At 66.4% G+C, this 55779-nt stretch carries 55 protein-coding genes and 6 pseudogenes (2 of these 61 running past the window's edge); 33 read left to right on the forward strand and 28 right to left on the reverse strand.

Features of this window, described 5'->3' with window-relative positions:
* Positions 1-600 carry the 5' portion of a winged helix-turn-helix transcriptional regulator gene (locus tag AADZ55_RS20285; RefSeq protein ID WP_085326687.1) on the reverse strand. The gene continues 168 nt to the left of window position 1, outside the view, so 600 of the gene's 768 nt are visible here — the first part of the coding sequence; it begins with the start codon at positions 598-600; its stop codon lies off the left edge, out of view.
* Positions 601-730: 130 nt separating this feature from the next.
* Here AADZ55_RS20285 and lmeA point away from each other — a divergent pair, with 130 nt between their 5' ends.
* From lmeA to AADZ55_RS20320, 9 genes and pseudogenes are all read left to right on the forward strand, one after another.
* Positions 731-1543, forward strand: a complete 813-nt coding sequence (gene lmeA, locus AADZ55_RS20290) for a mannan chain length control protein LmeA (protein ID WP_085326688.1) — start codon at positions 731-733, stop codon at positions 1541-1543.
* Positions 1540-1962 carry a thioredoxin family protein gene (locus AADZ55_RS20295; RefSeq protein ID WP_085326689.1) on the forward strand — a complete coding sequence of 141 codons (423 nt, stop codon included), beginning with the start codon at positions 1540-1542 and terminating at the stop codon, positions 1960-1962. The genes lmeA and AADZ55_RS20295 overlap by 4 nt, the downstream gene beginning before the upstream one ends.
* Before the next feature lie 5 nt (positions 1963-1967).
* Positions 1968-2081, forward strand: coding sequence for an Ms5788A family Cys-rich leader peptide (locus AADZ55_RS23635; protein WP_423202333.1), 114 nt, complete (start codon positions 1968-1970; stop codon positions 2079-2081).
* Between the two features lie 99 nt (positions 2082-2180).
* The gene (locus tag AADZ55_RS20300; RefSeq protein ID WP_085326690.1) at positions 2181-2651 is read left to right on the forward strand and encodes a DUF4395 domain-containing protein; all 471 of its coding nucleotides are present in this window, start codon (positions 2181-2183) and stop codon (positions 2649-2651) included.
* Positions 2652-2699: 48 nt separating this feature from the next.
* A complete protein-coding gene (locus AADZ55_RS20305) occupies positions 2700-3533 on the forward strand; it encodes a sulfurtransferase (protein ID WP_085326691.1) in 834 nt (277 codons plus the stop codon).
* Between the two features lies 1 nt (position 3534).
* Positions 3535-3837, forward strand: coding sequence for a DUF1416 domain-containing protein (locus AADZ55_RS20310; protein WP_085326692.1), 303 nt, complete (start codon positions 3535-3537; stop codon positions 3835-3837).
* 161 nt (positions 3838-3998) lie between these two features.
* Positions 3999-4679, forward strand: a complete 681-nt coding sequence (locus tag AADZ55_RS20315; RefSeq protein ID WP_085326693.1) for an FABP family protein — start codon at positions 3999-4001, stop codon at positions 4677-4679.
* A gap of 314 nt (positions 4680-4993) precedes the next feature.
* Positions 4994-5296 (forward strand): annotated as a pseudogene (locus tag AADZ55_RS23640) (sensor domain-containing protein); the annotation flags it as partial.
* 106 nt (positions 5297-5402) lie between these two features.
* A pseudogene (locus AADZ55_RS20320) lies at positions 5403-5519 on the forward strand (hypothetical protein); the annotation flags it as partial.
* Between the two features lie 262 nt (positions 5520-5781).
* On the opposite strand, the gene AADZ55_RS20325 reads toward AADZ55_RS20320, so the two are convergent.
* Positions 5782-6660, reverse strand: coding sequence for an aminodeoxychorismate lyase (locus tag AADZ55_RS20325; protein WP_085326708.1), 879 nt, complete (start codon positions 6658-6660; stop codon positions 5782-5784).
* Between the two features lie 116 nt (positions 6661-6776).
* On the opposite strand from AADZ55_RS20325, the gene AADZ55_RS20330 reads away from it, so the two are divergent.
* Both AADZ55_RS20330 and AADZ55_RS20335 read left to right on the forward strand, forming a co-directional pair.
* Positions 6777-7868 carry a YgfZ/GcvT domain-containing protein gene (locus tag AADZ55_RS20330; RefSeq protein WP_085326695.1) on the forward strand — a complete coding sequence of 364 codons (1092 nt, stop codon included), beginning with the start codon at positions 6777-6779 and terminating at the stop codon, positions 7866-7868.
* 158 nt (positions 7869-8026) lie between these two features.
* Positions 8027-8218: a DUF3073 domain-containing protein gene (locus tag AADZ55_RS20335; protein WP_085326696.1), complete on the forward strand. Its 192-nt coding sequence runs from the start codon at positions 8027-8029 to the stop codon at positions 8216-8218.
* A 70-nt stretch (positions 8219-8288) separates the two neighbouring features.
* Here the strand turns inward: AADZ55_RS20335 and purM are convergent, their stop codons facing one another.
* The 3 genes from purM to AADZ55_RS20350 form a co-directional block, all read right to left on the reverse strand.
* Entirely contained in the window at positions 8289-9383 is a 1095-nt protein-coding gene (purM, locus tag AADZ55_RS20340) for a phosphoribosylformylglycinamidine cyclo-ligase (RefSeq protein ID WP_085326709.1), read from the reverse strand.
* Positions 9384-9490: 107 nt separating this feature from the next.
* On the reverse strand, positions 9491-11017 hold the full coding sequence (gene purF, locus AADZ55_RS20345) for an amidophosphoribosyltransferase (protein ID WP_085326697.1): 1527 nt from the start codon (positions 11015-11017) through the stop codon (positions 9491-9493).
* A 140-nt stretch (positions 11018-11157) separates the two neighbouring features.
* On the reverse strand, positions 11158-11547 hold the full coding sequence (locus tag AADZ55_RS20350) for a sterol carrier family protein (protein WP_085326698.1): 390 nt from the start codon (positions 11545-11547) through the stop codon (positions 11158-11160).
* Positions 11548-11816: 269 nt separating this feature from the next.
* Here AADZ55_RS20350 and AADZ55_RS20355 point away from each other — a divergent pair, with 269 nt between their 5' ends.
* Positions 11817-13415: a stealth family protein gene (locus AADZ55_RS20355; protein ID WP_085326699.1), complete on the forward strand. Its 1599-nt coding sequence runs from the start codon at positions 11817-11819 to the stop codon at positions 13413-13415.
* Here the strand turns inward: AADZ55_RS20355 and AADZ55_RS20360 are convergent.
* The 3 genes and pseudogenes from AADZ55_RS20360 to purL form a co-directional block, all read right to left on the reverse strand.
* The gene (locus AADZ55_RS20360) at positions 13360-14316 is read right to left on the reverse strand and encodes a phosphodiesterase (RefSeq protein ID WP_085326700.1); all 957 of its coding nucleotides are present in this window, start codon (positions 14314-14316) and stop codon (positions 13360-13362) included. The genes AADZ55_RS20355 and AADZ55_RS20360 overlap by 56 nt on opposite strands.
* Positions 14317-14382: 66 nt before the next feature.
* Positions 14383-15069, reverse strand: a complete 687-nt coding sequence (locus tag AADZ55_RS20365) for a CPBP family intramembrane glutamic endopeptidase (RefSeq protein WP_341286233.1) — start codon at positions 15067-15069, stop codon at positions 14383-14385.
* Positions 15066-17359 (reverse strand): annotated as a pseudogene (purL, locus tag AADZ55_RS20370) (phosphoribosylformylglycinamidine synthase subunit PurL). The gene AADZ55_RS20365 and the pseudogene purL overlap by 4 nt, the downstream one beginning before the upstream one ends.
* Positions 17360-17499: 140 nt before the next feature.
* Between purL and AADZ55_RS20375 the strand changes: the two are divergent.
* Positions 17500-17724, forward strand: a complete 225-nt coding sequence (locus tag AADZ55_RS20375; RefSeq protein ID WP_085326710.1) for a hypothetical protein — start codon at positions 17500-17502, stop codon at positions 17722-17724.
* Between the two features lie 75 nt (positions 17725-17799).
* Complete coding sequence (locus tag AADZ55_RS20380; RefSeq protein ID WP_085326711.1) at positions 17800-18444, forward strand: GNAT family N-acetyltransferase; 645 nt, start codon at positions 17800-17802, stop codon at positions 18442-18444.
* Here the strand turns inward: AADZ55_RS20380 and AADZ55_RS20385 are convergent.
* The gene (locus AADZ55_RS20385; protein ID WP_085326712.1) at positions 18438-18785 is read right to left on the reverse strand and encodes a VOC family protein; all 348 of its coding nucleotides are present in this window, start codon (positions 18783-18785) and stop codon (positions 18438-18440) included. The two genes, AADZ55_RS20380 and AADZ55_RS20385, sit on opposite strands and share 7 nt — an antisense overlap.
* A gap of 10 nt (positions 18786-18795) precedes the next feature.
* The gene (locus AADZ55_RS20390; RefSeq protein ID WP_085326713.1) at positions 18796-20097 is read right to left on the reverse strand and encodes a M18 family aminopeptidase; all 1302 of its coding nucleotides are present in this window, start codon (positions 20095-20097) and stop codon (positions 18796-18798) included.
* Positions 20098-20141: 44 nt separating this feature from the next.
* On the opposite strand from AADZ55_RS20390, the gene AADZ55_RS20395 reads away from it, so the two are divergent.
* The 6 genes from AADZ55_RS20395 (at position 20142) to AADZ55_RS20420 (ending at position 25971) form a co-directional block, all read left to right on the forward strand.
* Positions 20142-21167, forward strand: coding sequence for a Dyp-type peroxidase (locus tag AADZ55_RS20395; protein ID WP_085326714.1), 1026 nt, complete (start codon positions 20142-20144; stop codon positions 21165-21167).
* Positions 21164-21961, forward strand: a complete 798-nt coding sequence (locus AADZ55_RS20400; protein WP_085326715.1) for a family 1 encapsulin nanocompartment shell protein — start codon at positions 21164-21166, stop codon at positions 21959-21961. The genes AADZ55_RS20395 and AADZ55_RS20400 overlap by 4 nt, the downstream gene beginning before the upstream one ends.
* A 790-nt stretch (positions 21962-22751) precedes the next feature.
* A complete protein-coding gene (locus tag AADZ55_RS20405) occupies positions 22752-23930 on the forward strand; it encodes an acetyl-CoA C-acyltransferase (protein WP_085326716.1) in 1179 nt (392 codons plus the stop codon).
* 36 nt (positions 23931-23966) lie between these two features.
* Positions 23967-24449 (forward strand): MarR family winged helix-turn-helix transcriptional regulator, encoded by a 483-nt coding sequence (locus AADZ55_RS20410; RefSeq protein WP_165759442.1) that lies wholly within the window; start codon positions 23967-23969, stop codon positions 24447-24449.
* Positions 24446-24718, forward strand: coding sequence for a hypothetical protein (locus AADZ55_RS20415; RefSeq protein ID WP_085326718.1), 273 nt, complete (start codon positions 24446-24448; stop codon positions 24716-24718). The genes AADZ55_RS20410 and AADZ55_RS20415 overlap by 4 nt, the downstream gene beginning before the upstream one ends.
* A 38-nt stretch (positions 24719-24756) precedes the next feature.
* On the forward strand, positions 24757-25971 hold the full coding sequence (locus AADZ55_RS20420) for an acyl-CoA dehydrogenase family protein (RefSeq protein ID WP_085326719.1): 1215 nt from the start codon (positions 24757-24759) through the stop codon (positions 25969-25971).
* A 73-nt stretch (positions 25972-26044) separates the two neighbouring features.
* Here the strand turns inward: AADZ55_RS20420 and AADZ55_RS23645 are convergent.
* Positions 26045-26140 (reverse strand): annotated as a pseudogene (locus AADZ55_RS23645) (PPE domain-containing protein); the annotation flags it as partial.
* A gap of 185 nt (positions 26141-26325) precedes the next feature.
* On the opposite strand from AADZ55_RS23645, the gene AADZ55_RS20430 reads away from it, so the two are divergent.
* A complete protein-coding gene (locus AADZ55_RS20430) occupies positions 26326-27810 on the forward strand; it encodes a dihydrolipoyl dehydrogenase family protein (protein ID WP_085326757.1) in 1485 nt (494 codons plus the stop codon).
* A 95-nt stretch (positions 27811-27905) separates the two neighbouring features.
* Here AADZ55_RS20430 and AADZ55_RS20435 read toward each other — a convergent pair whose 3' ends face one another.
* Complete coding sequence (locus tag AADZ55_RS20435; protein WP_085326720.1) at positions 27906-28211, reverse strand: putative quinol monooxygenase; 306 nt, start codon at positions 28209-28211, stop codon at positions 27906-27908.
* Between the two features lie 73 nt (positions 28212-28284).
* On the opposite strand from AADZ55_RS20435, the gene AADZ55_RS20440 reads away from it, so the two are divergent.
* The 4 genes from AADZ55_RS20440 to AADZ55_RS20455 all read left to right on the forward strand — a co-directional run bounded on the left by AADZ55_RS20440 (position 28285) and on the right by AADZ55_RS20455 (position 31399).
* Positions 28285-29082 (forward strand): GntR family transcriptional regulator, encoded by a 798-nt coding sequence (locus AADZ55_RS20440; protein WP_085326721.1) that lies wholly within the window; start codon positions 28285-28287, stop codon positions 29080-29082.
* Between the two features lie 23 nt (positions 29083-29105).
* On the forward strand, positions 29106-30104 hold the full coding sequence (locus AADZ55_RS20445; protein WP_085326758.1) for a TIGR03619 family F420-dependent LLM class oxidoreductase: 999 nt from the start codon (positions 29106-29108) through the stop codon (positions 30102-30104).
* Positions 30101-30811 carry a transglutaminase-like domain-containing protein gene (locus tag AADZ55_RS20450; protein WP_085326722.1) on the forward strand — a complete coding sequence of 237 codons (711 nt, stop codon included), beginning with the start codon at positions 30101-30103 and terminating at the stop codon, positions 30809-30811. The genes AADZ55_RS20445 and AADZ55_RS20450 overlap by 4 nt, the downstream gene beginning before the upstream one ends.
* Before the next feature lie 114 nt (positions 30812-30925).
* The gene (locus AADZ55_RS20455) at positions 30926-31399 is read left to right on the forward strand and encodes a hypothetical protein (protein ID WP_165759443.1); all 474 of its coding nucleotides are present in this window, start codon (positions 30926-30928) and stop codon (positions 31397-31399) included.
* Positions 31400-31423: 24 nt separating this feature from the next.
* Here the strand turns inward: AADZ55_RS20455 and purQ are convergent, their stop codons facing one another.
* The 3 genes and pseudogenes from purQ to AADZ55_RS20470 form a co-directional block, all read right to left on the reverse strand.
* Positions 31424-32098: a phosphoribosylformylglycinamidine synthase subunit PurQ gene (gene purQ, locus AADZ55_RS20460; protein WP_085326723.1), complete on the reverse strand. Its 675-nt coding sequence runs from the start codon at positions 32096-32098 to the stop codon at positions 31424-31426.
* Positions 32095-32334, reverse strand: a complete 240-nt coding sequence (gene purS, locus AADZ55_RS20465) for a phosphoribosylformylglycinamidine synthase subunit PurS (protein ID WP_085326759.1) — start codon at positions 32332-32334, stop codon at positions 32095-32097. The genes purQ and purS overlap by 4 nt, the downstream gene beginning before the upstream one ends.
* A gap of 108 nt (positions 32335-32442) precedes the next feature.
* Positions 32443-33170, reverse strand: a pseudogene (locus AADZ55_RS20470) (ATPase).
* Here AADZ55_RS20470 and AADZ55_RS20475 point away from each other — a divergent pair.
* The gene (locus AADZ55_RS20475) at positions 33147-33785 is read left to right on the forward strand and encodes an MBL fold metallo-hydrolase (RefSeq protein WP_085326725.1); all 639 of its coding nucleotides are present in this window, start codon (positions 33147-33149) and stop codon (positions 33783-33785) included. The pseudogene AADZ55_RS20470 and the gene AADZ55_RS20475 sit on opposite strands and share 24 nt — an antisense overlap.
* Positions 33786-33850: 65 nt before the next feature.
* Here the strand turns inward: AADZ55_RS20475 and AADZ55_RS20480 are convergent, their stop codons facing one another.
* Both AADZ55_RS20480 and AADZ55_RS20485 read right to left on the reverse strand, forming a co-directional pair.
* Positions 33851-35536: an FAD-binding dehydrogenase gene (locus AADZ55_RS20480; RefSeq protein WP_119185053.1), complete on the reverse strand. Its 1686-nt coding sequence runs from the start codon at positions 35534-35536 to the stop codon at positions 33851-33853.
* Between the two features lie 26 nt (positions 35537-35562).
* Positions 35563-36267 carry a DUF2334 domain-containing protein gene (locus tag AADZ55_RS20485; RefSeq protein WP_085326727.1) on the reverse strand — a complete coding sequence of 235 codons (705 nt, stop codon included), beginning with the start codon at positions 36265-36267 and terminating at the stop codon, positions 35563-35565.
* A gap of 159 nt (positions 36268-36426) precedes the next feature.
* Between AADZ55_RS20485 and AADZ55_RS20490 the strand changes: the two genes are divergently transcribed.
* Positions 36427-38031 (forward strand): DHA2 family efflux MFS transporter permease subunit, encoded by a 1605-nt coding sequence (locus AADZ55_RS20490; protein ID WP_119185054.1) that lies wholly within the window; start codon positions 36427-36429, stop codon positions 38029-38031.
* On the opposite strand, the gene AADZ55_RS20495 is transcribed toward AADZ55_RS20490, so the two are convergent.
* Positions 38028-38591 carry a TetR/AcrR family transcriptional regulator gene (locus AADZ55_RS20495; RefSeq protein ID WP_085326728.1) on the reverse strand — a complete coding sequence of 188 codons (564 nt, stop codon included), beginning with the start codon at positions 38589-38591 and terminating at the stop codon, positions 38028-38030. The two genes, AADZ55_RS20490 and AADZ55_RS20495, sit on opposite strands and share 4 nt — an antisense overlap.
* Before the next feature lie 96 nt (positions 38592-38687).
* Between AADZ55_RS20495 and AADZ55_RS20500 the strand changes: the two genes are divergently transcribed.
* Positions 38688-39134 (forward strand): DoxX family protein, encoded by a 447-nt coding sequence (locus tag AADZ55_RS20500; protein ID WP_085326729.1) that lies wholly within the window; start codon positions 38688-38690, stop codon positions 39132-39134.
* Here AADZ55_RS20500 and AADZ55_RS20505 read toward each other — a convergent pair.
* The gene (locus AADZ55_RS20505; protein ID WP_085326730.1) at positions 39063-41213 is read right to left on the reverse strand and encodes a S9 family peptidase; all 2151 of its coding nucleotides are present in this window, start codon (positions 41211-41213) and stop codon (positions 39063-39065) included. The two genes, AADZ55_RS20500 and AADZ55_RS20505, sit on opposite strands and share 72 nt — an antisense overlap.
* Complete coding sequence (locus tag AADZ55_RS20510; protein ID WP_085326731.1) at positions 41210-42103, reverse strand: phosphoribosylaminoimidazolesuccinocarboxamide synthase; 894 nt, start codon at positions 42101-42103, stop codon at positions 41210-41212. Before AADZ55_RS20510 ends, AADZ55_RS20505 begins: the two co-directional genes overlap by 4 nt.
* A gap of 69 nt (positions 42104-42172) precedes the next feature.
* Here AADZ55_RS20510 and AADZ55_RS20515 point away from each other — a divergent pair, with 69 nt between their 5' ends.
* The gene (locus tag AADZ55_RS20515) at positions 42173-42790 is read left to right on the forward strand and encodes a hypothetical protein (protein ID WP_085326732.1); all 618 of its coding nucleotides are present in this window, start codon (positions 42173-42175) and stop codon (positions 42788-42790) included.
* 7 nt (positions 42791-42797) lie between these two features.
* Here AADZ55_RS20515 and AADZ55_RS20520 read toward each other — a convergent pair whose 3' ends face one another.
* Both AADZ55_RS20520 and purB read right to left on the reverse strand, forming a co-directional pair.
* A complete protein-coding gene (locus AADZ55_RS20520; RefSeq protein WP_085326733.1) occupies positions 42798-44051 on the reverse strand; it encodes a cytochrome P450 in 1254 nt (417 codons plus the stop codon).
* Positions 44048-45460, reverse strand: coding sequence for an adenylosuccinate lyase (gene purB, locus AADZ55_RS20525; protein WP_085326760.1), 1413 nt, complete (start codon positions 45458-45460; stop codon positions 44048-44050). The genes AADZ55_RS20520 and purB overlap by 4 nt, the downstream gene beginning before the upstream one ends.
* A gap of 72 nt (positions 45461-45532) precedes the next feature.
* Here purB and AADZ55_RS20530 point away from each other — a divergent pair.
* Positions 45533-46311: pseudogene (locus AADZ55_RS20530) on the forward strand (DUF429 domain-containing protein); the annotation flags it as partial.
* On the opposite strand, the gene AADZ55_RS20535 reads toward AADZ55_RS20530, so the two are convergent.
* Entirely contained in the window at positions 46268-46891 is a 624-nt protein-coding gene (locus AADZ55_RS20535) for a TetR/AcrR family transcriptional regulator (RefSeq protein ID WP_085326735.1), read from the reverse strand. The pseudogene AADZ55_RS20530 and the gene AADZ55_RS20535 sit on opposite strands and share 44 nt — an antisense overlap.
* Before the next feature lie 55 nt (positions 46892-46946).
* On the opposite strand from AADZ55_RS20535, the gene AADZ55_RS20540 reads away from it, so the two are divergent.
* The 3 genes from AADZ55_RS20540 to AADZ55_RS20550 all read left to right on the forward strand — a co-directional run bounded on the left by AADZ55_RS20540 (position 46947) and on the right by AADZ55_RS20550 (position 51133).
* The gene (locus AADZ55_RS20540; protein WP_085326736.1) at positions 46947-47858 is read left to right on the forward strand and encodes an alpha/beta hydrolase; all 912 of its coding nucleotides are present in this window, start codon (positions 46947-46949) and stop codon (positions 47856-47858) included.
* Between the two features lie 8 nt (positions 47859-47866).
* Positions 47867-49450, forward strand: a complete 1584-nt coding sequence (gene ggt, locus AADZ55_RS20545) for a gamma-glutamyltransferase (protein WP_207569139.1) — start codon at positions 47867-47869, stop codon at positions 49448-49450.
* A 186-nt stretch (positions 49451-49636) separates the two neighbouring features.
* Complete coding sequence (locus AADZ55_RS20550) at positions 49637-51133, forward strand: serine/threonine-protein kinase (protein WP_085326762.1); 1497 nt, start codon at positions 49637-49639, stop codon at positions 51131-51133.
* Between the two features lie 41 nt (positions 51134-51174).
* Here the strand turns inward: AADZ55_RS20550 and purD are convergent, their stop codons facing one another.
* The 5 genes from purD to AADZ55_RS20575 form a co-directional block, all read right to left on the reverse strand.
* A complete protein-coding gene (purD, locus tag AADZ55_RS20555) occupies positions 51175-52443 on the reverse strand; it encodes a phosphoribosylamine--glycine ligase (RefSeq protein ID WP_085326737.1) in 1269 nt (422 codons plus the stop codon).
* A 105-nt stretch (positions 52444-52548) separates the two neighbouring features.
* On the reverse strand, positions 52549-52980 hold the full coding sequence (locus tag AADZ55_RS20560) for a carboxymuconolactone decarboxylase family protein (RefSeq protein WP_085326738.1): 432 nt from the start codon (positions 52978-52980) through the stop codon (positions 52549-52551).
* Complete coding sequence (locus tag AADZ55_RS20565; protein WP_085326739.1) at positions 52980-53870, reverse strand: NAD(P)-dependent oxidoreductase; 891 nt, start codon at positions 53868-53870, stop codon at positions 52980-52982. The genes AADZ55_RS20560 and AADZ55_RS20565 overlap by 1 nt, the downstream gene beginning before the upstream one ends.
* Complete coding sequence (locus AADZ55_RS20570; RefSeq protein WP_085326740.1) at positions 53867-54613, reverse strand: SDR family oxidoreductase; 747 nt, start codon at positions 54611-54613, stop codon at positions 53867-53869. Before AADZ55_RS20570 ends, AADZ55_RS20565 begins: the two co-directional genes overlap by 4 nt.
* Before the next feature lie 29 nt (positions 54614-54642).
* On the reverse strand, positions 54643-55779 hold the 3' portion of the coding sequence (locus tag AADZ55_RS20575; RefSeq protein ID WP_085326741.1) for an aldehyde dehydrogenase. Its footprint extends 333 nt past the window's final position; 1137 of the gene's 1470 nt are visible here — the last part of the coding sequence; the start codon falls outside the window, past its right edge; its stop codon occupies positions 54643-54645.

A 55779-nucleotide genomic window follows, 5' to 3' on the forward strand; every position in this document is an offset into this window, starting at 1 on the left:
TTTGGCCCGCAGTCGCCGGACATGCACATCGACGGTCCGGGTGCCCCCGAAGAAGTCATATCCCCATACCTCGTGCAGCAGCTGCGCGCGAGTGAACACACGCCCGGCGTGCTGCGCCAGGTATTTCAGCAGCTCGAACTCCTTGTAGGTGAGATCGAGCGGGCGGCCCCGCAGCCGCGCGGTGTAGGTGCCTTCATCGATCACCAACTCGCCCAGGCTCACCTTGCCCACGCTCTCCTGGTCAGCCAGACCGCCGCGTCGGCCAACCACCAGCCGCAACCTGGCGTCGATCTCGGCGGGTCCCGTGCTGGGCAGCAGGATCTCGTCCAGCCCCCAGTCGGCGCTGATCGCCACCAGCCCGCCTTCGCTCACCACCGCCAACACCGGGATCGACCGGCCCGTCGTGCTCAACAGACGGCACAGACCACGCGCGGCCGAGAGGTCGTTGCGCGCGTCGACAAGCACGGCGTCTGCGTTTCCCGCTTCCAGCAACGAAGAAGCCTCCGCCGGCGCCGTCCGCACGGTGTGGGGCAGCAGCGACAGCGCCGGTAGGACCGGATCGGGATACAGCTCCGAGGTCAGCAGTAATAGCTCCAACAAGCCCCTCCAGCGTCGTGGGAAAGGCATCTCCCAGATTCATCGCGCCATGTGACGTCAGCGACAGCTCATCTAACGATAACTTGCCACCTAACGAGGCGCTCCGGGACGGGCTCGAGCATTGGGCAACAATATGCGGATGCGTAAGGTGCTGATCGGTGTCACCGCAGCGGCGATCGTCGTGGCCGTCGTCGTGGTCGGTGCCGTCGGCGCCGACTTCGGCGCCAGCATCTACGCCGAGTACCGGCTCTCCACCAATGTGCGCAAGGCGGCAAACCTGGGGTCGGACCCGTTCGTCGCCATCCTGGGGTTCCCGTTCATCCCGCAGGCGATGCGCGAACACTACGCTGAGCTGGAAATCAAAGCATTCGCCGTCGAGCACGCCGTAGTCGGCACAGCCACCCTCGAGGCCACCATGACCTCGATCGACCTGTCCTATGCGTCCTGGCTGATCAGGCCCGACGCAAAGCTCCCGGTCGGGAAGCTGGAGAGCCGCATCATCATCGACTCCATGCATCTGGGCCGCTACCTGGGCATTAGCGACCTCATGGTGCAGGCACCCCGCCAGGAGAGCAACGACGCCACCGGCGGCACTACCGAGTCCGGGATATCCGGCAACCGCGGGCTGGTGTTCAGCGGCACGCCCAGATCGGCCAACTTCGATCACCGGGTCAGCGTGTTGGTAGACCTGTCCATCGCCTCCGACGACCAAGCCACACTGGTCTTCACCCCCACCGCCGTCGTGACCGGGCCGGACACCGCGGACCAACCGGTTCCGGACGACAAGCGGGATGCGGTGCTACACGCCTTCGCCAGCAGGCTCCCCGACCAGAAGCTGCCGTTCGGGGTGGCGCCGAACACCGTGGGGGCGCGCGGCTCCGACGTCATCATCGAGGGCATTACCCAGGGAGTAACGATCTCACTGGACGGGTTTAAACAATCATGACGACCGTGATCGTCGCTTCCCTAGCGGCGGGAGTGCTAGCGACCGTTGCCGGCTGGTTGCTGACCCGGCGCTCCGGAGTCGTCCGGGAGGTTCGCCCGGAATCGGGACCGGCGGCCGGCGCGGGCGCCGCCGAACTGGGCCTATCGAAGACCGGACCGACCGTCGTGCATTTCAGCGCGCCATGGTGCGGGCCATGCGACCGGGTGCGCCGGGTGGTCGAAGAAGTCTGTGCCGATCTGGGCGATGTTGCGCACATCGAGGTCGACCTGGACGCCGATCCGCAGGCCGCGCGACGGTTCTCCGTACTTTCGCTGCCCACCACGCTGATCTTCGATATGGACGGGCGACAGCGTTACCGGACCTCCGGGGTCCCCAAGGCCGCCGACCTGCGGTCCGCCCTGAAACCGCTGTTGGCTTGACCACCATGCCATTGGGTAAGCTGTCCGACGTGCCAGCCCGCCTTGAGCCGATGCTCACCAAGCGCCGCGCAGTTGATCTGTGCCGCATCGCGGGTTGTTGCTGTTGCTGTAGCTGCTGAGTGGCCGCGCGTTGCCGCGCAGCACTCGGAGCAGCCCGGAGCCCCACCGTCGCAGGTCTCCCATCGTTCCCGTGCAACAGATGTACCTAGGAGTAGTCCGTGTCAAGCAGTAGCACCCCCAAGCGGGTGGACGGCGTTGATGTTCGCGGGCCACGGTTCGCTGCCTGGGTCACCACCGCAGTTCTGCAGATCGTCCTGATCGTTTCCGCGTTCAGTCCGCCGGCGGCCGCGATCCTGCTGGGCCTGCAGGCCGCTGTCTTTGCCGTCGGTGCTTTCGGCGGACCCCGCCGGCACCCGTACGGGAGGCTGTTCGCCGCCGTTGTGGCGCCCCGGCTGGGACCGGTCAGGGAACGCGAACCGGTGCCCCCGCTGAAGTTCGCCCAACTGGTCGGCTTCGTCTTCGCAGTCTGCGGCGTTGCCGGGTTCGCCGCCGGCGCCGTCGTGGCGGGTGTGATCGCGACCGCCGCCGCCCTGCTGGCCGCCTTCCTGAACGCGGCGTTCGGCATCTGCCTCGGCTGCCAGCTCTACCCGCTGGTGGCGCGCCTGCGACACACCGCTCGCCCCGCCTGAATACGTTGACCACGCTGGTCATCACAATGATGCGAAAGGATCCCCACCATGGCACGCTCCGACGTCCTGGTCTCCGCCGACTGGGCTGAGAGCAATCTAGAAGCCGCCAACGTCGTCTTTGTCGAAGTGGACGAAGACACCAGCGCATACGACGGTGGCCACATCGCCGGCGCGATCAAGCTGGACTGGCGCACCGACTTGCAGGACCCGGTCAAACGCGACTTCGTTGACGCCCAGCAATTCTCCAAACTGCTCAGCGACCGCGGCATCTCCAACGACGACACGGTGATCCTCTACGGCGGCAACAACAACTGGTTCGCCGCCTACGCGTACTGGTATTTCAAGTTGTACGGGCACGACAAGGTCAAGCTGCTCGACGGCGGCCGCAAAAAGTGGGAGCTCGACGGGCGCCCGCTGTCCGCCGACCCGGTAAACCGGCCGGCGACCTCCTACAACGCGGCCCCACCGGACAACACGATCCGGGCGTTCCGGGACGAGGTCATCGCGGCCATCAACGTCAAGAACCTCGTCGACGTGCGCTCTCCCGACGAGTTCTCCGGCAAGATCCTGGCCCCCGCCCACCTGCCGCAGGAACAAAGCCAACGGCCCGGACACATTCCCGCTGCGATCAACGTGCCGTGGAGCCGGGCGGCCAACGAGGACGGCACCTTCAAATCCGATGCCGAGTTGGCCCAGCTGTACGCCGACGCCGGTCTCGACGGGACGAAGGAAACGATTGCCTACTGCCGGATCGGGGAACGGTCATCGCACACCTGGTTCGTGTTGCGGGAATTACTCGGACACACAAACGTCAAGAACTACGACGGCAGTTGGACCGAATACGGCTCCCTGGTGGGTGCCCCGATCGAGTTGGGAAGCTGATATGTGCTCTGGACCTAAGCAAGGGCTGACGCTGCCGGCCAGCGTCGACCTGGAGAAGGAAACCGTGATCACGGGCCGCGTCGTGGACCGCGACGGCCAAGCCGTGGGCGGCGCGTTCGTGCGCCTGCTGGACTCGTCCTACGAGTTCACCGCGGAGGTCGTCGCGTCGGCCACCGGCGACTTCCGGTTCTTCGCCGCGCCCGGATCCTGGACACTGCGCGCCTTGTCGGCGGCCGGTAACGGCGACGCAGTGGTGGAGCCGTCGGGCGCGGGCATCCACGAGGTGGACGTCAAGATCGCCTGACGAGCTGCAGCCAGACCCGGCCAGGCCTGAGCACCGAACCGGACGCAGCCGCATAGACTTGTCCCCGTGGTGCTGTTCTTCGAGATCATGCTGGTCTTGGCGACCGTGGTCATCTCCTGGTTCGCGCTGTACACGCTGTACCGGCTCATCACTGACGAGTCGTGACCTCCGGCGAGGACGCGGATGAGGGAGGTGCCGGACCCCTCGATCCTGCCGGCTCCGGCGACCGTGCGGTTGCCGCTGCAGCTGAGCGCGCCAAGGCGACCGCTGCGCGCAATATTCCCGCCTTCGACGATTTGCCGGTTCCCGCTGACACCGCGAATCTGCGCGAAGGCGCCGACCTGAACAACGCGTTGCTGGCGCTGCTGCCGCTGGTCGGCGTGTGGCGCGGCGAGGGCGAGGGACGCGGACCCGACGGCGACTACCGGTTCGGTCAGCAGATCGTGGTCTCGCACGACGGCGGCGACTACCTGAACTGGGAGTCCCGGTCCTGGCGGCTCACCAACACGGGCGACTACCAGGAACCGGGCCTGCGGGAGGCGGGATTCTGGCGCTTCGTCCGCGATCCCTACGATCCGACCGAGTCCCAGGCGATCGAGTTGCTCTTGGCGCATTCGGCCGGCTATGTCGAACTGTTCTACGGCCAGCCGCGCACCCAGTCGTCGTGGGAGTTGGCGACCGATGCGTTGGCCCGCAGTCGGTCTGGCGTGCTGGTCGGCGGCGCCAAACGCCTCTACGGGATCGTCGAAGGTGGAGATCTGGCCTACGTCGAGGAACGGGTTGATGCCGACGGCGGGCTGGTGCCGCATCTATCGGCACGATTGTGCCGGTTCGTCGGGTAACGGCGCGGATAGCCGGATGTCGCGTACCTGGACAACCCGGACCGCAGCCCGCTGGTCCGTGTCCGTAGCTGGCCTGCTGCTGATCGGATATCTGGCGACGGTGGCGTTGCAGCCGGCCTCGACCAGCCGCGGGGCAACGCGTCTCGGCCGCCCCGGCGCCGGACACCCCCGGCGGGCAGTCGCGCAAGCGGTTGCTGATCATCGGCGGCGCGGTGGCCGCGGTCATCGCGGTCGTCGCGGTCGTTGCGATCCTGGTCACTGCGGGGCCGAGCCGCAAGCCGGCCGCCAAGCCGGGGGGCACACCAACGGCGGCGGTGTCGCCGGCGGGGATGGATTCGATTCTGCTCGGCGCCGCCGAGGTGGGCACCGTCTTGGGCGACGAAACATGGTGTCCTCCTCGCACGGCGACCAGCTGCGCGCCCAGCAGGCAACGCTGTCGAACCCGGACTGCCTGGCCGCTTTTCGAACCCCTCCAGGAGTCGGTGTATCGGTCCTACGGCCCCACCGCGGTGCGCAGCGAGACGCTGCACACACCGGGGGATGACGCGGGTCACCGGGTGGTCGAAGCCGCGGCCTTCCCGTCCAGCGGAAAGGCCCGCACATTCGAAGCGTCCGCCGAGAAGTGGCGCGCCTGGCCGCCGAGTGGAACCTGGGCGACGTTACCGGCGCCGCCCCGAAGATCACACAAGTGCGCGCCCTGGCTGACGGGAGCGGCCGGACTGCCGGCACGTGCTGAGTGCGGTGTCCGACATGGTCATCGAGGTCCAGGCGTGCGGACCGGACATCGCCGACGGGGCCGGCCGGATCGCGCAACAGATGGGCAGCAAGGTCACCGCATGACGGCTGCCTCGGTTCCCCGACTGGGACCGGCCATGGAACGGCCCCCGAGCAAACGTCCGGTTGGACAGACCGGAAGCTCGGGGGCCGGGTGGCTGCGGGGAGTTCGCCAGCGCGCGTGAATCGCTGGCTCTTCCGAGCCAATGCAGCTAGCGCGCAGCCACCTCACATGTCCCTGAAGCTATCAATTTCGCGGACCACCTCCTTCCCTGTGTACGGCCGACCGTACCCGCACTCCGGCCTGCCCACAACAGAATTTGGCTCATCACCGATCGCTGACGATTGCGGCGTCCACCAGCTCCGCAAAGGCATCAGCGATCGGGGCACGCGGCAGTCGCCGCCCATCCAGGGTGTGCACGCGGGCGGCCAGCGTCATGCTTGATACCAACCAAACCCCTTGCGCGGCAAAGAGGTCAGCGACCCGTAGCGCGCGGTAGTCGCAGTCGTAGCCCTTCGCGCGGGCCACTTCGAAGAGCGCTTGTTGGGTGGTGCCGCGCAGAATCGGATACCACGGGGGCGGCGTCAGCAAGCAGGGGTTACCGGCCCCCCCGTTGGTTGAGTCGCCGTCGACGGCGATCACCACCGTCGAGCGTGGACCTTCCAGCACGTAGCCATCCGTGCTGACGAAGATGACGTCGCCGGCGCCCTGCCGAACGGCGTGGCGCAGGACGGCCATGTTCACCGCGTAGGACAGTGTCTTGGCGCTGGCCATCAGCCAGGGCATCGCGTCGACACCGTTGGCCGGCAAACCGCGATCCAGCATGATCGCCGCCACGCCGTCGCGGCGCGCCCCGGCAACGCGCTCGGGGACCGGATTGACCATGACATAGGCCGTCGGCGCCGAGCCGCCTTCCCGACCGCGGCTGTAGATCAACCGCAGCGCGCCCTCGTCATCGGTGCCAGCCACCCATCGCTGGGTGGCTACCTTGATCGCGTGCCGCCAACTAGGGAGATCCGGTACGGGAAGGTCCATCAGTTTGGCCGATTGGGTCAGCCGCTGTAGGTGCGCCCCAACCAGACAGGCCCCACCGTCGCGGACCAGCAGCGTCTCGAAGACACCATCGCCCCGCACCGCGGCAAGGTCATCGGCGTGCAGCAGCGGCATACCCGGCTCGAGGATCTCACCGTCAAGCGTGACGACCACGCCCATCTGCCCAGCCATGACCCAGCAGCCTAATGGTCCGCTCCCGCCCGCCACGAACCTGAGCTCGCCGCAGCTCGGTGGACGAGGCCGAGCGAAGCTTTCCGTAGAGTTGTCGTGTGCCCGCCGTCCCTGCCCCAGACCCCGGACCCGACGCGGGTGCGATCTGGCACTACGGCGATCCCCTGGGCGAGCAACGCGCGGGGCAAACCGATGCCGTGCTGGTGAACCGATCGCACCGCGCGGTGCTCACCCTGAACGGCGGCGATCGGCAAACCTGGCTGCACAGCATCTGCACGCAACACGTCAGCCAACTGGCCGACGGCGCCAGCACCCAGAATCTCAGCCTGGACGGACAGGGCCGGGTCGAGGACCACTGGATGCAGACCGAGCTGGGCGCTACGACCTACCTCGACACCGAGCCGTGGCGCGGTGAACCGCTGCTGGATTATCTGCGCAAGATGATCTTCTGGTCGGAGGTCACAGCGGATGCCGCTGACCTGGCGGTGTTTTCGCTGCTGGGGCCGCGACTGGCCGATCAGCCGGTACTCGACGCGCTGGGGCTGGACGCCCTGCCCGGCGAGCTGGCGGTGCCGCTCGCCGGCGGCGGCTTTGTGCGCCGGACGCCCGGCACTGCCGCCGGCCAAATCGAACTGGACGCGGTGGTCGCGCGCGGCGATTCCGCCGACTGGCAGCGTCGCCTGACGGCGGCGGGCGTGCGCCCGGCGGGTGTCTGGTCCTTCGAAGCTCACCGGGTGGCGGCCAAGCGCCCGCGGCTCGGCGTCGACACGGACGAACGCACGATCCCGCACGAAGTGGGTTGGATCGGTGGCCCCGGCGCGGGCGCCGTTCACCTGGACAAAGGCTGTTACCGCGGACAAGAGACCGTCGCGCGGGTGCACAACCTGGGTAGACCGCCCCGGATGCTGGTGTTGCTGCATCTCGACGGGTCGGTGCAGCGGCCGTCGACGGGCGATGCGATCCTGGCCGGCGGTCGAGCCGTGGGACGGCTGGGCACGGTGGTCGAACACGTAGATCTGGGGCCGGTGGCGCTGGCCCTGCTCAAACGCGGCCTGCCGGGCGACACCACCCTAGTAACCGGCCCGGAAGCCGAGGTTGCCGCGGTGATCGACGTCGAGTCGCTGCCGCCCGCCGAGGAGGTGGGCGCCGGACGGCGGGCCGTCGAACGGCTACGCGACGGTGCTCGCTGATACCTGTGTGACGTCGGCGATAGTCTCGGCGACGGCGGGCAGGCCGCCCCACGCTGCAGGGCGCGGCACGGTAAACTATCGACAGGACAATAACGACACCAGAGATCGGAGCCGCCTACTCGTTAGGCCGCTCCGTTATTTCGCGAGGGGGTTCCCCCATGGGCCGCGGCCGGGCTAAGGCAAAGCAGACCAAGGTTGCTCGAGAATTGAAATACAGCTCCCCGCAGACCGACTTCCAGCGGCTTCAGCGCGAGCTGTCGGGGACGGGTGCCGGTGAATCCGACCGGTTGGCCGGCGACGGCCAGTTGGACGACGACTCCGGGAGCGACGAGCACGACTGGCGTCGCTAGAATCACATCACTTCCCGCCGTGCCGGTTCGGTTCGCATCGGCACGGCGTCGGCCTAGTTAGGTCTGGTTCTTAGAATCTCGGGTGCTGCCCAACCAGTTTCGCTCGCGGGCCTTGTTTTCCGCCTTTGCAGACCGTTCCCAGCACCCAGCAGTCCAGGTGCCGGGCGGTCAAGACGGCCAGGGCGCGGGTGGTGTCTTCGGGAGCGACGACGGCGATCATGCCGACACCCATGTTGAACGTCTTCTCCATCTCCGCGCGCGTGACCCGTCCGCGCTGGGCAATCATGGCGAAAACCGGCGCGGGCGTCCAGGTGCCGCGGTCGGCCTCGGCGACCAGGCCATGCGGAATGACCCGTTGTAGGTTGCCGGCGAGCCCGCCACCGGTGATGTGGCAGAAGGTACGGACACGGGTTTCGGCGGCCAACGCCAAACAGTCTTTGGCGTAGATGCGGGTCGGCTCCAGGAGCTCTTCGCCTAGCGTGCGGCCGAACTCCTCCACGTAGCCGGCCAGATTCATCCGGTCAATCTCCAACAGCACCTTGCGGACCAGCGAGTATCCGTTGGAATGCAGACCGGACGAGCCCATCGCGATGATGACGTCGCCGGGCTTGACGCGGTCGGGCCCCAGCAAATCGTCAGCCTCGACGACGCCGACGCCGGTGGCAGAGATGTCGTAGTGGTCGGGCTCGATAAGACCCGGGTGCTCCGCGGTTTCGCCGCCAAGCAGCGCACAGCCCGCACGCACGCACCCATCGGCGATACCGGCGACGATCGCGTTGAGGCGTTCCGGCACGATCCGACCGACGGCGATGTAATCCAGCAGGAACAGCGGCTCGGCGCCGCAGACCACCAGGTCGTCCACCACCATCGCCACCAGGTCCAGACCAACGGTGTCGTGCTTATCCATCGCCTGAGCGACCGCGAGTTTGGTGCCGACGCCGTCGCTGGAGGCCGCCAGCACCGGTTCGCGGTAGTCGCCGCGAAGATTGAACAGTCCGGCGAACCCGCCCAGCCCACCGCGCACCTCGGGTCTGGTGGCCTTCGAGGCGAGCGGCTTGAACAGGTCGATGGCGCGGTCACCGGCTGCAATGTCGACCCCGGCCGACGCGTAGGTGATGCCCCGACTACCCGGGTCCTTACCGGAGCTTTTTGCGAGATCCGTCATCGCGATAAAGGCTACCGGGCGGCGCGCAGCGCCGGTATCGGATGTCCTGTCGGCCACCCCGCAGCGGCCGGGCACGAAGGTGTCGTCAGCAACACAAACGATCTTCGTCAGCGCCCGACGGGGACTTCATCGGCAGCGAGATCACCCAGCCCGGCCCCGCGCGCCGCGTTGGCCAGCATGTGCTCGATCACGTTCTTGCCCAACGCGGTCTCGCTCGGCAGCTCTATCGGATACTTGCCGTCGAAGCACGCGGTGCACAGCCGCGACGTGGGCTGCTCGGATGCGGCGACCATGCCCCGCAGCGAGATGTAGCCCAGCGAGTCGGCACCGATGGCGTGCCGCACCGCCTCAAGCATCTCGTCCTCGCTTTCAACGGCATTCGCGATCAACTCGGCCGGCGAGGGGAAGTCGATGCCGTAGAAGCACGGCCACTTCACCGGTGGCGAGGCGATGCGCACATGCAGCTCCACCGCACCGGCCTCGCGCAGCATCCGCACCAACGCACGCTGTGTGTTGCCCCGCACTATCGAGTCGTCGACGACGATGAGCCGCTTGCCGCGGATCACCTCTTTGAGCGGGTTGAGCTTCAGCCGGATGCCGAGCTGGCGGATGGTCTGTGACGGCTGGATGAAGGTGCGCCCGACGTAGGCGTTTTTCATCAGCCCCTGCCCATATGGGACGCCGGACTCCTGCGCGTATCCAACCGCGGCGGGTGTGCCGGATTCCGGCACACCGATCACCAAGTCCGCGTCGACCGGGCATTCCCGGGCCAGTCGGCGACCGATCTCCACCCGCGCGGCGTGCACTGATCGCCCAGCGATGGTGCTGTCCGGCCGCGCCAGGTAGACGTATTCGAAGACGCAGCCCTTGGGCGTGGGGTTGGCAAAGTGCGTGGACCGCACCCCGTCGGCGTCGATGGCCAGCAATTCACCCGGTTCGATGTCGCGGACGAACGAGGCGCCGACGATGTCGAGCGCGGCTGTTTCGGAGGCCACCACCCAGCCGCGATCCAGACGGCCGAGCGACAGTGGGCGCACCCCGTACGGGTCGCGGCACGCGTACAGCGTGTTTTCGTCCATGAACGTCAAACAGAACGCTCCCCGTACGGTCGGCAGCAGTTCCAGCGCCGCCTGTTCGAGGGTGGAGTCGGCCGCACCGTGGGCCAGCAGCGCGCCCAGAATGTCCGAATCCGTCGTGGCCGGAGCCGCGCCGCGCCGCGCCATCAACCCCGCGTCACGGGCACGAGCGGCAAGCGCAGCGGCGTTGACCAGATTCCCGTTGTGTCCCAACGCAACACCGGTGCCCGCGGTGGTGTTGCGGAACACCGGCTGGGCGTTCTCCCACGTCGTGTCGCCCGTGGTCGAGTAACGACAGTGCCCGATCGCAACGTGGCCCTGCATGGCCGCCAACGTCTGCTCATCGAACACCTGGCTGACCAGACCCAGGTCTTTGAAGACCAGCACCTGGGATCCATCGGCGACGGCGATTCCGGCGGCTTCCTGGCCGCGATGCTGCAACGCGTACAGGCCGTAGTAGGTGAGTTTGGCGACTTCTTCGCCCGGGGCCCAGACCCCGAACACACCACACTCTTCCCGCGGCGAGTTCAGGTCTTGCTCGGGTTGCTGGACGGTCACGGTTTGGCGGCTCCCTGGGGCGCGGTTGGTGACGTACCCGAGTCTACGGCCACGACGCCCGCGCCGCCGAATCGAGGCGGGCGTGTTGGGTACCCCTACACCACCCCGCCGTACCGAAGGCGCAGCTCGGCACGCCGGAATCAACCCAGACGCACCAGCGGAAGCCACGCTTGGATCTCACCGGCCCGCGAGCCCGAGAGGTTTAGCGCACCGGTGTCCCTGGCCTCCGCCAGCCGCAACAGCCCGGTGGCCAGCAGTAGCCAGGTGCGCGGGTCGGTCTCCACGACGTTGGGGGGTGTGCCGCGAGTGTGCCTGGGCCCGGAAATGCATTGCACCGCGGCGAACGGCGGGATCCGGACCTCGACACTGGCCCCGGGAGCCAGCGCCGCGAGCGTGCGGGCGGTGAGCCGGACCGCCACCGCCAGCTCGTCAGTGTCGGGTGCCGGCAGCGTTTCGTCCCGCAACCAGTCCGCAAGTGCCAGCACGACCTGCCGAGTCTTGGCCGGATCGGCTCTACCGCGGGCGCTCATACCTTAGGGTCTCAGGAATCCCGCGCCCAGCGGGACCGGGTGTAACCAAGCCTCCTTCCGAACTGAACTTCACGTGGCGCAGCTTGAACAGACAGGTTTCGGGCAGGTGTCTGCGAATCGCTAGATCTTTTGTGTTGCAAGAGTTCTCGCGTTGACGGCAGAATATCTAGGTGAACCCCGCACCGGCGAGCGGTCTTCACCCTGCGCCCACGCCCGATGTGTGAGATTCTCTCGGTGCCCTAATCGCTTCTCCCTAAGGCGGTGTTCCGATGCCCAAGATCACTTCGCGCGACGGCGGTCGGCCCGTCCAACGCAGCGTGAATCCCATCATCGTTACCCGGCGCGGCAAGATCGCCCGCCTGGAATCCAGCCTCACCCCGCATGAGGCCCAGATCGAGGACCTGGTCTTTCTGCGAAACGTGTTGACCAAGGCCGATATCCCCTTCCTGCTGATCCGCAACCACAACAACCGGCCGGTGCTTGCCATCAACATCGAACTGCGCCCCGCGGTCGAGCGCGCGCTGGTGGCGGCCTGCGCCGCAGAACCGATGTACGCCAAAACAATTGATGAGCGTGGGATTGCTCCCATCCTGGTCACCACGGGCGGCCTGTCGCGGCTAGTCGATCCACGTATCGTGCGGTTGTATCGACGGCGGATTGCGCCGGGCGGATTTCGCTACGGCCCGGCGTTCGGTGTGGAAATGCAATTCTGGGCATTCGAGGAGACCGTCATTCGTTGTCCGATCGAGAACTCCCTTACCCGCAAAGTGCTGCCGCGAGAAGAAGTCATTCCGGCAACGGTCAAGCTGCATGGGTACAAGTGGCCGAGTCTTGAGGGCATGTTCACCCCACATGCCAGCGACGTGACGTTCGACATCGATCTGGTGTTCTCGTGGGTCGACGGTACTGATCCGGAGTTCCGGGCCCGGCGCGCGGCACAAATGTCGCAGCACGTGGTGGGTGAAGGTGACGACGCCGAGGCGCGGATCCGCCAAATCGATGAGTTGAAATACGCTTTGCGGTCGGTGAACATGTTTGCCCCGTGGATCCGCCGCATCTTCATTGCGACGGATTCGAACCCGCCGCCGTGGCTGGCCGAGCACCCAAAGATCACGATCGTTCCTGCTGAGGAGCACTTTTCGGATCGCGCGGCGTTGCCGACCTATAACTCGCACGCCGTGGAGAGCCAGCTGCACCACATCGCGGAACTGAGCGAGCACTTCTTGTACTCCAACGACGACATGTTCTTCGGCCGGCCCCTCAAGGCCAGCATGTTCTTCTCCCCGGGTGGGGTCACCAGGTTCATCGAAGCCAAGACCCGGATTGGGCTCGGCGCCAATGATCCCACGCGTAGCGGCTTTGAGAATGCGGCCCGGGTCAACCGGCAGCTGCTCTTCGACCGCTTCGGACAGGTGATAACCCGTCATCTCGAGCACACGGCGGTGCCGTTGCGCAAGAGCGTGCTAATCGAGATGGAGCGGGAGTTCCCGGATGAGTTCGCCCGCACGGCGGCCAGCGCGTTTCGCTCGGGTACCGACATCTCGGTGACAAATTCGCTCTACCACTACTACGCGTTGATGACCGGACGCGCCGTCCAGCAAGAAATGGCCAAGGTCCTCTACGTCGACACCACCAGCCAGGCGGGCCTTGGGCTACTTCCCGAGTTGCGCAAGCGACGCGAATACGACTTCTTCTGCCTCAACGACGGTAGCTTTCCCGAAGTCCCCGCGGCCGAGCGCGCCGAGCGAGTCGTCAGTTTCCTGGAGCGCTATTTCCCGATTCCGGCGCCCTGGGAGAAGGTCGCCGCGGACGTCAGTCGACAGGATTTCGCGGTGCCGACGATGTCAGCACCATCGGAGGGTGGCTGAATAGCGAATCGCGACGGGACGGTTCGATGAAAATGCCGCTTTCGGCGATTTGGCGTCGCGCCTGCCCGGGCGAGATAAAGGTGCCCACGGTTTCTCCGCCACCCAGGGGGATCACCGAGTGCACCACGGTGTCCGGATAGACGTGCACCAGGTTGCAACCTTGGGCGCCATCTCTGCCACGCGTTCCTCCGGCAGCAACGGTCAGGTCCTGGGTGTAGCAGGTCGCGGAGGCAACCGACACCGGGATTCCGACGAACGTGGCATTCGTGGAGTAGTGCAGGTGCCCGGCCAAGATGGCGCGAACGTCGCTCCCCTTGAGCACCCGCCCAATCCGAGCCTGGTCGCGCAGCTCCACCGTGACGGCCATGTCCAAGACGCTCGGAATCGGCGGATGATGCAACGCCAGAATGGTGCCGTCCGGAGCTGGCGTTGCCAACTCTTGCGCGAGCCAATCCAATTGGGAGGTGCGGATTTCACCGTAATGATGACCCGGCACCGAGGTATCCAAGGTGATGATGCGCAAACCGTCGATCATGCACACCTGGTCGAGCGGCGCCATCGAGGGCGCTTCGTCGAGCAAGAATCGACGCAGTTCGGCCCGGTCGTCGTGGTTGCCCATCACCCAGACGAGTTCGGCACCCAGCTGCGCCGCGAACGGCTCAACCAGGCCGCGCAGCTTGCGATATGCCTCCGGCTCGCCCTTATCGGCCAAATCACCAGTGAAGACGACCGCATCGGGACGTAACCCGGAGTCGTGCAACTGTTGGAGTATTTCGCCCAGCCGGTCGTCGGCGTCCACCGCCCCGTAGAGCGGGCGATCCCCTCCGATGAGATGTGTGTCGCTGATGTGTAAGAGAACGTAATCCGGCCGCGGATGTTCCGCGGCCCTAAGTCTGTGCACCTGAGGTGCCAACCCTCTCCATTGATCGGTTAGAACGGTGGCCCTCAAGTATAGCGGCGCTGCCGGCTAGAACCGCGCAGTTGTGAGCTGTTCCACGGTCACCGGCACCACGGCCCCGGTCCGTACGGCCGCGTTGCGGTATTTCAAACGCCGCTGGACCGTCACCGCGGCGAGGGCGCCGGCCTCGTTGATCGCCAGGTGCGTCAGGATCGGCGCCGCCAGGCTGCCGGACCGGTCGGCCAGCCAACCGAACAGCCAGCCGGCGATACCGGTGGCCAGCACGGTGGGTACCGGCGGCGCGCCCGTCGCGCGCGCGTCGGCGATGTGGGACAGACCGAAGGCGGCGGCTTGCAGTATTCGTCCACCAGCCGGACCGAAGGTCCCCGCGGCCACGGTGGCCAGCGCCCCGCGAAACGCGGCCTCCTCGGCCCACACCGTGCCGCCGGGTATCTGCCATCCCAGCCAGGCCGGTACCGACGCCGGCAACTCACGGGCCGACATCGACAGCCGCACCATCGGCACCGGTGTCGTTGCCGCGATCGCGGCCGCCGCCGCCGCCCCCGCCGCCGAGCCCAGCCGCAACCCCGCCCACAACCGCGGCGGCCAAAGGCCGAGCGGCGCCTGCGTGACCAGCACCAGCACCCCACCCAGACCGGCCTGCAGCGGCACCCGCCAGGGCGCCGGAAGCCGCGGGCCGACCAGGCTCCAGCCAACCAGGCCGGCGGCCAAAGACAGGGCGCGCAGCCGACTCATCCGAAGTATCGCGGCAGCACCCCCTCGGATGTCTCGCGTAGTTCCGCCAACGACACCGTGAACCAGCCCTGCACCTCAACCGCGTCGCACGCCGGATCGACGACGCCGATGCGAACCGCGGGCAATCCCCGCGCCTCACACATGGCCCGGAACCGGCTCTCCTCGGTGCGCGGGACGGCAACCAGCGCCCGCCCCGCCGACTCGGAAAACAGAAATGTGAACGGGCCGTCCGATTGAAATTCTTCGGGAACCACTATGCGGCAACCGGTTTCACCCGCCAACGCCGATTCCACGATGGCTTGGGCCAACCCACCTTCGGACAGGTCGTGCGCGGCGGACACCAGCCCGTCCCGAGATGCCGAACTCAGCACCTCGGCCAGCAGCTTCTCCCGCGCCAGATCGACCGCGGGCGGCAGCCCGCCCAGATGGTTGGCGGTCACCTGCGCCCACACCGACCCATCGAACTCGTCGCGGGTGTCGCCCAACAGCATCAGCGTCTCCCCCCCTCGGCGCCCAGCCCGGTGGGGATGCGCCGGCTCACGTCATCGATCACCCCGAGCACCCCAACCACCGGCGTCGGCAGAATAGCGGTCGGCCCGGTTTGGTTGTAGAAACTCACGTTGCCACCGGTTACCGGAATCCCCAGCGCCACACAGCCATCGGCCAGACCGCGGACCGCCTGGGCGAACTGCCACATCACCGAAGGATCTTCGGGTGAACCGAAGTTCAGGCAGTTGGTCACCGCGACCGGGGTGGCGCCGGTGACGGCAACATTGCGGTAGGCCTCGGCCAGCGCGAGTTGGGCGCCGGCGTAAGGATCCAGCAGCGTGTAGCGGCCCGACGCGTCGGTCGACAAGGCGATACCGCGCCCGGTCGACTCGTCGATGCGCAGCATGCCGCCGTCGGCGTGCTCGGCGAGCACCGTGTTGCCGCGCACATAGCGGTCGTACTGCTCGGTTATGAACGCGCGGCTGCACAGGTGCGGACTGCCAAGTAGCGCAAGCAAAGTCGCGCGGAGCTCGGCGCCGGTGACCGGCCGCGGCAGCCTGGTCGAGCGGTCGGCGTTGAGGGCGTCCTGTGTTTCGGGACGGGCCACCGGTCGCCGGTACACCGGACCTTCATGAGCCACGGTGCGCGGCGGCACGTCGACGACGGTCTCGCCGTGCCAGGTGATCCGTAGCCGGTCGCCGTCGGTGACCTCGCCGATCACCGTCGCCAGCACCTCCCACTTGCGGCACACCGCCAGAAAGGCGTCCACGTTGTCCGGGGCGACCACCGCGCACATCCGTTCCTGCGACTCGCTGCAGAGCACCTCGGCGGGTGTCATCTCCTTGGCTCGCAGCGGGACGGTGTCGAGTTGGACGGCCATGCCGCCGTCACCGGCAGATGCTAACTCCGATGTGGCGCAAGACAATCCGGCTCCGCCCAGGTCCTGGATGCCGATCACCAGTCCGCCCGCATAGAGCTCCAGACAGCACTCGATCAGCACCTTCTCCATGAATGGGTCGCCGACCTGCACCGAGGGCAGCTTCTTGCGGGCGGCGCCCGCGTCATCGCCGCCGCCAAAGGTGTCCGAGGCCAGCACCGACACCCCGCCAATGCCGTCCAGCCCGGTGCGCGCACCGAACAGGATTATCTTGTTGCCGGCGCCCGACGCGAACGCCAAATGCAAGTCTTCCTGCCGCAATACGCCCACACACAGCGCGTTGACCAATGGGTTGCCGGCGTAGCACGCATCGAATACGGTCTCGCCGCCGATGTTGGGCAGACCCAGCGAGTTGCCGTAGCCGCCGATACCGCGAACCACGCCGTCCAGCACGCGTCGGGTATCGGGGGCGTCGGCCGCGCCGAACCGCAGCTGGTCCATCACGGCCACCGGTCGCGCACCCATCGCCATGATGTCGCGGACGATGCCGCCGACCCCGGTGGCCGCGCCCTGATAGGGCTCGACGTAAGACGGGTGATTGTGCGATTCCACCTTGAAGGTGACGGCCCAGCCGTCGCCGATGTCGACGACGCCGGCGTTCTCGCCGATCCCGGCCAGCATGCCGGCGCGCATCTCGTCGGTGGTGGTCTCACCGAAGTAGCGCAGGTGGACCTTGGAGGATTTGTAGGAACAGTGCTCGCTCCACATCACCGAGTACATCGCCAGCTCGGTGTCGGTGGGCCGGCGGCCCAAGATCTGGCGGATTCGCTGGTACTCGTCGTCTTTGAGGCCCAACTCAGCAAACGGTTGCGGTTGGTCGGGGGTGGTCGCGGCATGTTCGACGGTGTCCAGCGCAGGCGTGATACGCGGCGTCTGGGCGAGCGGAGACGGCACGGAAGCAGTCTAGGCCCCAGTGCCTGCGGCCGCGTTTGCGCGGATAATCCAATGGGTAGTTCTGACCCCAGCAGAAAAAGTCGCAGCAACGAAACGATGGAGGGTGACCGATGACCACTGCATCCGCCGAAGTGACTGGCACCAGCGACCGAACCTACGACCTCATTTGGTTCACCGAGAAATGCTTGGAGAACGCGCTGCGCTTGGACACCTACATCCGCGACGCCGAGCGCGAGGGTGACCACGAGTTGGCCGAGCTGTTCCGCAAGGGGCAGGCCGACAGCCGCAAGGGCGCCGAGATGGCAAAGCGGCTGCTCGCCCAGCGGATCACCTAACCGGCTACCGACGCACGGCCGTCGTCCACCGCACGCCGGGCGGGGCGGTCAGCTGGTGGTGCTCAAAATGGAACCATGTCCCGTCACTGGCCGCTGTTCGAATTGCGCATCACCACCCCGCGGCTACAGCTGCAGGTGCCCACGGAGGAGTTGTGTGACCAGCTCATCGACACGATCCTGGACGGGGTCCACGATCCCGACCGAATGCCATTCTCGGTCCCGTGGACGCGCGCGCCCCGCGAGCAGCTTCCGTTCAACACGCTGTCGCACGTCTGGCAGCAACTCGCCCGGTTCAAACCGCAGGACTGGGAGCTGCCGCTGGCCGTCGTGGTCGACGGGATGGCCGTCGGCGTGCAGTCCCTGATTGCCAAGAACTTTCCCCTCACCCGCGAGGTGGACTCCGGATCGTGGCTCGGGCTGCGCTACCAAGGCCGCGGCTACGGAACCGAGATGCGCGCTGCCGCATTGCATTTCGCGTACTCCGAGCTCGGCGCCCAGGTGGCGACCTCGGCGTCGTTCGTCGACAACCCGGCCTCCATCGCGGTATCGCGTCGCATCGGTTACCAAGACAACGGTGTGGACCGCGTGGGGCGCGACGGCGTCATGGTTGAGCAGTTGCGGTTCCGGCTAACCCGCGACGATTGGCAGCGGCATCGCCCCGTCGAAGTGCAAGTGGAAGGTTTCGACCGCTGCCGACCGCTGTTCGGGCTCGGTTACTGAGCCACCACGCAAAACGCGTTGCCCTCGGGGTCGGCCAACACGACCCAGCGGAATTCCTCGCCGAACCGGTGCCGGCCGACTTCGGTGGCGCCCGCCGCCATCAGCCGCGATACCTCCGCGTCCATATCGGCAGCGGCGAAGTCGAGGTGCAGGCGGTTCTTACCGGGAGTGGGATCGGGCACCCGCTGGAATCCGAGCTGAGGCCCTTCGGATCGGGCCACCGTAACGAACTCACCGGGCATCAGCTCGCGCGTCGTACCGCCGAACTGCTCGGCCCACCAGCCGGCCAACTTCGCGGGATCGCTGCAGTCGAACGTGACCATCTCTATGTTGAGCGCCATATGCCGGACCCTATGCTTGCGCGCAAAGAAACGCCCGCAACGCCGCCGAGTAGGCGGCCACGTCGTGAGCGCCCATCAATTCACGCGCGGAGTGCATCGCCAGCTGGGCCGCACCGACGTCGACGGTGGGGATTCCGGTCCGAGCCGACGCCAGCGGCCCGATCGTCGACCCGCACGGCAGGTCGGCGCGGTGCTCGTAGTGCTGCAGCGGCACTCCGGCCTGCTGGCAGGCCAGCGCGAAGGCCGCGGCGGTGCGTCCGTCGGTGGCGTACCGCAGATTCGGGTGCACCTTGAGCACCGGCCCCGCGTTGGCCTCGATCAGATGACCGGGCTCGTGACGGTCCGGGTAGTTGGGGTGCGTGGCGTGTGCCATGTCGGCTGAGGCCAACAGCGAGGCGGGCAGCCGCCGCAGGAAGTCTTCCCGGCTGCCGCCGGCCGCCAGCACGATGCGTTCCAGCACGGAGGTCAGCAGGTTGGACTGCGCGCCGTGGTCCGAGGCCGAACCGACCTCCTCGTGGTCGAAGACCACCAGCACGGGCAGGTAGCCGCGCGACGCCGAATCCACGTCCAATGCCAGCAATGCCTCCATCCCCGCGTAGCAACTGGCCTGGTTGTCCAGCCGCGGCGCGCTCAGCAGGCCAGCGGTGCCGTTGACCTCGGCACCGATCACCGCCGACGGGGTCAGATCATGGGTCATCAGATCGGCGGCCAGCACATCGGACACCGGAATCCCGGCGCGCTGCGCGACGTAGTCGACAAAGGACGCGGCGCGCTCGCCGACGCCCCACACCGCGTTGACATGTCGCTGCGGATCCAGCGTGAGCGACTTGCGGTCGTCGGCCAAGTGAATCGCCAGCTGCGGCACCCGCAGGATCGGATCGTCAATCCGGACCAGCCGGTGAGAGACCCCATTAAGCCCCTGGTCGTCCCGCACCGAAAGGCGCCCGCTGATGCCCAGATCGCGATCCAGCCAGGAGTTCAGCAACACCGACCCGTACGGCTGCAGCGCCACCACCTGCCAGCCGGCGACCACTCGATCCGGGTTCTGCTTGACCCGCAGGTTGGGGCTGTCGGTATGGGCACCGACGATCCGGAACGGGGCTTGCGCCCTCCCGGGCTGCTCGGAGTTCCAAGCCACCAGCGAGCCGGCCCGGACGGTGAAGTACCGGCCCGGTTCCTCCGGCCAGCGATCCGTTTCGCTGAGTTCGAGGTAACCGGCGCGCAGCAGCCGTCGGGCCACCGTCGCGCAGACGTGGAACGGCGACGGGGACGCGTCGATGAATTCGCACAGGCCGAGTGCCGTGGCCACCATGTAGCCATGTTTAGCATCACCGGAATTGCCGGGACGTTAGGGTCGTGGCTGTGCCTGCCGTCTCTCCGCAGCCGATTCTGGCGCCCTTGACGCCGGCCGCGATATTCCTGGTCGCCACCATCGGCGCCGGCGGCGAGGCGACGGTGCACGACGCACTGTCCGAGGTGTCCAGCCTGGTGCGCGCGATCGGTTTCCGTGACCCGACGAAGCGCTTGTCCGTGGTCGCCTCGATCGGGTCCGACGCCTGGGACCGCTTGTTCGCCGGACCCCGACCCACCGAATTGCATCCGTTCGTCGAGCTGACCGGACCGCGGCATACCGCCCCGGCCACGCCCGGTGATCTGTTGTTCCACATCCGGGCCGAGACCATGGACGTGTGCTTCGAGTTGGCCGGCCGCATTCTCAAGTCAATGGGCGATGCGGTGACGGTTGTCGACGAAGTGCACGGCTTCCGGTTTTTCGACAACCGGGATCTGCTGGGCTTTGTCGATGGGACCGAAAACCCAAGTGGCCCAATCGCCATCAAGGCCACCACGATCGGTGACGAGGATCCGACCTTCGCCGGCTCGTGCTATGTGCACGTGCAGAAGTATGTGCACGATATGGCGTCGTGGGAATCCCTCTCGGTCACCGAGCAGGAGCGAGTGATCGGCCGGACCAAGCTCGACGACATCGAGCTCGACGACAACGCGAAGCCGACCAACTCACACGTAGCGCTCAACGTCATCACCGACGACGAGGGCACCGAGCTGAAGATCGTGCGACACAACATGCCGTTCGGCGAAGTCGGCAAGGGCGAGTACGGCACGTACTTCATCGGATATTCCCGCACCCCAGCGGTCACCGAGCAGATGCTGTGCAACATGTTTCTCGGCGATCCGCCCGGCAACACCGACCGGGTGCTGGACTTTTCCACCGCGGTGACCGGCGGACTGTTCTTCTCCCCCACCGTCGAATTTCTCGACGATCCACCGCCCCTACCGCAGGCGGCGACGCCGGCCCTGGCCGTCGTTCCGGCTCCTGACGACGGGTCACTCGCGATCGGCAGCCTGAAAGGAACCTCCCGATGAACAATCTTTACCGCGATCTGGCTCCGGTCACCGAAGCCGCCTGGGCCGAAATCGAATTGGAGGCAACCCGCACGTTCAAGCGCCACATCGCCGGGCGCCGGGTGGTCGATGTCAGCGAGCCCGGAGGGCCGGTCACCGCGGCGGTCAGCACCGGCCGGCTGATCGATGTGAAAGCACCCACCGACGGCGTGATCGCCCACCTGCGGGCTAGCAAACCCCTTGTCCGGCTGCGGGTTCCGTTCACCCTGTCCCGCGACGAAATCGATGACGTCGAACGTGGTTCCAACGACTCCGATTGGGAACCGGTCAAGGACGCCGCCAAAAAGCTGGCCTTCGTCGAAGACCGCACAATTTTCGAGGGCTACGGCGCCGCGTCAATCGAAGGGATCCGCAGCGCTAGTTCGAACCCGGCGTTGACGCTGCCCGAGGATCCGCGGGAAATCCCCGATGTCATCTCCCAGGCGTTGTCCGAACTGCGGTTGGCCGGCGTGGACGGACCGTATTCGGTGCTGCTCTCCGCTGACGTCTACACCAAGGTCAGCGAGACTTCCGATCACGGCTATCCCATCCGCGAGCACCTGAACCGGCTGGTCGACGGGGACATAATCTGGGCCCCGGCCATCGACGGCGCGTTCGTGCTGACCACGCGCGGCGGCGACTTCGACCTACAGCTGGGCACCGACGTGTCGATTGGTTACCTCAGCCATGACGCCGACACCGTGCGGCTCTATCTTCAGGAGACCCTGACGTTTTTGTGCTACACCGCCGAGGCGTCGGTCGCGCTGAGCGCCTGAGCGTTCTGCCGCGTGATCTTGGCTGAGCACGGGGATTTTCGGGTTGACGCGTTTGCGCCGCGCGTTTCGGATACTCCCGCCGCCCGCCCCCGGCTCCGTCATCGCCTACGGTGCGCCGAATAGCGATGCCGGCATCGAGCTGGATCGGGGATTTCGGCGAGTTCCCCCTGGTTCCCGATGCGGACCTGCGCAAGCACTCGGGGATGCCGTTGCACAAGCCACCCGCTGGCCCCGGCCGAAGCTTACCGATGGAAGAAGCCCGACCCCCTATCGCTCGAGTCGTAACACCCGAGCCCCCGAAGCCCGAGTTGTTGGAGCCCGAACTATCGTCGTCGGCGTCGGTAAGACCCGAGGGCATTTTTCCCCTGGTTGAACAATCCCGAGGTGCCGGTGCCCAGGTACCCGGAGCGGGGGCAGGGGCCGACGCCGAGCCGGGTCCTCAACCCCGAAGCAACGCCTGCGGCCAGCCAGGGCTGCGGCTCGGCGAGGGCCTCGACTGGACAGGTGTTGTGCACCGTGAGTGCGCGAGAGCATCAGGGCGCTCGCGGGTTTGGCGCGCAGTACCCATCCGTGTGTGAACAGCGGCGCTAACGCCTGCCCCATCCGCCCGGTCACATCCGCACCCACCCGGCCGGTTGCTAGCCGGCAAGCAGAGAGCCAGCGTCGCCGAGGGGGCTTGATCGCGGATCCGTGAACTGCTCCACAGAGCCCGCCCAGCGCGCGCAAAAGCGTAGGTTCCCTACTGTAGGCTACCCTATAGTAGGGGGCCTAACTATGTACGGAGGCTGCGATGCCGGATGTGGTAATTGTCGATGCGGTGCGGACACCGTTCGGTAAGCGCAATGGCGTACTCGCCGGAATGCATTCGGTGGAACTGCTGGGCCTGGTACAGCGGAAGTTACTCGAACGCGCCGGGCTCGCCCCTGCTGACGTTGACCAGGTGGTGACCGGGTGCGTGGGCCAGGTTGGTATGCAGGCCTTCAACATTGGTCGCGGCGCCTGGCTCACCGCTGGCCTGCCGATCCAGGTACCCGCAACTACCATCGACACCCAATGCGGGTCCTCTCAGCAGGCGGTGAACCTCGCGCATGCACTCGTTTCCTCGGGCGCCGCCAAAGCGGTCGTGGCGTGCGGAGTCGAGGTGATGAGCACCGTGAAGATGGGCTCGACGGTGCCTCGCGACGGCAGCTTGGGCAAGCCCGTGACACGCAACTATTGGAAGCATCACGAATACACCAGCCAGTTCGAAGCCGCCGAGCGTATGGCCGAGAAGTGGGGCATCAGCCGCTCCGATGCGGACGCCTTCGGCAAGCTGTCTCAGGACCGCGCTGGCGCGGCGCAGGCCAACGGTGCGTTCGATACGCAGCTGGTCGAAGTCACCGCGCCAACCCTGGGTGAGGACAACGTTCCGACGGGGGAGACGCATCTCGTAACCAGAGATGAAGGAGTTAGGGAAACTTCGCTTGAAAAGCTTGCCATGCTCACGCCGTCGGGCCGCGAGAACGGCGTGCATACCGCGGGTAGCTCGTCGCAGATTTCCGACGGAGCGTCGGCGGTGCTGCTAATGTCCGCCGAGGCCGCGGCGGCGGTCGGCCTTACACCGATGGCCAAGGTGGTAGGCACCGCATTGATTGGGTCGGACCCGGTACTGATGCTGACCGGCCCGATCGACGCGACCCGCCGACTGCTGGGCACTCACGGCCTCAAGATGTCCGATATCGATGTCGTGGAGATAAACGAGGCGTTCGCCTCGGTCGTGCTCGCCTGGGAACGCGAACTGTCTGCGGACATGGCCCGGGTCAACCCCAACGGCGGAGCCATCGCGATGGGTCACCCTCTCGGGGCGACCGGAGCCGCGCTGGTGGCCAAGTCCGTGCACGAACTGGTGCGCGGCGGCGGCGAGCACGCGCTGGTCACCATGTGCTGCGGTGGCGGCTTGGGCACCGGCACTCTGCTGCAACGCATTTGAAGGCTCTGCGATGGCTGACTATGGCGTGAGATGCTAATGGCCGGGGATCACGAACTTGACGCGCCGCCATGGCGTCGGGTCGACGGCACCCTGATGGCCACCGCGCGCGGCGTCCGCAAGGCCTATGACCACGTCTTGGCCGATGTCGGACTGACTCTGCCTGAGGCCAGCCTGCTGGCGTACCTGGACGAGATCGAGCCGCAATCGCAGACCCAACTGGCACGACGGCTCGGTTCGGGACGAGCGGTGATGGGAGATCGCATCGATACCCTGGAGGCCAGGGGTGCCGTCTCGCGTCAGCCCGACCCCAACGATCGCCGGGTCTGGCTGGTGCACATCACCGACACGGGCCAGCAGCTGGTGGCCACCATCAACGAACTCGACCGCGTTCTGCGCGAACAACTTCGAGCGGGTCTATCCCGCGAGGACCGACATCGCCTGGCAGCCATCCTGATTCAGATCCAACAGAATCTTGTCGCGATCGCGGCAGCGAATGGCACCGACATGGAGGACCAATGAACGAGCCGGCACCGGAGCCTGCGGTCCCGACTGAGATCAACGAACAGGGCCTGGTGATCACGCTGAACCGTCCCGACGCGCGCAACGCGATCAACGGCGCGGAGGTGACCGGCGTGCTGGGCGCCGTCGCCCGGCCTGACCACGACAACGCATCGTCGGTGTTCGAGTTTCAGAAACCGTTGGTCAAGAAGGTATTTCGGTCGCAGGACGCCAAAGAGGGACCGCGCGCGTTTGCCGAGATGCGTAGGCGGCGCAGGACCGCGTCCTGAATCGTCACCGGTGCGGTCACCAATCGAGAGGAACTGTGATGTTGCGTTGGACCGAGGAACAGATGATGTACCGGCGGGCGGTACGACAGTTCGTGGAGAAGGTGGTGGCCCCGGCGCGGGAGGCGCTGGAGTTCGAGGGGTTGCCGCCATACGACATCTTGCGGCGCTTCTACAAAGAATTCGGTGTTGGCGAGAGCGCAATGCAGCGGTTCGAGGCGTCGCTTTCGGGTGGTCCCAGACCACCCCGCAATGCGGCTGAAAAGCTGATCCCGCTAGTCGAATTCGCCCGATGGTGCCCCGGGCTCGCGGTGGCTCTCGGGACGAGCATCGACCTGACCGCGGGCGCCATCCTGCGCGCAGGGACGCTAGAACAGAAGCGCCGCTGGGTTCCCGACCTGCTGACGCTGAAAAAGATCGGCGCCTGGGCAATCACCGAGCCCGGATCGGGATCCGATGCCTACGGCGGGATGCGCTCGACCGCAAGCCCCGTCGACGGTGGCTACCTGCTCAACGGGAGCAAGACGTTCATCAGCAACGGTCCTTATGCCGACACACTGGTGTTCATCTGCAAGCTGGACGATGGCTCGGGCACCCCGCACCGGCAGCGGCCCATCCTTACCTTTGTCTTGGACAGCGGCATGCCCGGGTTGGTGCAGAGCAAACCATTGCGCAAGATGGGTCAACACTCGTCACCGACCGGCGAACTGCACCTGCAGGACGTCTTCGTCGAAGCCGACCGATTGCTGCCCGGACCCGAACCTGCCACTGACATCCCGGAACCCAAGAACAGAGGCAGTTCCGGAGCCACTTCAACCTTCGCGATGGAGCGCGCCAGCATCGCCGCGTCGGCGTTGGGCATCATCGAACGCTGCCTGGAACTGTCGGTCGACTATGCCCGCACACGGGTCCAGTTCGGTAAGCCGATCGGCGATTTCCAGCTGATCCAGCTCAAACTCGCCAAGATGGAGGTCGCGCGCCTCAACACGGAAAACCTGCTGCTGCAGTATATGGCGATGGCGGATGCCGGAGTGCGACCCAGCCTGGCCGAGGCCTCGGCTGTGAAGCTCTATGCCGGTCAGGCCGCGATGGAGGTCGCCCTTGATGCTGTGCAGGTGTTCGGTGGCAACGGCTACATGTCGGAGAACCACGTCGAACAGCTGTGCCGCGACGCCAAGGTGCTCCAGATCTACGGTGGGACCGACGAGATCCAGGTCCGCACCATCGCCCGCGACCTGATCGCCGCGCGCGGCTAAGAAACAGGCAAGCGGAAGTCGCTGAGGAAAACGAGGCCGCCGACGCGCCCAACTCGGCGGCCAACGCGTCTCAGGCACCGGCAGCGGCCAGCATTGGTTGCGACCCGGCTCCGGCGAACATCAACGCCGAGTTGACCTCTGGGGGCAGCATCGCGAAATTTGGCAGCATCACGACTCCTCGACATGCGCCCACCGCAGCAACCACCTGCGCGGTGACTGCACCAACATTTGCCCTACCGGCACCGGATCGTAGCGAAATCGGCAAACCGCTGGTACCCGCTATTGGTTCGGCGGGCGGCCCGCGCCATGGCGCGCGTAGCGTCACCGGAGGAGTCAACCGAAGGGATCCTTGACATGACAGCGGCCCCACAGGAACAACCACCAACGGCGACACCCGACGTGGTGGTGCTTGGCGCGGGACCTGTTGGACAGAATGTCGCTGACCGTGCCCGGGCCGACGGCCTGCGCGTCGCCGTGGTCGAACGCGAACTCGTCGGGGGTGAATGCTCGTATTGGGCATGTGTGCCCAGCAAAGCATTGTTGCGCCCGGTTATCGCCATCTCCGACGCCCGACGAGTCGACGGCGCACGCGAAGCGGTCGATGGTTCCATCGGCGTTGCCGGCGTCTTCGGCCGCCGCGACCGCTACGTGAGCAACTGGGACGACACCGGCCAGGCCGACTGGGTGAGCGGAATCGGTGCGACGCTAATCCGTGGTCATGGGCGGTTGAACGGTCCGCGCCGGGTCGTCGTTTCCACGTCGAGCGGCCAGCACGTGGCGCTAACGGCCCGGCATGCCGTCGTCATCTGCACCGGAAGCCGGCCCGCACTCCCCGAACTGCCCGGGATCGCCGAAGCCCGGCCATGGACCAATCGCCAAGCCACCGCCAGTAGTACGGTGCCCGACCGGCTGGCCATTGTCGGTGGCGGCGGCGTGGGCGTCGAGATGGCAACCGCCTGGCAAGGATTGGGCGCGTCGGTGACGCTGCTGGCTCGGGGGGCTCGGCTGCTGCCCCGAATGGAACCGTTTGTCGGCGAACTCGTCGGCCGGGGACTCGCCGCCGCCGGCGTCGACGTCCGCGTCGGAGTATCGGTACGCGGGCTCCGTCGACCCGATCCCGGTGGGCCGGTGGTCCTCGACCTGAACTCCGATCTCGATGGCACCGCGCTGGAGGTCGACGAGGTACTCTTCGCGACCGGCCGCGCACCGCACACCGACGACATCGGCCTACAGACAGTGGGACTGACGCCGGGCAGCTGGCTGGACGTCGATGACACCTGTGCCGTGCACGGTGTCGAGGGCGGGTGGCTCTATGCCGCCGGCGACGTCAATCATCGCGCCCTGCTAACCCACCAAGGCAAATACCAGGCCCGGATCGCCGGCGCCGCCATCGGCGCCCGTGCCGCCCGACGTCCGCTGGACACCACGCCGTGGGGCGCGCATGCGACCACCGCCGATCAGGACGCGGTGCCGCAGGCGTTCTTCACCGATCCCGAAGCCGCCGCGGTGGGACTGACCAGCGAACAGGCCGCGCAGACCGGTCACCGGGTGAAGACGGTCGACGTCGAAATCGGCGATGTCGTTACGGGAGCCAAGCTCTTCGCCGACGGATATACCGGTCGGGCGCGCATGGTGGTCGACGTCGATCGGGGCCACCTGCTGGGCGTGACCATGGTCGGCCCGGGCGCCACCGAGCTACTGCATTCGGCCACCATCGCCGTCGCCGGGCGAGTGCCCATCGATCGCTTGTGGCACGCCATACCATGCTTCCCGACGATCAGTGAACTGTGGCTGAGACTTCTTGAAGCCTATCGAGATTCGGTTTATCTGCTGGTGTAGCCGCCGGGAAGTCGCACGGCTAACCGCCAAAGGAGATCCCGACCCGAGCACACCCGGGAGGCCATCGTGGTCAACCTGCCAGGGTTGGATCCGCGCTAGGCGGAAGCCTCGTCGAGCGGGGCGAGCTCGGTCACTGCGACCGGCTGGGTCAGCAATTCGGCGACCTGCGCCCGGTACCTCAGATAGTGCGCCGAACGACGGTGCTCGTCCAGAGCGTTGCGGCTGCGGTAACGCTCGAACAGCACCAGCTCGCCACCGTCGGCGCTCTCGTAAAGGTCGTAGCTGCGGCACCCGTCTTCGAGCCGCGATTGGTGGATCATTCCGTCCAGCAAGCCACGCAAGACCGTCCTGGCTTCCGGCCTGGGCGTTAACCGAGCGATCACCGCGATTGATCGTGACATGGACGACCCGTCCTCCCCTGCCCGTCTGCATAGACCCTTGACGTTATCTGTATAAGACGTTTTAATACGTCTTATGTTGTCTGTCAAGCTGGATTTGGACGCTGCTGATTTGCAGATCGCCCGTGGCAGTGTGCCGGCCAGCACCCAGCTAGCCGAGGCACTGCAGGCACAGATCGTCCAGCAGCGGCTGCCCAGCGGCGCGCGCCTACCCAGCGAGCGGGAGCTGATCGAGCGCTCCGGATTGAGCCGGGTGACCGTACGTGCGGCAGTCGGGATGCTGGAGCGACAGGGGTGGCTGGTTCGCCGCCAGGGTCTAGGCACGTTCGTCGCCGACCCGGTGAAACAGGAACTGAGCTGCGGGGTGCGCACGATCACCGAGGTGTTGTTGGACTCGGGCGTCACCCCGCAGGTGGATGTGCTGTTCCAGCACCGCGATGCCGCACCCAAACCGATCGCCGAGGCGCTGGGCCTTCCGGAGGTGGTGTGTATTCGGCGGCGTGTCCGCGCCGGTGACGAGCCCCTGGCCCTGGTCACCGCGTACCTGCCGCCGGGGCTGGGCCAGGCCGTCGAGCCGCTACTGTCGGGTGGACCGAGCACCGAAACCACCTACACGATGTGGGAGCACGGGCTGGGCGTTCAGATCGCCCGTGCCACCCACGAAATCCATGCAGCGGGCGCATCCAGCGAGGTGGCGGCGGCGTTGGATATCGCGGTGGGCTCACCGGTGTTGGTGCTCGAACGCACTAGCTACGGCACCGACGACAAGCCGCTCGAGGTGGTCGTATTCCACTACCGCCCCGAGCGGTACAGGTTCTCGGTCACGTTACCGCGGACAATTCCTGGACCGAGCGCCGGAATTATTGCGAGGTGAGAGCACACATGACCGCACCGACAATGAATGCACCCCACCTGGGTCTCATTTTGGCCCTGACGGTTAATGGGCTGGGGGTAAGCACTTACCGCGATATGGTTGCCGTCTCCCGGTCCGCGGAGGAATACGGATTCGATTCCGTGTGGTTGTGCGACCACTTCCTCACGACAAGCCCGGAGGATTACGCACAGGATTCCGGCGTCGGCGTCGGCGTCGGCGCCCATGCGGCGCACAGGGGCGCGCGCCCCCGGTCGCTGCCCCTGCTTGAGTGCTGGACGGCATTGACTGCGTTGGCCCGCGACACCACCCGACTGCGGCTGGGCACCAGCGTGCTGTGCAACTCCTACCGCCATCCTTCGCTGCTGGCGAAGATGGCGGCCACCTTGGACGTAATCTCGGAGGGCCGTCTCGATCTGGGACTGGGTGCCGGCTGGTTTCAGCGCGAGTTCGACGCCTACGGGATCCCGTTTCCGCCTGTGCGCGAGCGGGTTTCCGCACTCTACGAGTCGCTCCAGGTGATCAAGGCGGTGTGGACCCAGCCGAACCCCACCTTCTCCGGTGATTTCTATACCTTGAACGGCGCCATCTGTGATCCGCCACCGGTCCAGCGGCCGCATCCGCCGTTGTGGATTGGCGGTGAGGGCGACCGTGTGCAACGCATCGCGGCCAAGTCCGCTTCGGGCCTGAACATGCGTTGGTGGTCACCGCAGCAGGTAGTCCAACGAAAGCCCTTTCTGACCCAGGCATGCGAGTCGACCGGGCGTGACCCGAACACCCTGCGGCTGTCGGTGACGGTCATGCTCGCACCCACCCACTCCAGTACGGACGAAACCCGAATTCGTGCTGAATTCGCGTCCCTCCCCGAGTCGGGGCTCATTGTCGGGCCCCCCGACAGGTGCGTAGAGCGCATCCACGAATACCAACGCTGCGGCGTCGAGTATTTCCTCTTCACTATTCCACACGTAGTGCAGTCCGAATATCTTGACGTTGTCGGCCACGAGATCATTCCACTGCTCAAATGAACGACATCGATCAATTTCTCGCGCCCACCGAGTACCTCGACGCGGACCATCCACTCATTTGCGAGAAAGCGGCAGCCCTGGTGCGAGGCTGCGGATCAGATATCGAGCGGGTTGGACGGATCTACCTCTACGTGCGCGACCTGCCGTACGACGTCCTTGCATCTTTTCGCTACCTCGCACGGGGACAGCACCGCGCCAGCGACGTCATCGACCATGGGGTCGCCTTCTGCATGGGCAAGGCGAGCTCTTTTGTTGCCCTGTGCCGAGCCGCGGGCGTCCCCGCCCGCATCGCGTTCCAGACGCTGCAATCCACGGAGAAAGAATTTCTCTCCCCGCAAGTACGCGCTTTGTGGGGCGCCAAGCCGGTCAGACCCTTCCCGTGGCACTCCCTAGGCGAGGCCTACCTGGGCCGGCGATGGGTCAAGCTGGACGCCACCATCGACGCACCCACTGCCGCCCGCCTCGGCAGGCCCTACCGGCAGGAATTCGACGGCATTACCCCGATCCCGACGGTGGAGGGCAACATCCTGCGTGAAAACGGCAGTTTCGCCGACTACCCCACGGCAGTCGCGCAATGGTACGAGCGAATCGCCCGGTCGGTCCTGAAAGCGTTGCAGTCACCGGAAATGCACGCATTGGTAGCAGCCGACGACGAGCTGTGGGCCGGTCCCCCGATCGAATTCGCTGACGCCACTCCCCGAGAGTGAATCTCGCGGCGCGGCGCGGACGCCGCGCGTCACTCAGGAAATTCTCAACTTATTCTTCGGAACCGGGTTCCCCGCTCATAGGAATCGCCAAGGCGACGGCGTCACCATAGGGTCATGACCGAGTCATTGGGTGAGCCGTTGGGCACCAGCCTGATCGAACGCTACCTGCGCACCCGCGGACGGCGGTACTTCCGCGGCCACCACGACGGCGAATTCTTCTTCGTCGCCGTCGCCCACCCCCGGCGGCTGCACGTCCATCTGGAGATCGCTCCCGCATACCGCGACGTGTTCTCGATAAGGGTCGCTCCCGCGTGCTTTTTCCCGGCCGCCGACCACGGCCGGTTGGCGGAGATCGCCGACACGTGGAACCAGGAGAGCCGCGATGTCACCGCGATCGTGCACGGGTCCTCCGATCCGCAGCGGATCGGCGTGGCCGCAGAGCGGTCCTTGATCGCCGACCGCGTCCGCTTCGACGATTTCGCTACCTTCGTCGACCGCGCCATCGCGGCCGCAATCGAGCTCTTCGGTGGGCTGACGGCCGACGGGATACCTTCGACCGAACAACCGTGGCTGCGAGACGCCGGGTGAGCTGATAGCCACACCGCGGAGTTCCTAGGCCGCCAGAACGGCATCCAACGCTGAATAGAACAGACCCAGCCCGTCGTCGGAGGGACCGGTCAACGCTTCGATGGCATGCTCGGGGTGTGGCATCAGCCCGACGACGCGGCCGTTCGCTGAGCTGATGCCGGCGACGGCGCGAAGCGAGCCGTTGATGTTGTCGTGGTAACGGAACACCACCCGGCCCTCGCCTTCTAGTTCGTCGAGCACCCGCTCCGGCGCCACGTAACGGCCCTCGCCGGACTTCAGCGGAACCAACAGATCGGCGTCGGGCTCGAAACGCGATGTCCACGCCGTCGACGTCGACTCGACCCGCAGCCAAACGTCGCGGCAGATGAAGTGCAACCCCACGTTGCGGGTCAGGGCACCAGGCAACAGCCCGGCCTCACAAAGAACCTGAAAGCCGTTGCAAATCCCCAACACCGGCATACCACGGCCGGCGGCAACGACCACTTCGCCCATCACCGGGGCGAACCTGGCGATCGCACCCGCCCGCAGGTAGTCGCCATAGGAAAACCCGCCGGGCACCACCACGGCGTCGACACCCTTGAGGTCGGCGTCGGCATGCCACAGGCTGACCACCTCGGCCCCCACCTGCCGCGCCGCACGCGCGGCGTCCACGTCGTCGAGCGTCCCGGGAAACGTGATGACACCGATGCGCGCCGTCACTTTGTATCCCGACTTATCGTCCAGTCCTCGATCACGGTGTTCGCCAACAGTGACTCCGCAATCTCGGCGAGCCTGGAATCATCGACTGAATCGTCGACCTCCAGTTCAAACCTTTTGCCCTGACGTACATCTGAGATTCCGGGATGTCCGAGCCGCCCCAGCGCACCGACAATCGCCTGGCCCTGCGGGTCAAGAATCTCCGCCTTGGGCATCACGTGCACGACCACCCTGGCCACCGGCACTCCTCCTCAGCTCTGCTCGCTCCGCCCGGCGACGGTACGGCGCGCGTCAGGAGCCGGGCAAAGGTTCGGCGCCAACTCTACCGGCGGCGGGTGCCGGCAGGCTCACGGGCACGAGCCGATGTAGGCCTCGCATAGCGACGCGGCCATGGCGTCCAACACCGCCGAGTCGGCAACCACGGGCCACGGCACCTGGGGCGGCCCCGACGACCACAACGTGAGTTCGCTGATCGTGCTGCTCCACGGATGCGCCACCAGGTAGGTGTGCATGATGACCGGCCCGCTGATCACCGCGGCCAGCTGCGTCGGTTCGTCGTCGGTGATCGACGGCGACTGCAGCGGCGCCCCCAGCTGGCAGGCACGTAACGCGGCGCCGGCGGTGCCAAACACCGACCCCACGATCTGACCACCGCGAGCGGTGTCCCCGCGCCAGTGCAACACCTGAGCCTGCAATTGCCACTGGCCGTCGGGGTGGACCACCGTCACCCGACCCGCGACCGCCCAGTTGCGGCTGTCCTGCGGGAACGCCGGCGTGGCGCACAATTGCTCGAACCGAAAGCGTGGCGTCGCCCTGGAAACCGCGACCGCCACACTGGCCATTGCGGGCCAACGGTATTGCGAGTTCAGCGGCACCGCCCGGGTGCTGATCCAGGCGGTGGCAGGGATCTGGTCGCATATCGGCGGGCAGGTTTCCGGCTCGGCCCGTGCGGGGGGCACGGCGATGAGCGCCATCACGAGTCCACCGGTAGCCAGCATCGCCGCCAGGATCAATCGCATCGGAACCGCCCCATAAGGGCACAATCGTAAGCATGCAACTGACGCATTTCGGCCATTCCTGCCTACTCGCCGAGTTCGGTCAAACCAGCGTGCTCTTCGATCCCGGAACTTTCTCGCACGGCTTCGAGGGAATCACCGGCCTGTCCGCGATCCTGATTACCCACCAACACCCCGACCACGTCGACGTCACGCGACTGCCGGCCCTGCTCGAGGGCAACCCGCATGCCACGCTGTACGCCGATCCGCAGACCGCCGCGCAGCTGGGCGAGCCCTGCCGGGCGATGCACGTCGGCGACGAGTTGCCGGTCGCAGAGCTGACCATCCGCGCGGTCGGTGGCCGGCACGCGGTGATCCACCCGGAAATCCCTGTGATAGACAACATCTCGTATCTTGTGGGCGATAGCGACCATCGTGCCCGGCTGATGCATCCCGGCGACGCCCTGTTCGTTCCCGACGAGCCGGTGGACATCCTGGCCACTCCCGCTGCGGCCCCGTGGATGAAGATCTCCGAGGCCGTCGAATACCTGCGGGCGGTGGCTCCGGCACGCGCGGTACCGATCCACCAAGCCATCCTCGCTCCCGACGCGAGGGGCATCTACTACGGTCGGCTCGCCGACATGACCAACGCCGACTTCCAGGTACTGCCCGAGGAAGGCGCGGTCGCCTTCTAGCGCGAACAGACGCAGAGTCGCACGATTTGAGCTCAAATCGTGCGACTCTGCGTCTGCTCGGCCAACTAGCTGATGTCGTCGGCGGCACCGCGCCCGGCGGCCCGGCCGGAAAAAATGCACCCACCCAGGAACGTGCCCTCTAAGGCCCGGTAGCCGTGCACACCACCCCCGCCGAAACCGGCCACTTCACCGGCGGCATACAGCCCCGCGAGTGGCGTCCCGTCGGCCTTGAGCACCCGGGCATCCAAATCAGTTTCGATGCCACCCAACGTCTTTCGGGTTAGGATATGCAGCTTGACCGCGATCAGCGGCCCGGCCTTCGGATCGGTCAACCGATGCGGCGCCACCACTCGGCCGTATCGGTCACCTCGGTAGCCGCGTGCGGCACGGATCGCGGTGATCTGTCCATCCTTGCTGTACTTGTTGGCCACCTCACGATCGCGCGCGACGACCGCGGCTTCGACTGTCTCGAAGTCCAACGGCACCACATCAGGCAGCTCGTTCATCGCGGCCACCAACTCGCGCAACGAGTTCGCATGGACGAAGTCCGCGCCCCGATCGATGAAGGCCTGTACCGGTCCCGGTGGGCCGGAATGTGCCCGGGAGCGCACCAACTGGCTCACGCTGCGACCGGTCAGATCAGGGTTCTGCTCCTGACCGGACAGCGCGAACTCCTTCTCGATTATCTTGGCGTTCAACACGAACCAGGTGTAGTCGTATCCGGACTTGGTGATGTACTCCAACGTGCCGAGAGTGTCGAAACCGGGAAACAACGGAATCGGCAACCGCTTGCCTGCCGCATCCAGCCAGAGCGACGACGGCCCCGGAATGATCCGGATGCCGTGCCGCGGCCAGATCGGGTCGTAGTTGGTGATGCCTTCGGTGTAATGCCACATCCGGTCGGGATTGATCACCCGCGCCCCGGCCTTTTGGGCGATGCCGATCATTCTGCCGTCAACGTGGGCGGGCACCCCACTTAACAGGTGCTTGGGGATGCGGCCCATCCGCCGCGGCCAGTTCTTGCGCACCAGGTCGTGGTTCCCACCGATACCACCGCTGGTCACGATCACCGCTGACGCGCGAAACTCGAACTTCCCCACGGACTTTCGCGACGAAGGCGCCCCACGCGGCTCATCCGAGGGCTCCAGCACGGTCCCCCGAACGCCCGTCACCGCATCGCCCTCGACAATCAGCCTGTCGACCTGGTGTCTGTGTACGAAGCGCACCGTGGCGCGATCCCGTAGCCGGCGCACGAATATCTCGACCAGAGCGGGCCCGGTACCCCAGGTGATGTGAAAACGCGGCACCGAATTGCCGTGTCCCTGTGCATCGTAACCACCACGCTCGGCCCAACCCACTAGCGGAAAGATCTTCAGCCCGCGTGCCCGCAGCCAGCTGCGCTTCTCCCCCGCCGCGAAATCGACGTAGGCGTGCGCCCACTGCTCGGGCCAGTAGTCTTCTGGCCGATCGAATGCAGCCGTCCCCAGCCAATCCTGCAGAGCAAGCTCATGGCTGTCGCGGATGCCGAGCCGGCGCTGCTCGGGACTATTGACCAAGAACAGACCGCCGAATGACCAGAAGGCCTGCCCGCCCACGTTGGCGCTGTTCTCTTGGTCGAGGATGAGCACCCGCAAACCGCGGTCGGCCAATTCGCAGGCGGCTACCAGGCCCGCCAGTCCGGCTCCGACCACGATCGCATCAGCGGTGAAACCGTCCGACTCATCGCTCATGTCGGTACAGGGTAACGCCACCGATCGGGCGGTGCGGATGGGCCGCGCTACGCGGCGTCGAGAGCAGCCTTGTCGGGCCGCCACCGGTACACCATTGGTGTGCAGCCCTGCAGCATCGCCAGGTCGACGGCATCCAGCATCGCCTGCAGCGGACCGGGCTTGCGCAAGTGACGGGCAGCAACCGCAATCCGGACGACGCCCCCACGCCGGGCGATGCGCTCGGCGGACATCACCACCATCCGGCACCACCACGGCTCGGCCAGGAAGCCTTCGCCGATGCCCAGCACGCGGGCGCGTACGGTGGTGTGCCGAACCAGATCTGTGACTCCGTGTAGATCGGCTAGTAGTCGAAACCCGTTGTCCGGCAATGCTTTACGTACACCAGGCGATACCACCCAGCCCGGTGCCGCGAACAGCCTGGTGCGTAGCCCGAGATGTTCGAGCACGCGGTCGGCGGCCATCAGCCGCAGGTTGGCCTCGTGTGCGCGCAGCATTGCGAACTCGCCGCGCCGCCTCTTGGTGGCCGCCTCGTCGTAGCCGTGCAGTACCAGGGCATCGCCGCCGGCGCGTCGGCCGGTCAGCCACTCCACGGTGCGCGGGTCCCGGTCGAGCCGGTAGTCATCACGCAGCCGCGGAGCCACGAGCAACGATACCGGCACCGAGCGGGCGTCCATTTCCGCGCAGAACGCGTCCACATCGGCCAGGGTGCTCGCACCTATCCCCGAGACCGAGACGATCAATTTTCCAGACACGCTTGCAGTCTGCCGATTCGAGGTTTACGGACGGTGAAGTACACGCAGACAACAGACGTATATCCGGCCCCTGACCAGCGGCGGAGCGCATGTCGGCGCACCGCAAGGGCCGCGGGCGCGATCCCGAGCCCCACGCCGATACCTGGGAGGGCCGTCGATATGCTCAGCAACGTCATGGATGAGGTGTGTCCCACGGGAGGCGCTGCCCCGGCGCCCCACACCCCCACGGGGCAGGCCCGCCCCGCGGCACACGTCTACCCCGACAAGCTCGACGGGCGGCTGCTTCGGATCGCCGGAGTGTGTGCCCTGGCCTCGTTGATGGCGCACTTGGACATCACCGTGGTCAGCGTTGCGCAGCGCACCTTCGTCGCCGAGTTCGGGTGCCCCCAGGCCGTTGTCGCCTGGACCATGACCGGCTACATGCTTGGGTTGGCCACCATGATCCCGATGGCCGGCTGGGCGGCCAACCGGCTCGGCACCAAGCGGGTATTCATGGGTTCGGTGCTGGCGTTCAGCCTCGGCTCGCTACTGTGCGCGATGGCACCAAATATCCTGTTGCTCATCTTATTTCGCGTGCTCCAGGGTTTCGGTGGGGGCGTGTTGACGCCGGTGTCGTTTGCCATCATGGCCCGCGCGGCGGGCCCGAAACGGCTGGGACGCCTGATGGGGTTGGTCGGCATCCCCATGCTGCTCGGCCCGATCGGCGGGCCGGTCCTGGGCGGTTGGCTCATTGGGGCCTACGGCTGGCCGTGGATCTTCCTGGTCAACCTGCCGGTCGGGCTGTCCGCGCTCGCCCTCGCGGCGATCGTGTTCCCAACGGATCGCTCGGGATCGTCGGAAACCTTCGACTACATCGGCATGTTGTTGCTGTTGCCGGGCCTGGCATTGTTCCTGTTCGGGGTCACGTCCAGCCCGGGCCGTGGCACGGTGGCCGATCGCCACGTGTTGATACCGGCGACCATCGGCCTGGCGTTGATCGCGTCTTTTGTCTGGCATGCCTGGTACCGCACCGATCACCCGCTCATTGACCTGCGGTTGTTCAAGAACCGCGTGGTTACCCAGGCCAACGTGGCGATGATGGTGCTGGCCCTCGGCGTGTTCGGCGCCTTCTTGCTGCTCCCCAGCTACCTGCAGCAGGTGTTGCACCAAACACCGATCCAATCCGGGGTGCATACCATCCCCCAGGCGCTCGGCGCCATGGTGACGATGCCACTCGCTGGCGCGTTCATGGACCGACGGGGACCGGCCAAGGTCGTGCTGGCTGGCATTGTGCTGATCGCTGTCGGGTTGGGCACCTTCACCTTTGGCGTCGCCCGGCAGGTGGATTACCTACCGACACTGCTGGCCGGGCTGGCGATCACCGGGATGGGCATGGGCTGCGCCTTGATGCCGCTCTCCGGGGCAGCGGTGCAGACCCTGGCCCCGCATCAGATCACCCTTGGCTCAACGCTCATCAGCGTTACTCAGCAGATCGGCGGTTCGATCGGGACCGCACTAACATCGGTGATTTTGACCCACCAGTTCAATCTCAGCGAAAACATCACTGCCGCAAATCAAGTCGCTTCCCTCCAAGAAAGCGCCGCGAGGCGGGGCGTGGCGGTCGACCCAGCCGCGATGCCGCGTCAAGCCCTTGAACCGGACTTCGCGGCCCAGGTGCTGCACGACGTCTCGCACGCCTACGCAGTGGTGTTCGTGATCACGACCGCGCTGGTGGTCTCGACACTGATCCCGGCGGCATTTCTGCCGAAGACGTCAGCCAGCTAGCCGTCGAAGAGCATCGTCGCTATCCGCATCACGGTGTCCATCGGATCCGCCTGCCGCACCGCGGCGTTGACCGCATCGTTGAGCCACAGCGTCGAAAAGCCGTGGACCAGTGACCACGCGGCCAGTTGGGCGCCCGCCGGATCCGCCCGCGCGTTGGCATCGTGCAACGTCGCTACCCCGCGAGACAGTTCGGCGGCGGCCGCGGCCTCGGCGGCGGCCAGCTCGGCATCGGAACCCTCGAGCAGCTTTCTGTTGAACATGACCTGGTAGTGGCCGGGATGCCCGATGGCGAACCGCACATAGGCCACGGCCGCGTCGGCGAACTGCGGACGAGCCTCGACCAGCGCGCCGGCCAGCAGCCGAAATCCCTGTGTGGCCAGCGCGGTAAAGAGGCCCCGGCGGTCGGTGAAGTGATGCGCCGGTGCGGCATGCGACACACCCGCATGGCGGGCCAATTCACGCAACGAGACCCGGTCGGCGCCCCGATCGGCCACCAGCCGGGCGGCTTCGGTCAGGATCACCGCCCGTAGGTCGCCATGGTGATACGTCGGACGGTCCATAAGGCCAGCATACAAGTATGAACTTGACAATGGCTAGATTTCGGGCCTAGCGTGGTCACCGAAATCTTGTCAGTGTCTAGATCCCATGAGGCTCGGATGGCTCCGTTGATCACCCTGCTGCTCGGCAGCGTCGTCGCCCGGATGGTCGGCTGGTTGGGCGTCGCCTATGTCAACAACTGGACCGCGGCGGTCGCCGTCGGGTTGGCGGCGATGTTCGCGCTCACCGGCATCGCGCACTTCGCGCCGCCGCGCCGCGGCGACCTCATCGCCATCGTTCCGCCCCGGCTGCCCGCGCCCGCGCTGTTGGTCACCAGCACCGGTGTGTTGGAACTCCTGGGCGCCGTGGGCCTGTTGTTTCCCGGCACTCGCATGGCGACGGCGGTATGCCTGCTGGCGCTGATGCTGGCGATGTTCCCGGCCAATATTTACGCCTCCCGGATGGCCAATCCGCCCAAGTCGATGACTTCCCGGCTATCCCTGCGCAGCGCCATCGAGGTCGTCTTCCTGGCCGCAGCCGCCGTGGTCGCCATCGGCGGTAGCTAACAGCCACGCGTATTGGAACGCGGTTTCCTTCCAACGCTCGTAGCGACCACTGATCCCGCCATGACCGGCGTGCATCTGGGTCTTCAACAGCACCGGATTGCCGTCGGTCTTGGCGTGCCGCAACGCGGCCACCCACTTGGCTGGTTCCACGTAGTAGACCCTGGTGTCATTTAGCGACGTCATTGCCAGGATGGCCGGATACCGTTTGGCGGCAACGTTCTCATACGGTGAGTACGACTTCAGGTACGCATAGACTTCGCGGTCGCTCAACGGGTTTCCCCATTCGTCCCACTCGGTGACGGTCAGCGGCAACGAAGGATCCAAAATGGTGGTCAGGGGGTCGACGAACGGTACCTGCGCGAGAATTCCCGCGAAGAGATCCGGTGCCATGTTGGCCACCGCGCCCATCAGCAGACCACCCGCGCTGCCACCCAATGCCACCAGCCGTTGCGGTCGAGTCAGTCCGGTGTCCACCAGATGTCTTGCCACCGCGACGAAGTCGGTGAAGGTGTTCTTCTTGTCCAGCAGCTTGCCGGTCTCGTACCACTGCCTGCCCAGCTCACCACCGCCGCGAACATGGGCGACGACGAACACCATCCCACGATCCAGCAGTGACAACCGAGCGATGGAAAACCGTGGATCCTCACAGATCTCGTACGCCCCGTAACCATAGATCAGCGCCGGTGCCGGGAACTGGATATCGGCCCGGTGCACGATCGAGACCGGGATCCGAGCGCCGTCGTCTCCGTATGCCCAATCGCGGCGTTCCACATAGTCTTCGCGGCGGTAGCCGCCCAGCACCGGCTGCTCTTTCAGCAATGTGCGATCGCCGGTGACCAGGTCGATGTCGTAGATTCGGACCGGGGTGACGAAAGATCCTGCGCCGACCCGTAGTTTGGGTGAATCCCAGTTCGGATTGGCTCCCAGGCCGGCCGACATCAGCTCGGAGTCGAACGAGATCTCCTCGGGATCGCCGTAATTGCCGTCAGCCCCGATCGGCCACAGTTGGACCCGGGGCAGCGCCTCGCGCCGGTAACTGAGTACCAGGTGGCCGGCGAAGGCATCCACCGCATCGAGTCGAACGTCGTCGCGGTGCGGAACCAGGACGCGTTGCCGCGCCGGATCCTCAACCGGGGCTTCGGCCAACGTGAAGTTCACCGCGCCATCGTTGTGCAGGATCAGGAACCGGTCCTGGCCCCCCAACACCGCGTGTTCCACCGAGTACTCGACTCCGTCTCGGCGGGGCAGCACCACGGTGAACGGCGCCGTCGGATCGGCCGAGTCCGCGTAACGGACCTCCGAAGTGATGGACGACCCCGCCGCGATCAGCACATAGGCGTTACTGCGGGTGCGCCCCACGGCCAGCCAGAATCGGTCATCGGCTTCGTGGTAGACCCGCTCTGACGATGCGCCGGAGCCGAGCCGATACCGCCACACCGTGTCCGGGCGCCAGGCCGCGTCTACGGTCGTGTAGTAGACGGTGCGGTTGTCGGCTGCCCAGGTAGCTCCGGCGCCGATACCGGCGATTTCGTCTGGATATCGCTCTCCGCTACCTAAATCCTTGAACCGCAAGGTATATCGTTCGTCACCGACAACGTCGACGGAATACGCCAAGAGATTCTCGTCTAGGCTGACGGTGGCCGCGCCCAATGCAAAGAAGTCGTGACCTTCAGCTTCTATGTTTTCGTCGAGCAGAACCTGTTCACCGGATATTTCGGTGTGCTCGTCGAACTCCGGCGGATTCCAGTCATCGGGATCTGTTATCGGACAACGGCAATGGACGCCATATTGCTTGCCTTCGAAGGTGCGGGCGTAGTACCACCAGTTGCCACGCCGTGTCGGCACGGACAGGTCGGTCTCTTTGGTACGCGCCTTGATTTCGTCGAAGATCTTTTTCCGCAACGGCTCGAGGTGAGCGGTGATCTGATCGACGTAGTCGTTCTCCGCCTCGAGGTGGGCGACGACTTCCGGGTTCTCCTTGTCACGCAACCACTCGTAGGGGTCGATGAAGACGTCACCGTGGTGTTCCCGACGGGTCTCGACTCGCTTGGCGATGGGAGGTGCGGTAGCTTCGGTCATGCGGTTGGGCCAATCCAGTCGTCGAATTTCAGACCTGAAATCCGTTCGTATGCCTCGATGTAACGGCCGCGTGTGGCCTCGATGACGTCTTCCGGCAGCGGCGGTGGCGGCCGGTCGCCGCCACGGTCCCAGCCCGACGCGGGGCTGGTCAGCCAGTTGCGGACGAACTGCTTGTCGAAGGCGGTCTGCACCACACCCGGTCGGTAGTCTGCAGCGGGCCAGTAGCGCGACGAGTCCGGGGTGAAGATTTCGTCGGCCAGCAGCAGGTTACCGTCGCGGTCGGTGCCGAACTCAAACTTGGTGTCGGCGATGATGATTCCCCGTGTCAGGGCGTGATCGGCGGCCTGCACATAGATCTGCAGGGTACGGTCGCGCAACTGGTTGGCCTGTACGGCACCCACCAGCTCGATCACCCGGTCGAATGAAATGTTCTCGTCGTGCATGCCCTGCTCGGCCTTCGTCGCCGGGGTGAACAGTGGTTGGGCGAACTTGCTGGCCTCGACCAGACCCGGCGGCAGTGCGATTCCGCAGACCTTGCCGGTCGACTGGTAGTCCAGCAGTCCCGAACCGGTCAGGTAGCCGCGCGCCACACATTCCACCGGGAGCATCTCCAACCGTCGGACCACCAATGCGCGGCCAAGAGCCTCGTCGGGAATGCGCGGGTCATCCGGCGGGCCGGCGAGGTGGTTGGCGGCGTCGACCAGGCCGAAGAAGAACACGCTCATCGCGGTCAAGATGCGGCCCTTGTCCGCGATGGTGCTGCCGAGGACATAGTCGTAGGCCGAGATCCGATCGGTGGCGACCAACAGCAGGTGGTCGTCGTCGACGCGGTAGATCTCGCGAACCTTGCCGCTGGCCAGATGCTGGTAATCGGACAGTGCGGGGCGCATCGGGTCAGCGTATCCGCCACCGTTGACCCCGGCCTTTGCTGGGATCGGCCTTGTGCTGGGATCGGCCCTATGACGCGGTTCTTGCCCTACTCCACCAGGCCCCTTCGGCTGTTCGTCCAGCTGATCAGCGATATCACCATCTCGGTGTGGACGGTGATCTGGGTGTTCGTCGGCCTGGCCGTACACGAGGCCATCGCGACCATTGCCGAGGCCGGCCGCCAGGTCGAGACCGGCTCGACGGGTGTCGCCGGCAACCTGGCCGCAGCGGGGCGCGGCGCCCAGCAGCTTCCGCTGGTGGGCGATGCGCTGAGCAAGCCGCTCATCGCGGCCAGCGACGCGGCGCTCGACATTGCCGGTGCCGGACACAACTTGGACACCACGGCGAGCTGGCTCGCCGTGGTGCTCGCGATCGCGGTTGCCGCGACGCCGATAGTCACGGTCGCGGGCCCGTGGCTGTTCCTGCGGCTGCGGTTTTTCCGGCGCAAGTGGACCGTGACCGCGCTGGCCGCCACGGCCGCCGGTCAACAGCTGCTGGCGCTGCGGGCATTGGCGAACCGGTCGCCGGCCAAACTGGCCGCCGTCAGCGCGGATCCGGTCGGCGGATGGCGCCACGAGGATCCCGTCACCATCCGCGGGCTGGCCGCGCTCGAACTGCGAGCCGCCGGCATCAGGCTCCGCACACCCTGATGCGGGCCTAGGCTTCGCGCAATTCCACGACCAGGTGCCGAATGCCCGTGTGGCGGTTGCTGCGTGACCATTCCACGGGCTCCACCAGCCGCACCGCCCCAAAGCGGGACAGCAGTTCCTCGTAGAGCACCCGCAGTTCCAGCCGGGCCAGGTTGGCGCCGAGGCAGTAGTGCACACCCTGACCGAAACCTAGGTGCGGGTTGGGTTTTCGGCTGATGTCGAACTCGTCGGCACGGTCGAATACGCCGGCGTCGCGGTTGGCCGAACCCTCCCAGATCTGCACCTTCTGTCCGGCCTCGATCGACTGCCCGCCGAGCGTGACGTCGCGGGTTGCGGTACGCCTCTTCGACGGCGACGGGGAGGTCCACCGAACGATCTCCTCGATCGCCGTCGGCAGCATGTCCAGATCCTCACGCAGCGCACGCAATTGCTCCGGATGATCGGCCAGCGCCAGCAGCCCACCCCCGACCGCGTTGCGTGTCGTCTCCGCACCGGCGCTGAACAGCAGGCTGAAAAACAGGTACAACTCGAGGTCCGACAGAGCCGGCGCGTGGGCATCGTCGAGCATCGCATTCGTGACCACCGACAACATGTCATCGGTTGGCTCGGCGCGCTTCGACGCGATCAGTTCCTGGCCGTAGGTATACATCCGCGACCCGGCCTCTTCGATGGACAGCTGCGAAAGCTGGGATACCGACGCCTTGCGTGAGCCACCGAAGTCGAACTGTGGCTCGATGGCCTCGAAGAGCCAGTGCCGTTCGGATTCGGGCACTCCCAGCAGGATGCAGATCATCTGCATCGGCAGTTCGGTGGCGATGTCAACGAGGAAATCAAACGGTTGGCCCCCCACCACGTCGTCGAGCAGTCGTCGCGCCCGCGCCCGCAGGTCGTCCTCGACGCGGCGGATCATCCGCGGGGTCAGCCCGGAACTGACGAGTCGCCGAATCTGCGAATGCCGGGGGTCGTCCATCATGTTGAGCACCTGGCCCGCGATCGCCAGATCCTGCAACAGGGTGCCGCCGTAGGGCCGGTCACCACCGGTGACAGACGAGTAGGTCACCGGATCACGCAGCACCTCAAGGGTTTCAACGTGGGTGGCCACCGACCAGAAGCCCTCCCCATCCGGGGTGTTCTCGGTGGGCTGGTGCCAGAACACCGGCGCTTCCCGACGATGGATGGCGAACAGCTCATGGGGGAAGCCGTTGGCGAAGTTGTCCAGATCGGTCAGATCGATGCCCGACAGCGCGACCGCGGACGTCACAGGATCGCACCCGGTGTGTACTTGGCCGCGTCCGGGTACCGGCCCACCAGCGTGTCCACCAGCGCCACCACCTCGTCAACCTGGTCACCCGCGGCACCGGTGAATGCCTTCTTGTCCGCCAGCGCGAAATCTAGAGCGTCCCGGCCCAGCGGCAGCCGCGGATCGGCGGCCAACCGGTCCAGCAGGTCGGGCTCGGCGCCGCGTTCGCGCATGGCTAGCGCCGTGGCCACCGCGTGCTCGGAGATCACGTGGTGCGCGGATTCGCGACCCATACCCGCGCGTACCGCCGCCATCAGCACCTTGGTGGTGGCCAGGAACGGCAGATAGCGATCCAACTCGCGCTGGATCACCGCCGGGTAGGCGCCGAACTCGTCGAGCACGGTCAAGAACGTCTCGATCTGCCCGTCGATGGCAAAGAAGCTGTCCGGCAACGCAACCCGGCGCACCACCGAGCAGAACACGTCGCCTTCGTTCCACTGAGCACCGGCCAGCTCGGCCGCCATGGAGGCATAGCCGCGTAACACGATTTGCAGCCCGTTGACCCGTTCGCAGCTGCGGGTGTTCATCTTGTGCGGCATCGCCGACGATCCGACCTGGCCCGGCGCGAAACCCTCGGTGACGAGCTCGTGGCCGGCCATTAGCCGGATCGTGTGTGCCAGTGATGACGGTCCGGCGCCGAGCTGCACCAGAGCCGAGACCACGTCGTGGTCCAGCGAACGTGGATACACCTGCCCGACGCTGTTGAAAACCGTTGTGAATCCCAAGAATTCGGCGATCCGCCGCTCGAGTTCGGCCAGCTTGGCGGCGTCGCCGCCCAACAAGTCGAGCATGTCCTGACCGGTGCCCATCGGGCCCTTGATGCCACGCAATGGGTAGCGGTCGATCAGCTCCCTCAGTCTGGTCAACGCGACCAGCGTCTCCTGCGCCGCCGAGGCGAACCGCTTGCCCAAGGTGGTGGCTTGTGCGGCCACGTTGTGGCTGCGCCCGGCCATGACCAGGTCGCGGTAACTCACCGACCGCTCGGCGAGCCGCGCCACCACCGCCACCGCATGGGAGAAAACCACTTCCAGCGAACGCCGGATCTGCAGTTGCTCCACGTTTTCGGTCAGGTCGCGGCTTGTCATCCCTTTGTGCACGTGCTCGTGACCGGCCAACGCATTGAATTCCTCGATGCGGGCCTTGACGTCGTGGCGCAGCACCCGCTCCCGGGCCGCGATCGAAGCCAAGTCGACATCGTCGACAACCCGTTCGTAGTCGGCGAGCACCGCGGCGGGAACCGCTACCCCCAGCGCTGCCTGTGCCCGCAACACGGCCAGCCATAGCCGCCGCTCCGCGACCACCTTGGCCTGCGGCGACCAGATCGCGACCAGCTCGGCGCTGGCATACCGGCCAGCCAGTACGTTCGGAATGCCCGCTGGGGAACTCACGGACACAGCTTACGGTCGGTTCGCCCGGAACTGCCCGGCTCCTACCCTGGACGGATGCACTTCGCCGGCGTGGACCTCTCCTGGGCCGGGCGCAATCCGACCGGTGTCGCGGTCCTCGACGCCAGCGGCCGACTGGTCCGCATCGGCGCTGCCGGGGACGACGCCGCCGTGCTGGCGGCGCTGCGACCCTACGTACAGGGTGATTGCCTAGTCGCCTTCGACGCGCCGCTGGTGGTGACCAACCCCACCGGCCAGCGGCCGGCCGAGACCGCACTGAATCGAGACTTCCGGAAGTTTGAGGCCGGCGCCCACCCGGCTAACACCGGGAAACCTGAGTTTTCCGACGTCCCCCGTGCCGCGCGGCTGGCCCGCGAACTGGGCCTGGACATGGATCCATATTCTTCCGCTACGCGGCGGGCCATCGAGGTCTATCCCCACCCGGCGACGGTGGCGCTGTTTCGGCTGCCCCGCACGCTGAAGTACAAGGCAAAGCCGGGCCGCGGCGTTGACCAGCTCAAATCGGAGCTGTTGCGGCTGATGGACGGCGTCGAGGGGCTGGCACAGACCGCGGTTGCGCTCCAGGTAGCCCCTCACCCCGGTTGGGTTTCGTTGCGGCGGCAGGTGACGGCCGCCCGGCGCAAGAGCGACCTGCGCCGCGCCGAAGATCCGGTCGATGCGGTCGTCTGCGCCTACGTGGCGTTGTACGCCGAGAGCTGTCCCGCCGACGTCACGATCTACGGGGACTTCGCCACCGGGTACATCGTTACGCCGTCGCTGCCCGCGGAACGGTCAGATCCGCACCGGGCGCTGGTCGACGGGTGCAAGCACGTCGATTAGGTCGATCACCGTCGCCAGCGCGGCGGCACGCGGATCCCGCCCCTCCACCAGCGCGGAGACCACTGAACCATCGACCGCACAGATCAGCGTGCACACCAGTTCGATCTGCACGGAGCGGCCAGAGCGCTCGATGGCCTCGGCGACGGCCTCAGCGCGCTGGCGCAGGCTGCGGCGCATGCTTTCACGCAGGGCGGGCAGGCGGGTACAGGCGATATGGCGCTCGTACCGCGAGATCAGCTGCTCGGCAAGCCCCGGACTGGACACGTCCCCCACCAGCAGGTCAACCAGCACATCGGCGGTGGTCTCCGGCCCCCGACGCCGCCGGGACAGGGCGTTGACCCGGGCTCGCAGCTGCGCCACCTCGATCATTCCGATGTGTTCGACCGCCCGGGCGATCAAATCGTCGAGCGACGAGAAGTAGTAGGTGGTAGACGCCAACGGCAGTCCGGCCCGCCGAGCGACCGCCCGATGGCGTACCGCTTCGAACCCGCCTTCGCCCAGCAGCTCGGCCGCGGCGCTCACTAGCGCATACCGCCGACGCTCTCCTTTTGGAGTAACCGCTGCCGTCACGCCCATCCATGCTGCCAGTCAAAGTGGTACTGCATTGCCATTTCGGCCAAACGTCCATGGCATGATGGCCCGCATGCCAGAGTTGAGCCGCCGCGTCGTGCTCGGTCTTGGTGCCGGCGCGGCCCTTGGCGCTACCTCAGCATATGCGATCGACATGCTGTTGGCGCCGCGGACATCCCAAGCCGCGCCGGCGCCCGCGATTGGCACAAACGTTCCATTGGCGCCGACACCAGCACTCGATCCGGCCCCCCAGGCTCAGGCCGCGCCGACGATGTCCACCGGCTCGTTCGTGTCCGCCGCGCGAGCCGGCAAGACGACCAACTGGGCCATCGCCCGTCCGCCCGGCCAGACCAAGGCGTTACGGCCGGTGATCGCACTGCACGGCTTGGGCGGTAGCGCATCCAGCGTGATGGACGGTGGCGTCGAGCAGGGCCTGGCGCAGGCCGTCAACGCCGGGTTGCCGCCGTTCGCGGTGGTCTCCGTCGACGGCGGTAGCAGCTACTGGCACAAGAGGGCGTCGGGCGAGGACGCCGGGGCAATGGTGCTCGACGAACTCATTCCGTTACTGGACGCCCAGCAGCTGGACATCTCTCGGGTGGCATTTTTGGGCTGGTCGATGGGCGGCTACGGCGCGTTGCTGCTCGGCAGCCGGCTTGGACCGGCGCGCACCGCGGCGATCTGCGCGGTGAGCCCGGCGCTTTGGCTGTCTGCCGGTTCTGTTGCCCCCGGCTCATTCGACGGATCTGACGACTGGTCGGCGAACTCGGTGTTCGGACTTCCGGCATTGGGATCCATCCCGATCCGGGTGGATTGCGGCAACAGCGATCCGTTCTATGCGGCGACGAAGCAGTTCGTGGCTCAACTGCCGCAGCCGCCGGCGGGCAGCTTTTCGCCCGGCGGGCATAACGGCGGGTTCTGGAGCGCGCAGCTGCCAGCCGAGCTGACCTGGATCGCGCCGTTACTCACGGGCTAGGCGGGGAAGTGAGCGCGCCGTTCGCGTGGACCTTCCCCTACCCCTGGCCGCGCATGCCCGTCCTGGCGAGAAACCTCGTATGCACGTCACAACCGCTCGCCGCGCAAGCGGGTCTTCGGATGCTGGCCGACGGCGGCAACGCGGTCGACGCGGCCATCGCCACGGCCGTCACCCTCACGCTGGTGGAACCGGTCTCCAACGGCATCGGCTCGGATGCCTTCGCCATCGTCTGGGACGGGCAACAACTGCACGGGCTCAACGCGTCGGGTCGCTCGCCCGCGGCGTGGACGCCAGAGTACTTTGGCGGCAACGCTGTTCCCGTACTCGGCTGGAATTCGGTGACGGTGCCAGGTGCGGTGTCGGCCTGGGCCGAACTGCACGCCAAGTTTGGCAGGCTCGGGTTCGAAAGGCTCTTCGAGCCCGCAATCTCCTACGGTCGCAACGGCTTTCTGATCTCACCGACCGTCGCGGCACAATGGGCGGCCCAGGTGCCGCTGCTGGCATCCCAGCCCGGATTTGCCAAGGCGTTCATGCCCGGTGGACGAGCACCAAGACCGGGTGAGCTGTTCACCTTTCCCGACCACGCGGCCACGCTGGAGAAGATAGCCACGACCAACGGCGCGGCGTTCTACCGGGGCGAACTGGCAGCCAAACTCGAGGCGCACTCGACGGCGAACGGCGGTGTGATGCGTACCAGCGACCTCGCCGCGCACCGCGTGGACTGGGTCGGCACGATCACCGGAACCTACCGCGAGTACACCGTCCACGAGATACCGCCCAACGGGCAGGGGATTGTGGCCTTGATCGCTCTCGGAATCCTCGAGCAATTCGACCTGTCATCGTGGTCAGCGGATTCCGCCGACTCCGTGCATCTGCAGATCGAAGCGCTAAAGCTTGCGTTCGCCGACGCGCAGGCATACCTGGCAGACATCGACTACATGCCGGTGCGCCCGGAGCGCCTTCTCGACCGGGAGTACCTGCGGCAGCGGGCCGCGCTGATCGATCGGAAGCGGGCGAAGCCCGCGTCTGCCGGCACGCCCAGGGGCGGCACCGTTTATCTGACCGCCGCCGACGCCGCGGGGATGATGGTGTCGATGATCCAGTCGAACTACCTGGGGTTCGGATCCGGAGTGGTGGTGCCCGGCACCGGAATCTCGCTGCAAAACCGCGGCTCGGATTTCACTGTGACGCCGCGACATCCGAATCAGGTCGGGCCACGGAAGCGTCCCTACCACACGATCATCCCGGGCTTCGTGACCAAGGACGGCGCACCCGTGATGAGCTTCGGGGTAATGGGCGGGCCCATGCAGCCCCAGGGGCACGTGCAGGTCTTGGTGCGCATCGCTGACTACGGCCAGAACCCCCAGGCGGCCTGCGACGGCCCACGCTTTCGCTGGGTGGACGGTGTGCAGGTCGACTGTGAGCGGGGTTTCCCGCAGTCGACCCTCGACGAGCTCCGCCGGCGCGGGCACGACCTGACAACGGTGGAGGACTACAACCAGTTCGGCAGTTGCCAGGCGATCTGGCGGCTCGCCGACGGCTACCTTGCGGCCAGCGACCCACGTCGCGATGGACAAGCGGCGGCTTTCTGAACCGACGCTCCGTGCGACGCGCGCAACGTTGCCCTTCAACCAGCAGAAAGCTAGCCAACGGGGCAAAGCAGAGGTAAACGGTTGATGTACTGCGGATAACGTACTGGTGAAGTGTTAGGGACGCCGGTACACTCATCGCAGGCTGGCGCTGAGGCTGTGCTGGGCATCGCTGTATTGGACGGTGCGATGACTGGGTTGGTTCACCGGGGCCCCGGCATCGGGTTGAATGCCGGCGAGATGTTTGCCGGATACACGATCGTCCGGTTGCTGGGATCCGGGGGAATGGGTGAGGTCTACCTCGCCGGGCACCCACGGTTGCCCCGCCGCGAAGCGCTCAAGGTGCTGGGCGATGATGTATCCGCTGACGACGACTATCGCCGGCGATTCATCCGAGAGGCGGACTTGGCGGCCGCGCTGTGGCATCCCAACATCGTGCGGGTCAACGACCGAGGCGAGTTCAACGGACGGCTATGGATCTCGATGGACTTCGTCGACGGAACCGATGCGGCAAGCCTGCTGCGCGACCACTATCCGGTCGGCATGCCGGCGGATCAGGTCGCCACCATTGTCGCGGCGATCGCCAGCGCACTCGACTACGCCCATCAGCACCATGATCTGGTGCACCGCGATGTCAGCCCGGCGAATATCCTGCTCAGCAAGTCCGGGGAGGGCGACCAGAGAATCCTTTTGGGCGACTTCGGAATAGCCCGGAACATCGGCGACACCAGTGGCCTGACCGCGACCAACATGACCATCGGCACGTTTCCCTACGCCGCACCCGAACAGCTGACGGACGAACCAATTGACGGACGCGCCGATCAGTACGCCCTAGCGGCCACCGTCTACCATCTGCTGACCGGATCAACACTGTTCCCGCACACCAACCCGGCCGTGGTAATCAGCCGCCACCTGAGCGCGCCACCTGAAGCGTTGGCGAGGACCCACCCCATGCTCACGGCCTTTGACCCGGTGCTTGCCGTAGCTCTCGCGAAGGACCCCGCGGATCGATTCGCTCGGTGCACCGATTTCGCCCACGCGTTCGCCCGGGCAGCCCACTCTGGCAGACACCCGAGCGCTTCGGCTTCGACCACGCCGGCACCTTTGGCGGTCAGACCCGCCAAGCACACAGCGGTGCCCGCGGCCTGGGCTGACGCCGACAAGCAGCGACGACGCAGTCGGTGGCGGATCTTCGCGGCCGCATCGACGGTGGTCGCACTCAGCGCAGTCGGCGCCAGCGGCCGCTTGACCGACAGTGGCGACACCACCGCCGAGCAGGGCCCGCCCGCCGCATCCCCCACGTTGGCGCAGCCGCAACGGGCGGCGGAGTACATCCCACCACCCGCGCCACCCGCGCACCGAGTGGCACCAGCCCCGACTGGCCCTCCGCCACCGCCATCCCCAACGCCGGCGTCCGTTCCGGCCGCGCCGGCCCCGCAGCGACCGACGCCAAGCCCCGACCAGACCTTCCTCGGTCTCGTGTCACAGATTCCCGGTGTCACCGTCACCGACCCGGCAATCGCCGCCGCCAGTGGCCGTGCCGTGTGCGCAGACCTTCAAAACGGGGGAAACCCCGACGATCACGCCGCCGCGACCGTGAACAACAACGCCGGAATAACGCCCGCACAGGCTGCCGCCGGCGTCAACGCGGCGATCACCGCCTTCTGCCCGCACTATCTGCAATAGGAAAGGGTGCGCCTCCGCAGCCCCGGTAGCCAAAGGTGTGGCTAAACGCTGACCTTTCCCTCCGCGGCCCGCAAACCGATATCGGTTCGGAAATGACTGCCCGGCAACCGAATTGAACTGAGGATGCCATAGGCGTGCGCCCGTGCCGCGGATAGGTCGGTGCCAGTGCCCACCACCGACAGCACCCGACCACCCGACGAGACGATCGCGCCGTCGTTGCGCCGCGAGGTTCCGGCGTGCAGGACCCCCTCGGCTTCGGAGCCGACGACGACGTCTCCGACCCGGGGCCGTCCCGGATAGTTTTCGGCCGCCAGCACGACCGTGACCGCCGCACCGTCGCGCCAGCGCAACTCGCCGAAGTCGGCCAGCGTCCCGGTGCCCGCCGCATGCAGCAGCTGACCGAGCGGCGACTCCAGCAGCGCCAGCACCGCCTGCGTCTCCGGATCACCGAATCGGCAATTGAATTCGACGACAGCCGGTCCCTTCGCGGTAATCGCGAGACCGGTATACAGCAACCCGCAGAACGAGCTGCCGCGTCGAACTAGTTCGGCCGCAACGGGTTCGACAATCTGGGTGACCACCTCCCGGTAGACCTCGTCGGGCAACCAGGGCAGCGGCGCATAGGCACCCATGCCGCCGGTGTTAAGTCCGGTGTCACCCTCACCGACCCGTTTGAAGTCCTGCGCCGGCAACAGCGGCACCACGACCCGGCCGTCGACGACACAGAACAGCGATACCTCCGGGCCATCCAGGTAGGACTCCAGCAATACCGGGTGCCCGGCCTCCAGCAGACCCGCGGCGTGCGCGCGGGCGGCGTCGCGGTCCGGTGTCACCACGACACCCTTGCCGCCGGCCAGATGGTCGTCTTTGACCACCCAGGCCGGGTCGCCCGCAGGCGGCCCAAACCGGTCTAGCGTGGCATCCAAATGCGCTGGGTTGTCGACGATTTCGCTGTTCGCGGTGCGCACACCGGCCGCCGTCATGACCTCCTTGGCGAATGCCTTGGAGCCCTCGATTCGAGCCGCGTCCTTGCCGGGTCCGAAGCACACGATGCCGGCGGCACGCACCGCGTCGGCCACTCCGAGCACCAGCGGTACCTCCGGGCCGATGACCACCATGTCCGCGGAGACCTCGCGAGCCAGGGCGACGACCTCGTCAGCGGAAGTGACGTCGATTTGGTGCTGCTCGGCCAGCCGAGCGGTGCCCGCATTGCCCGGCGCGATGATTAGCCCCGAAACCTGCGGGTCTTTGCCGAGCGCCAGCAGCAGCGCATGCTCACGGGCTCCGGAACCGATAACCAGGACGCGCACGACACGTCAGACTAGCCGGAATCGCCCGGCTCCTGCGCGGGGCCTCCGCGGGTCGGCCCGGCTCCCCAGCGGGACGCCCCCTCTCGCCCCGCTGGGAAGGCCGGGCTAGCTGCGCTCGCCGGATTCCTTGGCGAGGACTTCGGCGGCGGCGGCCTTCTTGTCGCCCGCCGAGCCGGCCGCGGCCGCCTTCTTGCGCTTGGCCGCTACCCGCTCGATCGCGCTGTTCAGCCTCGAGCCCAATGGGAAGCCGACGTAGTGGGTGATAAATACGGCGAGTTCACGCAACTCGTCGAGGGTGAGTTCCTCGTTGTGCAATACGGCGTTGACCTGCACTTCGAGCAGGTCCGACTGGCCCTGGGCGGTCAGCACGGCGATCACGGCCATCCGCCGGTCACGCATGGATAGGCCGGGACGGGTCCAGATCCTGCCGAAGAGGTGGTCGACGGTCAGGGCAAAGTACTCGCCCGGCATGTCGGGCATGTCCCAGGCGTAAACCTCGTTCATCTTGTCCAGGCCGGTGCGGCGCAGTTCGTCCATTACGTCTCCTCGGATGGCTCGGTGTCCGGGTGTGGTACCCCAAGGCCGGCCGCCAACCGTCGCAGAGCCAGCTGGGCCAGTGGCAGATCAACCGATGCCGCCTCGCCCAAGGCCAACGCCAGGCTCAGGTCCTTCTCCCCCAGGCCGCGGGTGTGCTCCAGCCGAGGACGCAACGGGTCATCCGGTTGCATGGGTGCAGTGGTGTTGCGGAACATGATCGCTCCCGGGCCGCCGGTGAGCGAATCGCTGTGCCGTACCACCTTCCCGAGCGCCACGAGGTCCAGGCCACAGGCTTCCGCGAGCCGCTGCGCCTCGGCCACGGCGGCGTAGGAGACAAAGGTCAACATGTTGCGCGCCAGCTTCATCCGGGTTCCGGCGCCCGGCTCCCCGGCGTGAATCACCAGCGAAGCCCACCGCGAAAATGGCTCTTTGACCCGCTGGAACGCCTCACCGTCGGCGCCAACCATGACGGCCAGCTCGCCCTTGGCGGCCGCTCCCGCGCCGCCGCTGACCGGCGCATCCACGACGTGAATTCCCCGCGGCTTGAGCTCTCGAGCCAGGTCGACTGCCGTCGTGTCGCTGATCGTGGAGTGAATCGCGATGATGGTGCCGGGCTTGGCGTGTGGCGCCAGTCCGCTGTCCCCGGTGATCACCTCGCGCACCTGCGCGTCGTCGAACACGGTGACGCTGATGAGGTCGGCGTCGGCCACGTCGGCGACGCTTGCCGCGCCGGTGGCGCCGCCGTCGACGAGCGGTGCCATGGCCTGCGCGCGCACATCGAAGACCGTCAGCCCACCCGGCCAGTCGAGGTAGCGCATGGCCATCGGCGCGCCCTGGTTGCCCAGGCCGATATAGCCTAGGCGCGGTTTCGCTTCGTCGCCGACGGTCATGACCGGATGATCTGTCCGCCGTCGACATTGAAGATCTGCCCGGTGATCCACGATGCCGAATCCGACAGCAAGAACAGACACATGCCCACCAGATCCTCGGGTGTACCCATCCTGGACAACGGGATGGTCTGCACCATGTTCTTGACCAGCTCGCCGGGGGTGACGGTGCGGGTCGCTTCGGTGTCGATCGGCCCGGGCGCGATCGCGTTGATCCGTATCTTCATCCCGCCCAGCTCCCGGGACAGCTGCTGCGTCAGCCCGTTGACACCGACTTTGGCCAGGCCGTAGAAGTTGGAATACAGCCACGCCGCGGTCGACGACTGATTGACGATCGCGCCACCACCCCGTTTGGCCATGTGCTGGTAGACCGCGCGGGTGCACACCAGCACGCCGTCGTGGTTGACGCTCATGAATTTCTTGTAGTAGTCGAACGGCACGGTCAGCAGCAGGTCGAGCTTCATGCCGCCGTAGATGGCGGCATTGTTCACCAGGTAATCGATGCCGCCGAATTCACCGACGGCGAGATCGGCCATGGCTTTCGCGGAATCCTCGTCCGACACGTCAACGGGCGCATGGATCGCCGTCCCGCCGTCGGCGACGATCTGCTTGGCCACCCCCTTTGCACCGTCGGCGTTGATGTCAGCGACGACGACAGAAACACCTTCCCACGCCAGGGCCTGGGCATACGCTTGCCCGATACCCTGAGCAGCCCCGGTGACAATGGCTACCTTGTTTTCGAACATGGCTTCCTTTCTGCGCTGTCAGCCCGCGCCTAATTTGCAGCCATAGCAATGAGTTTGGCTTCCAGGTACTCCTCGAAGCCGAGGAGGCCCATCTCCCGTCCGTTGCCGGATTGCTTATAGCCGCCGAACGGCGCGTCAGCGGAGTACCAGACGCCGCCATTGACGTTGACGGTGCCTACCCGCAGCCGCGCGGCGACCCCGGCCGCTCGTCGCGGGTCATCGCCATACACGGTGCCCGACAAGCCATATGGTGAGTCGTTGGCGATGCGCACAGCGTCATCGTCGCCGTCGTGCGCGATCACCGCGAGCACCGGCCCGAAGATCTCCTCGCGGGCGGACCGGGCATCGTTGTTCAACCCCGAGATGACCGTGGGCTCGATGTAGAAGCCGACCTCCCTGCCCGCCGGCCGCCCGCCACCGCACGCAAAGGAGCCGCCTTCGGCAAGTGCCAGGTCGAGATAGCCCTGTACCCGGTCGCGCTGCCGGGCCGAAATCAACGGCCCGCAGACGGTTCCGGGATCGCTCGGGTCGCCGGGCTTGAGCGCAGACATGGTGGCCGCCGCGATGGCGACCGCCTCGTCATATCGGGCCCGCGGCACCACCAGCCGGGTGGTAATCGCGCACCCCTGCCCGGCGTGCATGCACACCGAGAACGCCGATACCCCACTGGCAGCGGCCAGGTCGGCGTCGTCGAGCACGACGAACGCCGACTTGCCACCCAATTCCAGGAACACCTTTTTGATGGTGGCCGCGGCATCGGCCATCACTCTGCGGCCGGTCGCGGTCGAACCGGTGAACGAAATCATGTCCACCCGAGGATCTTTGGCCAGCAGCGCCCCCAATCCGTGGTCGCTGGAGGTGACGATGTTGACGACGCCCGGCGGAATGTCGGTGTGCTCGGCGATGATCTCCCCGAGCGCTGCCGCGCACCACGGCGTGTCGGGAGCCGGCTTCAGCACGACGGTGTTACCGGCGGCCAGCGCCGGGCCCAACTTGGCGAGATTGATCTGGTGCGGGAAGTTCCACGGCGTGATGGCGCCGACCACCCCGACGGCTTCCCGCGCGATGGTGCGGCGGGTGGCAATGCCCAACGGCGATGCCTCACCGAGATCCTGATTCCACAGGTAGGACTCGGCCGTGTCCGCCGCAAACGACAGATCGCCCAC

Origin of the sequence: Mycobacterium decipiens (assembly GCF_963853665.1) — a bacterium.
GTDB lineage: Bacteria > Actinomycetota > Actinomycetes > Mycobacteriales > Mycobacteriaceae > Mycobacterium > Mycobacterium decipiens.

Coding starts and splice junctions, on each gene's coding strand:
- lmeA (WP_085326688.1), top strand. CDS start 731: ATGCGGATGCGTAAGGTGCTGATCGGTGTCACCGCAGCGGCGATCGTC.
- AADZ55_RS20295 (WP_085326689.1), top strand. CDS start 1,540: ATGACGACCGTGATCGTCGCTTCCCTAGCGGCGGGAGTGCTAGCGACC.
- AADZ55_RS23635 (WP_423202333.1), top strand. CDS start 1,968: ATGCCATTGGGTAAGCTGTCCGACGTGCCAGCCCGCCTTGAGCCGATG.
- AADZ55_RS20305 (WP_085326691.1), top strand. CDS start 2,700: ATGGCACGCTCCGACGTCCTGGTCTCCGCCGACTGGGCTGAGAGCAAT.
- AADZ55_RS20310 (WP_085326692.1), top strand. CDS start 3,535: ATGTGCTCTGGACCTAAGCAAGGGCTGACGCTGCCGGCCAGCGTCGAC.
- AADZ55_RS20335 (WP_085326696.1), top strand. CDS start 8,027: ATGGGCCGCGGCCGGGCTAAGGCAAAGCAGACCAAGGTTGCTCGAGAA.
- purM (WP_085326709.1), bottom strand. CDS start 9,383: ATGACGGATCTCGCAAAAAGCTCCGGTAAGGACCCGGGTAGTCGGGGC.
- AADZ55_RS20350 (WP_085326698.1), bottom strand. CDS start 11,547: ATGAGCGCCCGCGGTAGAGCCGATCCGGCCAAGACTCGGCAGGTCGTG.
- AADZ55_RS20355 (WP_085326699.1), top strand. CDS start 11,817: ATGCCCAAGATCACTTCGCGCGACGGCGGTCGGCCCGTCCAACGCAGC.
- AADZ55_RS20365 (WP_341286233.1), bottom strand. CDS start 15,069: ATGAGTCGGCTGCGCGCCCTGTCTTTGGCCGCCGGCCTGGTTGGCTGG.
- AADZ55_RS20375 (WP_085326710.1), top strand. CDS start 17,500: ATGACCACTGCATCCGCCGAAGTGACTGGCACCAGCGACCGAACCTAC.
- AADZ55_RS20380 (WP_085326711.1), top strand. CDS start 17,800: ATGTCCCGTCACTGGCCGCTGTTCGAATTGCGCATCACCACCCCGCGG.
- AADZ55_RS20385 (WP_085326712.1), bottom strand. CDS start 18,785: ATGGCGCTCAACATAGAGATGGTCACGTTCGACTGCAGCGATCCCGCG.
- AADZ55_RS20390 (WP_085326713.1), bottom strand. CDS start 20,097: ATGGTGGCCACGGCACTCGGCCTGTGCGAATTCATCGACGCGTCCCCG.
- AADZ55_RS20400 (WP_085326715.1), top strand. CDS start 21,164: ATGAACAATCTTTACCGCGATCTGGCTCCGGTCACCGAAGCCGCCTGG.
- AADZ55_RS20405 (WP_085326716.1), top strand. CDS start 22,752: ATGCCGGATGTGGTAATTGTCGATGCGGTGCGGACACCGTTCGGTAAG.
- AADZ55_RS20410 (WP_165759442.1), top strand. CDS start 23,967: ATGGCCGGGGATCACGAACTTGACGCGCCGCCATGGCGTCGGGTCGAC.
- AADZ55_RS20415 (WP_085326718.1), top strand. CDS start 24,446: ATGAACGAGCCGGCACCGGAGCCTGCGGTCCCGACTGAGATCAACGAA.
- AADZ55_RS20420 (WP_085326719.1), top strand. CDS start 24,757: ATGTTGCGTTGGACCGAGGAACAGATGATGTACCGGCGGGCGGTACGA.
- AADZ55_RS20430 (WP_085326757.1), top strand. CDS start 26,326: ATGACAGCGGCCCCACAGGAACAACCACCAACGGCGACACCCGACGTG.
- AADZ55_RS20435 (WP_085326720.1), bottom strand. CDS start 28,211: ATGTCACGATCAATCGCGGTGATCGCTCGGTTAACGCCCAGGCCGGAA.
- AADZ55_RS20440 (WP_085326721.1), top strand. CDS start 28,285: ATGTTGTCTGTCAAGCTGGATTTGGACGCTGCTGATTTGCAGATCGCC.
- AADZ55_RS20445 (WP_085326758.1), top strand. CDS start 29,106: ATGAATGCACCCCACCTGGGTCTCATTTTGGCCCTGACGGTTAATGGG.
- AADZ55_RS20450 (WP_085326722.1), top strand. CDS start 30,101: ATGAACGACATCGATCAATTTCTCGCGCCCACCGAGTACCTCGACGCG.
- AADZ55_RS20455 (WP_165759443.1), top strand. CDS start 30,926: ATGACCGAGTCATTGGGTGAGCCGTTGGGCACCAGCCTGATCGAACGC.
- AADZ55_RS20475 (WP_085326725.1), top strand. CDS start 33,147: ATGCAACTGACGCATTTCGGCCATTCCTGCCTACTCGCCGAGTTCGGT.
- AADZ55_RS20490 (WP_119185054.1), top strand. CDS start 36,427: ATGCTCAGCAACGTCATGGATGAGGTGTGTCCCACGGGAGGCGCTGCC.
- AADZ55_RS20495 (WP_085326728.1), bottom strand. CDS start 38,591: ATGGACCGTCCGACGTATCACCATGGCGACCTACGGGCGGTGATCCTG.
- AADZ55_RS20500 (WP_085326729.1), top strand. CDS start 38,688: ATGGCTCCGTTGATCACCCTGCTGCTCGGCAGCGTCGTCGCCCGGATG.
- AADZ55_RS20505 (WP_085326730.1), bottom strand. CDS start 41,213: ATGACCGAAGCTACCGCACCTCCCATCGCCAAGCGAGTCGAGACCCGT.
- AADZ55_RS20510 (WP_085326731.1), bottom strand. CDS start 42,103: ATGCGCCCCGCACTGTCCGATTACCAGCATCTGGCCAGCGGCAAGGTT.
- AADZ55_RS20515 (WP_085326732.1), top strand. CDS start 42,173: ATGACGCGGTTCTTGCCCTACTCCACCAGGCCCCTTCGGCTGTTCGTC.
- AADZ55_RS20535 (WP_085326735.1), bottom strand. CDS start 46,891: ATGGGCGTGACGGCAGCGGTTACTCCAAAAGGAGAGCGTCGGCGGTAT.
- AADZ55_RS20540 (WP_085326736.1), top strand. CDS start 46,947: ATGATGGCCCGCATGCCAGAGTTGAGCCGCCGCGTCGTGCTCGGTCTT.
- AADZ55_RS20550 (WP_085326762.1), top strand. CDS start 49,637: ATGACTGGGTTGGTTCACCGGGGCCCCGGCATCGGGTTGAATGCCGGC.
- AADZ55_RS20560 (WP_085326738.1), bottom strand. CDS start 52,980: ATGGACGAACTGCGCCGCACCGGCCTGGACAAGATGAACGAGGTTTAC.
- AADZ55_RS20565 (WP_085326739.1), bottom strand. CDS start 53,870: ATGACCGTCGGCGACGAAGCGAAACCGCGCCTAGGCTATATCGGCCTG.
- AADZ55_RS20570 (WP_085326740.1), bottom strand. CDS start 54,613: ATGTTCGAAAACAAGGTAGCCATTGTCACCGGGGCTGCTCAGGGTATC.